The organism is Streptomyces sp. NPDC051636 (assembly GCF_044453765.1).
Lineage (GTDB): Bacteria > Actinomycetota > Actinomycetes > Streptomycetales > Streptomycetaceae > Streptomyces.
In genome coordinates this window covers 280338-335639 of record NZ_JBITDA010000001.1, presented here as the reverse complement: position 1 = coordinate 335639, position 55302 = coordinate 280338, and the positions used below count along the sequence as shown (strand labels likewise).

Annotated in this window: 56 protein-coding genes, 1 pseudogene and 1 riboswitch (2 of these 58 running past the window's edge); of the genes and pseudogenes, 17 read left to right on the top strand and 40 right to left on the bottom strand. The window is 70.7% G+C overall.

The window, feature by feature from the left end:
* Window positions 1–179: the 5' portion of a sulfite oxidase-like oxidoreductase gene (locus ACIBBH_RS01605; protein WP_399400795.1), read on the bottom strand. Its footprint begins 463 nt before the window's first position; only the first 179 of its 642 coding nucleotides appear in the window; it begins with the start codon at window positions 177–179; the stop codon falls past the left edge of the window.
* 176 nt (window positions 180–355) lie between these two features.
* Between ACIBBH_RS01605 and bfr the strand changes: the two genes are divergently transcribed.
* Window positions 356–835, top strand: a complete 480-nt coding sequence (gene bfr, locus ACIBBH_RS01600) for a bacterioferritin (protein WP_399400793.1) — start codon at window positions 356–358, stop codon at window positions 833–835.
* Here bfr and ACIBBH_RS01595 read toward each other — a convergent pair.
* Window positions 832–1074: a bacterioferritin-associated ferredoxin gene (locus ACIBBH_RS01595; RefSeq protein WP_399400791.1), complete on the bottom strand. Its 243-nt coding sequence runs from the start codon at window positions 1072–1074 to the stop codon at window positions 832–834. The two genes, bfr and ACIBBH_RS01595, sit on opposite strands and share 4 nt — an antisense overlap.
* 147 nt (window positions 1075–1221) lie before the next feature.
* Window positions 1222–2574 carry a class II 3-deoxy-7-phosphoheptulonate synthase gene (locus ACIBBH_RS01590; RefSeq protein WP_399400789.1) on the bottom strand — a complete coding sequence of 451 codons (1353 nt, stop codon included), beginning with the start codon at window positions 2572–2574 and terminating at the stop codon, window positions 1222–1224.
* A gap of 105 nt (window positions 2575–2679) precedes the next feature.
* Here ACIBBH_RS01590 and ACIBBH_RS01585 point away from each other — a divergent pair, with 105 nt between their 5' ends.
* Both ACIBBH_RS01585 and ACIBBH_RS01580 read left to right on the top strand, forming a co-directional pair.
* On the top strand, window positions 2680–2736 hold the full coding sequence (locus ACIBBH_RS01585; protein WP_399401464.1) for a trp operon leader peptide: 57 nt from the start codon (window positions 2680–2682) through the stop codon (window positions 2734–2736).
* A 108-nt stretch (window positions 2737–2844) separates the two neighbouring features.
* On the top strand, window positions 2845–4716 hold the full coding sequence (locus tag ACIBBH_RS01580) for an anthranilate synthase family protein (RefSeq protein ID WP_399400787.1): 1872 nt from the start codon (window positions 2845–2847) through the stop codon (window positions 4714–4716).
* 18 nt (window positions 4717–4734) lie between these two features.
* On the opposite strand, the gene ACIBBH_RS01575 is transcribed toward ACIBBH_RS01580, so the two are convergent.
* The 5 genes from ACIBBH_RS01575 to ACIBBH_RS01555 form a co-directional block, all read right to left on the bottom strand.
* On the bottom strand, window positions 4735–5094 hold the full coding sequence (locus tag ACIBBH_RS01575) for a hypothetical protein (RefSeq protein WP_399400785.1): 360 nt from the start codon (window positions 5092–5094) through the stop codon (window positions 4735–4737).
* A 398-nt stretch (window positions 5095–5492) separates the two neighbouring features.
* Window positions 5493–6521: a 6-phosphofructokinase gene (locus tag ACIBBH_RS01570; protein ID WP_399400783.1), complete on the bottom strand. Its 1029-nt coding sequence runs from the start codon at window positions 6519–6521 to the stop codon at window positions 5493–5495.
* A 136-nt stretch (window positions 6522–6657) separates the two neighbouring features.
* Window positions 6658–7335 (bottom strand): response regulator, encoded by a 678-nt coding sequence (locus ACIBBH_RS01565; protein ID WP_399400781.1) that lies wholly within the window; start codon window positions 7333–7335, stop codon window positions 6658–6660.
* Complete coding sequence (macS, locus tag ACIBBH_RS01560; protein ID WP_399400779.1) at window positions 7332–8558, bottom strand: MacS family sensor histidine kinase; 1227 nt, start codon at window positions 8556–8558, stop codon at window positions 7332–7334. Before macS ends, ACIBBH_RS01565 begins: the two co-directional genes overlap by 4 nt.
* Window positions 8559–8609: 51 nt before the next feature.
* Window positions 8610–9332 carry a lysophospholipid acyltransferase family protein gene (locus ACIBBH_RS01555; RefSeq protein ID WP_399400777.1) on the bottom strand — a complete coding sequence of 241 codons (723 nt, stop codon included), beginning with the start codon at window positions 9330–9332 and terminating at the stop codon, window positions 8610–8612.
* Window positions 9333–9479: 147 nt separating this feature from the next.
* Here ACIBBH_RS01555 and ACIBBH_RS01550 point away from each other — a divergent pair, with 147 nt between their 5' ends.
* Window positions 9480–10259, top strand: coding sequence for an alpha/beta hydrolase (locus tag ACIBBH_RS01550; protein ID WP_399400775.1), 780 nt, complete (start codon window positions 9480–9482; stop codon window positions 10257–10259).
* Complete coding sequence (locus tag ACIBBH_RS01545) at window positions 10252–10812, top strand: hypothetical protein (protein ID WP_399400773.1); 561 nt, start codon at window positions 10252–10254, stop codon at window positions 10810–10812. Before ACIBBH_RS01550 ends, ACIBBH_RS01545 begins: the two co-directional genes overlap by 8 nt.
* A gap of 7 nt (window positions 10813–10819) precedes the next feature.
* Here the strand turns inward: ACIBBH_RS01545 and ACIBBH_RS01540 are convergent, their stop codons facing one another.
* The 6 genes from ACIBBH_RS01540 to ACIBBH_RS01515 form a co-directional block, all read right to left on the bottom strand.
* Window positions 10820–11566 (bottom strand): endonuclease/exonuclease/phosphatase family protein, encoded by a 747-nt coding sequence (locus ACIBBH_RS01540; protein WP_399400771.1) that lies wholly within the window; start codon window positions 11564–11566, stop codon window positions 10820–10822.
* A 97-nt stretch (window positions 11567–11663) separates the two neighbouring features.
* Window positions 11664–12617, bottom strand: coding sequence for an ROK family glucokinase (locus ACIBBH_RS01535; RefSeq protein ID WP_399400769.1), 954 nt, complete (start codon window positions 12615–12617; stop codon window positions 11664–11666).
* A gap of 121 nt (window positions 12618–12738) precedes the next feature.
* Entirely contained in the window at window positions 12739–13248 is a 510-nt protein-coding gene (locus tag ACIBBH_RS01530; RefSeq protein ID WP_399400767.1) for a DUF5304 domain-containing protein, read from the bottom strand.
* A 67-nt stretch (window positions 13249–13315) separates the two neighbouring features.
* Complete coding sequence (locus ACIBBH_RS01525; protein WP_399400766.1) at window positions 13316–14485, bottom strand: ArsA family ATPase; 1170 nt, start codon at window positions 14483–14485, stop codon at window positions 13316–13318.
* A 43-nt stretch (window positions 14486–14528) separates the two neighbouring features.
* Window positions 14529–14975, bottom strand: a complete 447-nt coding sequence (locus ACIBBH_RS01520) for an SRPBCC family protein (protein WP_399400764.1) — start codon at window positions 14973–14975, stop codon at window positions 14529–14531.
* Between the two features lie 149 nt (window positions 14976–15124).
* The gene (locus ACIBBH_RS01515; protein WP_399400763.1) at window positions 15125–15922 is read right to left on the bottom strand and encodes a metallophosphoesterase; all 798 of its coding nucleotides are present in this window, start codon (window positions 15920–15922) and stop codon (window positions 15125–15127) included.
* A 317-nt stretch (window positions 15923–16239) separates the two neighbouring features.
* Between ACIBBH_RS01515 and ACIBBH_RS01510 the strand changes: the two genes are divergently transcribed.
* A complete protein-coding gene (locus tag ACIBBH_RS01510; protein WP_399400761.1) occupies window positions 16240–18036 on the top strand; it encodes an AMP-dependent synthetase/ligase in 1797 nt (598 codons plus the stop codon).
* A gap of 20 nt (window positions 18037–18056) precedes the next feature.
* Here ACIBBH_RS01510 and ACIBBH_RS01505 read toward each other — a convergent pair whose 3' ends face one another.
* Together ACIBBH_RS01505 and ACIBBH_RS01500 are read right to left on the bottom strand one after the other, a co-directional pair.
* Window positions 18057–19694, bottom strand: a complete 1638-nt coding sequence (locus ACIBBH_RS01505) for a GMC oxidoreductase (RefSeq protein WP_399400759.1) — start codon at window positions 19692–19694, stop codon at window positions 18057–18059.
* Between the two features lie 40 nt (window positions 19695–19734).
* On the bottom strand, window positions 19735–20877 hold the full coding sequence (locus ACIBBH_RS01500; protein ID WP_399400757.1) for a glycosyltransferase family 4 protein: 1143 nt from the start codon (window positions 20875–20877) through the stop codon (window positions 19735–19737).
* Window positions 20878–20996: 119 nt separating this feature from the next.
* On the opposite strand from ACIBBH_RS01500, the gene ACIBBH_RS01495 reads away from it, so the two are divergent.
* A complete protein-coding gene (locus ACIBBH_RS01495; protein WP_399400755.1) occupies window positions 20997–22232 on the top strand; it encodes a glycosyltransferase 87 family protein in 1236 nt (411 codons plus the stop codon).
* Window positions 22233–22464: 232 nt separating this feature from the next.
* Window positions 22465–22656: pseudogene (locus ACIBBH_RS01490) on the top strand (PadR family transcriptional regulator); the annotation flags it as partial.
* On the opposite strand, the gene ACIBBH_RS01485 reads toward ACIBBH_RS01490, so the two are convergent.
* From ACIBBH_RS01485 to ACIBBH_RS01465, 5 genes are all read right to left on the bottom strand, one after another.
* Complete coding sequence (locus tag ACIBBH_RS01485) at window positions 22644–23834, bottom strand: hypothetical protein (protein ID WP_399400754.1); 1191 nt, start codon at window positions 23832–23834, stop codon at window positions 22644–22646. The pseudogene ACIBBH_RS01490 and the gene ACIBBH_RS01485 overlap by 13 nt on opposite strands.
* A 30-nt stretch (window positions 23835–23864) precedes the next feature.
* A complete protein-coding gene (locus ACIBBH_RS01480) occupies window positions 23865–24878 on the bottom strand; it encodes an NlpC/P60 family protein (protein ID WP_399400752.1) in 1014 nt (337 codons plus the stop codon).
* A 277-nt stretch (window positions 24879–25155) separates the two neighbouring features.
* Window positions 25156–26187 (bottom strand): NlpC/P60 family protein, encoded by a 1032-nt coding sequence (locus ACIBBH_RS01475; protein WP_399400750.1) that lies wholly within the window; start codon window positions 26185–26187, stop codon window positions 25156–25158.
* Window positions 26188–26400: 213 nt separating this feature from the next.
* Window positions 26401–27744 carry an NYN domain-containing protein gene (locus ACIBBH_RS01470; protein WP_399400748.1) on the bottom strand — a complete coding sequence of 448 codons (1344 nt, stop codon included), beginning with the start codon at window positions 27742–27744 and terminating at the stop codon, window positions 26401–26403.
* 36 nt (window positions 27745–27780) lie between these two features.
* Window positions 27781–28020: a hypothetical protein gene (locus ACIBBH_RS01465; protein ID WP_399400746.1), complete on the bottom strand. Its 240-nt coding sequence runs from the start codon at window positions 28018–28020 to the stop codon at window positions 27781–27783.
* 155 nt (window positions 28021–28175) lie between these two features.
* On the opposite strand from ACIBBH_RS01465, the gene ACIBBH_RS01460 reads away from it, so the two are divergent.
* A complete protein-coding gene (locus ACIBBH_RS01460) occupies window positions 28176–28919 on the top strand; it encodes a rhomboid family intramembrane serine protease (protein ID WP_399400744.1) in 744 nt (247 codons plus the stop codon).
* A complete protein-coding gene (locus ACIBBH_RS01455; RefSeq protein WP_399400742.1) occupies window positions 28916–29197 on the top strand; it encodes an Lrp/AsnC family transcriptional regulator in 282 nt (93 codons plus the stop codon). The genes ACIBBH_RS01460 and ACIBBH_RS01455 overlap by 4 nt, the downstream gene beginning before the upstream one ends.
* Before the next feature lie 76 nt (window positions 29198–29273).
* Here the strand turns inward: ACIBBH_RS01455 and ACIBBH_RS01450 are convergent, their stop codons facing one another.
* The 8 genes from ACIBBH_RS01450 to ACIBBH_RS01415 form a co-directional block, all read right to left on the bottom strand.
* Window positions 29274–30635 carry an aminotransferase class V-fold PLP-dependent enzyme gene (locus ACIBBH_RS01450; protein ID WP_399400740.1) on the bottom strand — a complete coding sequence of 454 codons (1362 nt, stop codon included), beginning with the start codon at window positions 30633–30635 and terminating at the stop codon, window positions 29274–29276.
* A gap of 179 nt (window positions 30636–30814) precedes the next feature.
* A riboswitch (SAM riboswitch) is annotated at window positions 30815–30931 on the bottom strand.
* Window positions 30932–31008: 77 nt separating this feature from the next.
* A complete protein-coding gene (locus ACIBBH_RS01445; RefSeq protein WP_399400738.1) occupies window positions 31009–31182 on the bottom strand; it encodes a hypothetical protein in 174 nt (57 codons plus the stop codon).
* Between the two features lie 34 nt (window positions 31183–31216).
* The gene (locus ACIBBH_RS01440) at window positions 31217–31573 is read right to left on the bottom strand and encodes a PRC-barrel domain-containing protein (protein ID WP_399400736.1); all 357 of its coding nucleotides are present in this window, start codon (window positions 31571–31573) and stop codon (window positions 31217–31219) included.
* Window positions 31574–31722: 149 nt separating this feature from the next.
* On the bottom strand, window positions 31723–32787 hold the full coding sequence (trpD, locus tag ACIBBH_RS01435; protein WP_399400734.1) for an anthranilate phosphoribosyltransferase: 1065 nt from the start codon (window positions 32785–32787) through the stop codon (window positions 31723–31725).
* Between the two features lie 113 nt (window positions 32788–32900).
* Entirely contained in the window at window positions 32901–34559 is a 1659-nt protein-coding gene (locus ACIBBH_RS01430; protein WP_399400732.1) for a cytochrome bc complex cytochrome b subunit, read from the bottom strand.
* Window positions 34556–35614 (bottom strand): Rieske 2Fe-2S domain-containing protein, encoded by a 1059-nt coding sequence (locus tag ACIBBH_RS01425; RefSeq protein WP_399400730.1) that lies wholly within the window; start codon window positions 35612–35614, stop codon window positions 34556–34558. Before ACIBBH_RS01425 ends, ACIBBH_RS01430 begins: the two co-directional genes overlap by 4 nt.
* Window positions 35611–36423, bottom strand: a complete 813-nt coding sequence (locus tag ACIBBH_RS01420) for a c-type cytochrome (RefSeq protein ID WP_399400728.1) — start codon at window positions 36421–36423, stop codon at window positions 35611–35613. Before ACIBBH_RS01420 ends, ACIBBH_RS01425 begins: the two co-directional genes overlap by 4 nt.
* A 63-nt stretch (window positions 36424–36486) precedes the next feature.
* Complete coding sequence (locus ACIBBH_RS01415) at window positions 36487–37107, bottom strand: heme-copper oxidase subunit III (protein ID WP_399400726.1); 621 nt, start codon at window positions 37105–37107, stop codon at window positions 36487–36489.
* Between the two features lie 205 nt (window positions 37108–37312).
* On the opposite strand from ACIBBH_RS01415, the gene ACIBBH_RS01410 reads away from it, so the two are divergent.
* Window positions 37313–37714, top strand: a complete 402-nt coding sequence (locus ACIBBH_RS01410; RefSeq protein WP_399400724.1) for a hypothetical protein — start codon at window positions 37313–37315, stop codon at window positions 37712–37714.
* 34 nt (window positions 37715–37748) lie between these two features.
* On the opposite strand, the gene ACIBBH_RS01405 is transcribed toward ACIBBH_RS01410, so the two are convergent.
* The 4 genes from ACIBBH_RS01405 to coxB all read right to left on the bottom strand — a co-directional run bounded on the left by ACIBBH_RS01405 (window position 37749) and on the right by coxB (window position 42244).
* Complete coding sequence (locus ACIBBH_RS01405; RefSeq protein ID WP_399400722.1) at window positions 37749–39008, bottom strand: Ig-like domain-containing protein; 1260 nt, start codon at window positions 39006–39008, stop codon at window positions 37749–37751.
* A 145-nt stretch (window positions 39009–39153) separates the two neighbouring features.
* Window positions 39154–39552 (bottom strand): cytochrome c oxidase subunit 4, encoded by a 399-nt coding sequence (locus ACIBBH_RS01400; protein ID WP_399400720.1) that lies wholly within the window; start codon window positions 39550–39552, stop codon window positions 39154–39156.
* Window positions 39549–41288 (bottom strand): cytochrome c oxidase subunit I, encoded by a 1740-nt coding sequence (ctaD, locus tag ACIBBH_RS01395; protein WP_399400718.1) that lies wholly within the window; start codon window positions 41286–41288, stop codon window positions 39549–39551. The genes ACIBBH_RS01400 and ctaD overlap by 4 nt, the downstream gene beginning before the upstream one ends.
* A complete protein-coding gene (coxB, locus tag ACIBBH_RS01390) occupies window positions 41285–42244 on the bottom strand; it encodes a cytochrome c oxidase subunit II (RefSeq protein ID WP_399400716.1) in 960 nt (319 codons plus the stop codon). Before coxB ends, ctaD begins: the two co-directional genes overlap by 4 nt.
* Before the next feature lie 297 nt (window positions 42245–42541).
* On the opposite strand from coxB, the gene ACIBBH_RS01385 reads away from it, so the two are divergent.
* Entirely contained in the window at window positions 42542–43921 is a 1380-nt protein-coding gene (locus ACIBBH_RS01385; RefSeq protein WP_399400714.1) for a cysteine desulfurase/sulfurtransferase TusA family protein, read from the top strand.
* Between the two features lie 199 nt (window positions 43922–44120).
* Here the strand turns inward: ACIBBH_RS01385 and ACIBBH_RS01380 are convergent, their stop codons facing one another.
* Window positions 44121–45095, bottom strand: coding sequence for a carbohydrate kinase family protein (locus tag ACIBBH_RS01380; RefSeq protein WP_399400712.1), 975 nt, complete (start codon window positions 45093–45095; stop codon window positions 44121–44123).
* Between the two features lie 128 nt (window positions 45096–45223).
* Between ACIBBH_RS01380 and ACIBBH_RS01375 the strand changes: the two genes are divergently transcribed.
* Entirely contained in the window at window positions 45224–45433 is a 210-nt protein-coding gene (locus ACIBBH_RS01375) for a hypothetical protein (RefSeq protein ID WP_399400710.1), read from the top strand.
* Between the two features lie 101 nt (window positions 45434–45534).
* A complete protein-coding gene (locus ACIBBH_RS01370) occupies window positions 45535–47229 on the top strand; it encodes a hypothetical protein (protein ID WP_399400708.1) in 1695 nt (564 codons plus the stop codon).
* A gap of 93 nt (window positions 47230–47322) precedes the next feature.
* Here ACIBBH_RS01370 and ACIBBH_RS01365 read toward each other — a convergent pair whose 3' ends face one another.
* The gene (locus ACIBBH_RS01365) at window positions 47323–47679 is read right to left on the bottom strand and encodes an iron-sulfur cluster assembly accessory protein (RefSeq protein ID WP_006135694.1); all 357 of its coding nucleotides are present in this window, start codon (window positions 47677–47679) and stop codon (window positions 47323–47325) included.
* A gap of 262 nt (window positions 47680–47941) precedes the next feature.
* On the opposite strand from ACIBBH_RS01365, the gene nadA reads away from it, so the two are divergent.
* Window positions 47942–49126 carry a quinolinate synthase NadA gene (gene nadA, locus ACIBBH_RS01360; RefSeq protein WP_399400706.1) on the top strand — a complete coding sequence of 395 codons (1185 nt, stop codon included), beginning with the start codon at window positions 47942–47944 and terminating at the stop codon, window positions 49124–49126.
* A gap of 63 nt (window positions 49127–49189) precedes the next feature.
* Here the strand turns inward: nadA and ACIBBH_RS01355 are convergent, their stop codons facing one another.
* The 5 genes from ACIBBH_RS01355 to ACIBBH_RS01335 are packed head-to-tail and all read right to left on the bottom strand — an operon-like array spanning window position 49190 to window position 53624.
* Window positions 49190–50539, bottom strand: a complete 1350-nt coding sequence (locus ACIBBH_RS01355; protein WP_399400704.1) for an acyltransferase family protein — start codon at window positions 50537–50539, stop codon at window positions 49190–49192.
* 43 nt (window positions 50540–50582) lie between these two features.
* Window positions 50583–51266: a response regulator gene (locus ACIBBH_RS01350; protein ID WP_399400702.1), complete on the bottom strand. Its 684-nt coding sequence runs from the start codon at window positions 51264–51266 to the stop codon at window positions 50583–50585.
* A complete protein-coding gene (locus tag ACIBBH_RS01345; RefSeq protein WP_399400701.1) occupies window positions 51263–52486 on the bottom strand; it encodes a sensor histidine kinase in 1224 nt (407 codons plus the stop codon). The genes ACIBBH_RS01350 and ACIBBH_RS01345 overlap by 4 nt, the downstream gene beginning before the upstream one ends.
* A gap of 25 nt (window positions 52487–52511) precedes the next feature.
* Entirely contained in the window at window positions 52512–52790 is a 279-nt protein-coding gene (locus ACIBBH_RS01340; RefSeq protein ID WP_399401462.1) for a hypothetical protein, read from the bottom strand.
* A 42-nt stretch (window positions 52791–52832) separates the two neighbouring features.
* Window positions 52833–53624 (bottom strand): PspA/IM30 family protein, encoded by a 792-nt coding sequence (locus ACIBBH_RS01335; protein WP_399400699.1) that lies wholly within the window; start codon window positions 53622–53624, stop codon window positions 52833–52835.
* A 235-nt stretch (window positions 53625–53859) separates the two neighbouring features.
* On the opposite strand from ACIBBH_RS01335, the gene ACIBBH_RS01330 reads away from it, so the two are divergent.
* Both ACIBBH_RS01330 and ACIBBH_RS01325 read left to right on the top strand, forming a co-directional pair.
* Complete coding sequence (locus ACIBBH_RS01330; RefSeq protein ID WP_399400697.1) at window positions 53860–54534, top strand: DUF3043 domain-containing protein; 675 nt, start codon at window positions 53860–53862, stop codon at window positions 54532–54534.
* Window positions 54535–54626: 92 nt separating this feature from the next.
* On the top strand, window positions 54627–55302 hold the 5' portion of the coding sequence (locus ACIBBH_RS01325) for a class I SAM-dependent methyltransferase (protein ID WP_399400695.1). Its footprint extends 26 nt past the window's final position; the window shows 676 of its 702 coding nt (coding positions 1–676); the start codon lies at window positions 54627–54629; its stop codon lies beyond the right edge, outside the window.

Below are 55302 nucleotides of genomic sequence, written 5' to 3'. Positions count from 1 at the left end.
TGCTTCCCGCCGTCGGCGGTGGCGCCGAAGACCCGGAACTCCCAGCGCTCGGGCCGGAACTTGGGCACGGGGCCGTAGTGCGTGACCGGCCAGCCGCGCTGCAGTCGCTGTCCCGGCGGAAGCTCGGCCCGTACGGCCTCTCCGGATTCTCCAGACTCGCGCTCCACCGGCTGACCCATGTATCCATCCTGACAGACCTCGGGCAGTGCACATGACCAGGGAGGCGCCAAAACGGGCAATGCGCGCTAAGCGAGCCCTTACTTACTAAGTACCCACTTACTGGACGATCTTCGGTGCGGGTGCAATCATGCCGCCGCAACCTCCCCCGTCTCCCCATGTGGAAGGAGTCGCTGCGATGCAGGGCGATCCCGAGGTCATCGAGTTCCTCAACGAGCAGCTCACCGGCGAGCTCACCGCGATCAACCAGTACTTCCTGCACGCGAAGATGCAGGAGAACTTCGGCTGGACCAAGCTCGCGAAGTACACCCGGCACGAGTCGTTCGACGAGATGAAGCACGCCGAGGTGCTCACCGACCGGATCCTGTTCCTGGAGGGGCTGCCGAACTACCAGCGGCTGTTCCACGTGCGCGTGGGCCAGACGGTCCGGGAGATGTTCGAGGCGGACCGGCAGATCGAGGTGGAGGCGATCGACCGGCTCCGGCGCGGCATCGAGGTGATGCGCGAGAAGGGCGACATCACGTCCGCGAACATCTTCGAGTCGATCCTCGCGGACGAGGAGCACCACATCGACTACCTGGACACCCAGCTGGACCTGCTGGAGAAGCTCGGCGAGGCGCTGTACATCGCCCAGCTGATCGAACAGCCGGAGAGCTAGGCCGCCTCGTCCAGGCCGGAGAGCTCCGACAGCACCGGCTTGCCCTGGTCGGCCAGCTCGCGGCGGGGGCACGCGCCACGGCCGAGGATCGCCTGGATGCGGCGGACGCAGGACCCGCAGTCCGTGCCGGCCTTGCAGGCGGAGGCTATCTGGCGGGGGGTGCAGGCGCCGTTCTCCGCGTGTTGCTGGACCTGCTTCTCGGTGATGCCGAAGCAACTGCAGACGTACACGCGGTTCACCTCCCGGCGGGATCGATATGTGGCGCCGTCCCGTCTGATCGGTGAGGCAAACCTAACCTTACCCGCCCCTGGGGAGCCGCAAAAGTGGAGCGGGACGCGGATCGTATGTGATCCGCGCCCCATCCCCTCACTTCGTCACTGGTCCCGTCACTGGTCGCGGTACATCTCGGCGACGAGGAACGCCAGGTCCAGCGACTGGCTTCGGTTCAGGCGCGGGTCGCAGGCCGTCTCGTAGCGCTGGTGCAGGTCGTCGACGAAAATCTCGTCGCCGCCGCCCACGCACTCGGTGACATCGTCACCGGTGAGCTCGACGTGGATGCCGCCCGGGTGGGTGCCCAGCTCCTTGTGCACCTCGAAGAAGCCCTTGACCTCGTCGAGCACGTCGTCGAAGCGGCGGGTCTTGTGTCCGGAGGCCGCCTCGAAGGTGTTGCCGTGCATCGGGTCGGTCACCCAGGCCACCGCCGCGCCGGACGCCGTGACCTTCTCCACGAGCTGCGGAAGCCGGTCGCGGATCTTGTCGGCGCCCATGCGGACGATGAAGGTGAGACGGCCCGGCTCGCGGTCGGGGTCGAGGCGCTCGATGTACTGCAGCGCCTCCTCGGCCGTGGTGTTCGGGCCGAGCTTGATGCCGATCGGGTTGCGGATCTTCGAGGCGAACTCGATGTGCGCGTGGTCCAGCTGCCGGGTGCGCTCGCCGATCCACACCATGTGCGCGGAGACGTCGTACAGCTGGCCGGTGCGGGAGTCGACCCGGGTGAGCGCCGACTCGTAGTCGAGCAGCAGCGCCTCGTGCGAAGAGTAGAACTCGACGGTCTTGAACTCCTCCGGGTCCGCGCCGCACGCGTGCATGAAGTGCAGCGCCTGGTCGATCTCGCGGGCGAGCTGCTCGTAGCGCTGGCCGGACGGGGAGGACCGTACGAAGTCCTGGTTCCAGGCGTGCACCTGGCGCAGGTCGGCGTAGCCGCCGGTGGTGAAGGCGCGCACCAGGTTCAGCGTCGAGGCGGACGCGTGGTACATCCGCTTCAGCCGCTCGGGGTCCGGGATCCGGGCCTCTTCGGTGAAGTCGAAGCCGTTGACGGAGTCGCCCCGGTAGGTCGGGAGCGTCACGCCGTCGCGGGTCTCGGTCGGCTTGGAGCGCGGCTTGGAGTACTGGCCGGCGATCCGGCCGACCTTCACCACGGGCACGGACGCGGCGTACGTCAGGACGGCGCCCATCTGGAGCAGCGTCTTGAGCTTGTTGCGGATGTGGTCGGCGGACACCGCGTCGAAGGCCTCGGCGCAGTCGCCGCCCTGGAGGAGGAACGCCTCTCCCTTGGCGACGGCCGCCATCCGGGCGCGCAGCTGGTCGCACTCGCCCGCGAAGACGAGCGGCGGATACGACTCGAGGTCCGCGATCACTGCGCGCAGAGCCTCGGGGTCGGGGTACTCGGGCTGCTGCGCCGCGGGCAGGTCTCGCCAGGTGTTGCCAGCGCTCGCGCTGGTCTTAGCGTTCACGGTCACCCCGTAAACATTACGGGGTCGTGTCGAGTCGTTTTCCTTCGGCTCGACTGGTGAGACGGCGCGATCACGGTACGGACGGGCGGGTGGTGCGGTAGGGTGCCTGGCATGTTCGCGCTTTCGAACCAGAACTGGTGGTGGACCGCTCTCCCGGCGGCCCACTGACTGCGCGTACGCACGACTTCGCGAAGGCCGCCCGAGGGGCGGCCTTCAGTGTTTTACGCACCTGGGGCCGTTCCTCTCCCGACAGATCCGAGAGAAGGACACGACCCCATGAACCTGCTCGACCTGCTGGACGATCCCCGCCCGTTCGCCCTGCTGCGCCGCCGCACCCCCGGCCGCGACGAGAACACGGTGGAGCTGCTCCTCGGCCCGGTCACCACCCGCGACCGCCTCGCCGACCTCCCCGACGAGGGCCTCGCCATGGTCCCCTTCCGCCAGATCCGCGAGCGCGGCTTCGACGTCCGCGACGACGGGACGCCGCTTGCGGTGCTGGTCCCCGAGGAACGGTACGAGATCCCGCTCGCCGAGGCGCTGGAACAGCTCCCCGCACAGGACGTGCGCGTCGGGGGCGGCGGCTTCGACGTGCCCGACGAGGAGTACGCGCGGATCGTCGGGCGGGTGCTGCGCGAGGAGATCGGGCGGGGCGAGGGCGCGAACTTCGTGATCCGGCGGACGTACGAGGGGCAGATCCCGGGGTTCTCCAGGGGCCACGCCCTCGCGCTGTTCCGGCGGCTGCTGGAGGGGGAGCGGGGCGCGTACTGGACCTTCGTCGTGCACACCGGGGACCGGACGCTGGTGGGGGCCAGCCCGGAGGTGCACGTCCGGATGACGGGCGGCACGGTCGTCATGAACCCGATCAGCGGGACGTACCGCTATCCGGACGGTGGACCCACGCCCGAGCACCTGCTGGACTTCCTCGCCGACGGCAAGGAGATCGAGGAGCTGTCGATGGTCGTCGACGAGGAGCTCAAGACGATGTGCACCGTCGGCGACATGGGCGGGGTCGTGGTCGGCCCCCGGCTGAAGGAGATGGCGCACCTCGCGCACACGGAGTACGAGCTGCGGGGGCGGTCGTCGCTGGACGCCAGGGAGGTGCTGCGCGAGACCATGTTCGCGGCCACCGTCACCGGCTCGCCCGTGCAGAACGCGTGCCGGGTGATCGAGCGGCACGAGGTCGGCGGGCGCGGCTACTACGCGGGCGCGCTGGCGCTGATCGGGCGCGACTCCGGCGGAGCCCAGACCCTCGACTCCCCCATCCTCATCCGCACCGCCGACATCGACGCGGCCGGGCGGCTGCGGGTGCCGGTCGGTGCCACGCTCGTGCGGGGGTCGGACCCGGCGGGCGAGGTCGCGGAGACGCACGCGAAGGCGGCGGGGGTGCTGTCGGCGCTGGGCGTACGTCCGTCCCGGCCCCGCGGCGAACACGCCCGCCCCCGCCTCGCCGACGACCCCCGGGTGCGGGCCGCGCTGGACGGGCGCCGGGCCTCGCTGGCCCCGTTCTGGCTGCGGATGCAGGAGCGGTCGGCGGAGCTCACCGGGCATGCCCTGGTCGTGGACGCGGAGGACACCTTCACGGCGATGCTCGCGCACGTGCTGCGCTCCAGTGGGCTGGAGGTGACCGTCCGGCGGTACGACGAGCCCGGGCTGCGGACGGCGGTGCGCGCGCACGAGGGGCCGGTCGTGCTCGGCCCCGGACCCGGTGATCCCTCGGACCTCGCCGACCCCAAGATGCGGTTCCTGCGGGAGCTGACCGCCGAGGTGATCCGGGGGCACCGGCACGGCGTGCTCGGGGTCTGCCTCGGGCACGAACTGATCGCGGCCGAGCTGGGGCTGGAAATCGTACGGAAGGACGTGCCGTACCAGGGGGCGCAAACGACGGTCGACCTGTTCGGGCGGAGCGAGACCGTCGGCTTCTACAACAGCTTCGTGGCGCGCTGCGACGACGAGACGGCCGGTGAGCTGGCGGCGCACGGCGTGACGGTGAGCCGGGGCGACAACGCGGAGGTGCACGCGCTGCGCGGGCCCGGATGCGCGGGCGTGCAGTTCCACCCGGAGTCGGTCCTGACGCTCAACGGTGCCGCGATCGTGCAGGAGCTGGTGGGTCAGCTGCACGGCACCGGCACGCTCTCCGAGCGCCCCTGAGCTCGATGCCGGGGCGGTTCACAGTCCCCGTCGCGGGCGCTCCGTCAGGGCACTGCCCCGCTGGGGCGCCGGGCGGGGTTCCGCGAGACGGGTGAGGAGGCGGCTCCGGTCGAGTTCGGCGGTGTCCCCGGTCTGCCGGGCGTACTGGACCAGCAGGGTGGTCAGGTTGCCCGGGATCGTCGGGAGCTCCGCCGCGAACTCCGGTATCTGCTCCGCGATTCGCTCCGCCTCGGTGACCGCCTCCCGCAGCGAGGCGAGATGCCCGGTGCGGGTGTACCGCTCGTGGAGGGCCAACAGCAGGCCGGCCCGCAGCTGCGTGAGCGCCTCGTCGCCGGCGTCGGCAGGCGGCCCGGCGAGGCCCTCGCGGCAGTGCGCCACCGCCTCGGCTCCGTCCGGGCCGATGTCCGCCGTCGGGTCGACGTACGGGCGCAGGCCGTCGGGCGTGGCCTCCGGGTGTACTCGGTGCAGCAGGGCGACGCCCAGCAGCAGGATCGCGGCTCGGGCGGGAAACCGTCCTGCGCGCCGTGGTCCACGGCGGCCTTGCCGGCCGTCCGGGTCAGGTCGGTGAGCGAGCGGACCTCGGCCGGCCGAGGGGACGGCGGCCGGCCGCCGTCGCGCAACGCGGGCCAGACGGCGGCGAGTTGTTCCCGGTGCCGCTCCAGCAGCACGCGCAGCCCCAGTGCGCTCCACCACCCGGCCATACCGTCCCCCTCCGGTCCAGTACGCGCCTGACGCCGCCACGGTAGCCGCGGCGGCGTCGGGAGTGCCGTACGACCTCAGCCGAAGAAGACGCCGACCTCGGCGTACAGCTCGGGGTCCACCGTCTTCAGTTTCGCCGTGGCGTCGGAGATCGGGACGCGGACGATGTCGGTGCCGCGCAGGGCGACCATCTTGCCGAAGTCGCCGTCACGGACGGCCTCGATGGCGTGCAGGCCGAAGCGGGTGGCGAGCCAGCGGTCGAAGGCGCTGGGGGTGCCGCCGCGCTGGATGTGCCCCAGCACGGTCGTGCGGGCCTCCTTTCCGGTGCGCTTCTCGATCTCCTTGGCCAGCCACTCGCCGACGCCGGACAGGCGGACGTGTCCGAAGGAGTCCAGCGACTCGTCCTTCAGGACCATGTCGCCGTCCTTCGGCATGGCACCCTCGGCGACGACCACGATCGGGGCGTAGGAGGCCTTGAAGCGGGAGGTGATCCAGGCGCACACCTGGTCGAGGTCGAAGCGCTGCTCGGGGATGAGGATGACGTTCGCGCCGCCCGCGAGCCCGGAGTGGAGGGCGATCCAGCCGGCGTGGCGGCCCATCACCTCGCAGACCAGGACCCGCATGTGGGACTCGGCGGTGGTGTGCAGCCGGTCGATGGCCTCCGTGGCGATGCCGACCGCGGTGTCGAAGCCGAAGGTGTAGTCGGTGGCGGAGAGGTCGTTGTCGATGGTCTTGGGGACGCCGACGCAGGGCACGCCGTACTCGTCCGAGAGGCGCGCGGCCACGCCCAGGGTGTCCTCGCCGCCGATCGCGATCAGCGCCTCGACCTCCTGTTTGGCGAGGTTGTCCTTGATCCGGCGGACGCCGTCCTCCTGCTTGAGGGGATTGGTCCGCGAGGAGCCGAGGATCGTGCCGCCGCGGGGCAGGATGCCGCGCACGGCGGGGATGTCGAGGCGGACGGTGTCGCCTTCGAGGGGTCCGCGCCAGCCGTCCCGGAAGCCGACGAAGTCGTAGCCGTACTCCTGCACGCCCTTGCGGACGATGCCCCGGATGACGGCGTTGAGCCCGGGGCAGTCGCCGCCTCCGGTCAGTACTCCGACCCGCATGGAAATGTCCCTTCGCCGCGGTTGCCTGATGAGGGCCACGCTAATGGTGAGCCAGGTCACACAGGGATGGGCGGGAACGGCAATTCCGGTGAATCGTCGAGCGGTTGGTTTACGCGCCCGGTTTACGCGGTCCCGTTCACTCGTCGTCGAGGCCGCGCTCTATGGCGTACCGCACCAGCTCCACGCGGTTGTGCAGCTGGAGCTTGCCGAGCGTGTTCTGGACGTGGTTCTGCACCGTGCGGTGGGAGATGACCAGGCGTTCGGCGATCTGCTTGTAGCTCAGGCCCTTGGCGACCAGCCGCAGCACCTCGGTCTCGCGCTCGGTGAGCCGGGGCGCGTCCGGCTCGTCGGTGTCCGGGGCGGGCGCGGGCTCGGAGGCGAGCCGGCGGTACTCGCCGAGGACCAGACCGGCGAGGCCGGGCGTGAACACCGGGTCGCCGACCGCCGTACGGCGCACCGCGTCCAGCAGGTCCTCCGTCGAGGCCGACTTCAGCAGGTAGCCCGTCGCGCCGGACTTCACGGCCTCCAGGACGTCCGCGTGCTCGCCGCTCGCCGACAGCACCAGCACGCGCAGCGCCGGGTTGTGGGCCACCAGCTCCTTGCAGACCTGGACGCCGGGCTTGGCGGGGAGGTTGAGGTCCAGGACGAGGACGTCGGGCGCGGCGGCCTTGGCGCGGCGCACCGCCTGCTCGCCGTCCCCGGCGGTGGCGACCACGTCGAAGCCGGTCTCGGTCAGGTCCCGGGCGACCGCGTCGCGCCACATCGGGTGGTCGTCGACCACCATGACCTTGATCGGATCCTGCTGCCCTGTCATCGCCTGTCCGCCTTCCCCCGGGAGACCTTCGGGTCCTTCGGTACCTTCAGTTCGACTTCCGTGCCCTGCCCCGGAGTCGAGATCAGCTCGGCGCTGCCGCCGAGGTCGCGCAGCCGCCCCCGGATGGACAGGACCACTCCGAGCCGCCCCTCGCCCTCGGCCTGGGCGAGCCGGCCCTGCGGGATGCCGGGCCCGTCGTCCCGTACGGTCACCACGACCTCGTCCGGTTCGTCCTCGACCAGGATCCAGGCCCGGGCGTCCCCGCCCGCGTGCCGCCGGACGTTGTCCAGGGCGGCGCCGACCGCCGCGGCCAGCTCCCGTGCCGCGCCGGGCGGCAGGGGCACCGGGGCGCCGGGCTCGGCGAGGCTGACCCGGGCGCCGGCGTACGGGGCGAGCAGCGAGCGCAGGTCGACGGGTCCGGTGGGCTCGTCCGGCTCCTCCACCGTCCGTACGACCGCCCCCTCGGCCGGGTCCTCCGAGGCCCGCGGGACCGGCACCAGCCCGCCGGAGACCAGCGTGCGCAGCGCCACCTCCTGCTCGCCCGCCATCCGGCCCAGCTCCGCCGCCTCGCCGCCGATCACCGCGCCGCGCCGCTGCACCATCGCCAGCACCTGCAGCACGCCGTCGTGGATGTCCCGGGCGAGCCGCTCCCGCTCCCGGGTCGCGGCCTCGATCTCCAGGGCGCGGGCGAGGGTGCGCTCGGAGGCGCGGGCGACCTCGACGACGTAGCCGATGGCGATGGCGGCGACCCAGACGAGGATCACGTTGTGCACGGTGTCGCGGGCCGGGCTCCCGCGCTCGACCAGGTTGGCGGCGGCGACCAGCGTGGAGGCCAGGGCCGCCCAGCGCCAGCCGCCCTTGATGGCGAAGGCCAGCACCGATCCGGCCGTCCATATCGACGGCAGGGTCGGGCCGCCCTCGACGATCCGGTGGTGGGCGTCGGCGAGCGGGGTGAGGAGGATGCCGGTGAGCGCGACCGTGAGGTCGACGGTGAGGAAGGGCTTGGTGCAGCTCGCCGCGTTCGCCACCCGGGGCAGCGTGGCGAGGGTCCAGACGACCAGGACGCCGTAGTAGACGAGCGCGATCCAGGGGCGGACGAACGCGTCGTACGCGGTGGCGCACAGCCCGATGGCGTACAGCATCGTCAGCACGCGGTAGGCGGTGAGCGCACGCCACAGCGGCAGCTCGACCGACATCCTCATGACCTTCTCGCGCCTCGGCACGTCCCCCACCCCCGGTGCCGGACTCCCCCGACTGCCGTGTCTGTGACCTGTCTAGGACTCGGCCTTCTTCTTCTCCGCCTTCTCCGCTTTCGCCGCCTCCGCGATCCGGCGCTTGGCGGCGGTGGCGTACATGTCGACGTACTCCTGGCCGGAGAGCTTCATGATCTCGTACATGACCTCGTCGGTCACCGCGCGCAGTACGAAGCGGTCGTGCTCCATGCCCTGGTAGCGGCTGAAGTCCAGCGGCTTGCCGATGCGGATGCCGGGCCGCATCAGCTTCGGGACGACCTTCCCGGGCGGCTGGATCTTCTCGGTGTCGATCATCGCGACGGGGATGACGGGGGCGCCCGTGGCGAGGGCCACGCGCGCCAGGCCGCCGGGCTTGCCCCGGTACAGGCGGCCGTCGGGCGAACGCGTGCCCTCGGGGTAGATACCGAACAGCTCACCGCGGTCCAGGACCTCGATCCCGCTCCTGATCGCCGCCTCGCCCGCGCCCCGCGCGCCGGAGCGGTCGACGGGGAGCTGGCCGACGCCCTTGAAGAAGGCCGCGGTGAGGCGGCCCTTCACGCCGGGCGTGGTGAAGTACTCCGCCTTCGCGATGAAGGTGACCTTGCGGTCGAGGACCGCGGGCAGGAAGAACGAGTCCGAGAACGACAGGTGGTTGCTCGCCAGAATGGCGGCACCCTCGGCCGGAATGTTCTCCAGGCCTTCCACCCAGGGTCTGAAGGCGACCTTCAGCGGTCCCCCGATGGCGACCTTCATCGTGCCGTACAACAACCGAGTGCCTCCTGTGTCCGTCGATCAGACCTTAACCCGCTCCGCCGTCAAAGGCGCCGACGGCCCTGGTCGGTGTCCGTGCGGTCGCGTACGGTGAAGCACACCTGGAGTCGTTCACGCCCCTGACAGGAACAGGAGACCGACGTGCCGGTTCTCCCCGGAGCCGAGCCCTACCGCCACGAGGGCGGTCCGACGGGTGTCCTCCTGTGCCACGGCTTCACGGGCTGCCCCCAGTCGCTGCGCCCGTGGGCGGAGCACCACGCCGCACACGGTCTGACCGTGGCGCTGCCACTGCTGCCCGGGCACGGCACCAGCTGGGAGGACATGCAGGTCACCGGCTGGCAGGACTGGTACGCGGAGGTGGACCGCGAGCTGCGTCTGCTGCGCGAGCGCTGCGCGCGCGTGTTCGTGGCGGGGCTGTCGATGGGCGGGGCGCTGGCGCTGCGGCTGGCGGCGAAGCACGGGGATGCGGTGCACGGCGTCGCACTCGTCAACCCGGCGAACAAGGTGCACGGCCTGTCCGCGTACGCCCTTCCGGTGGCCCGGCACCTGGTCCGTACCAGGAAGGGCATCGCGAGCGACATCGCGAAGGAGGGCGCGGCGGAGCTGGGGTACGACCGGGTGCCGCTGCACGCGGCCCACTCCCTGCGGACCTTCTTCCGGATGCTGGACGGCGAGCTGCCGCAGGTCACCCAGCCGCTGCTGCTCCTGCGCAGCGTGCACGACCATGTGGTGCCGTCGGCCGACGCGGCCCGCATCCTGAGCCGGGTGTCGTCGACGGACGTAACGGAGGTCGTGCTGGAACAGAGCTACCACGTGGCGACGTTGGACCATGATGCGGACCGGATCTTCGAGGAGAGCCTCGCCTTCATCGGCCGGCTCGCACCCAGTGTCGGCAAGGAAGGGACGGCCGCAGTTGGCTGAGCACGACTCCGACCGCGAGGACCGCGAGCCGGAAGAGAAGGGCGTGCCCTTCGACGAGGAGGCCGCCTGGGCGGCGATCGTCGCCGGGTTCGGCGACGAGCCGCCGGACCCGCCGGGCACCAAGCCGTTCAAGCGGGTCGAGGATCTCGCGCTGCTCGAGAAGGACACGAACGACGACGACAGCGGGGAGCAGCAGCGTTCGCCCGCCCGGCCGCTGGGCAGCTCCATCTCCTTCGCGCCCGGGGTCGGCCCGCGCGACTACGCGGCCCCCGAGGCGTCCGAGGACGACTTCGACGAGGACGACGAGGGCCACTTCGTTCCGCCCGAGCCGCCCCCGCTGCCCGCCGCCGACACGACCGCCAAGTTCGCCTGGCTCGGTGTGGTCGGCGGCCCGGTCCTGCTCCTGCTCGCCGTGCTGCTGGGCTGGGACATGACCTGGTGGCTGGCGACCCTCGGCATCGGCGGCTTCCTCGGCGGTTTCACCACGCTGGTGGTGCGGATGCGGACGGACGACGAGGACGGCGACGATCCGGGGCGGGGCGCGGTGGTGTGATCCGCCGCTAGGCAGGAATTCTGAGGGCGGCCAGGACCGGAAGGTGGTCCGTGGCCGCCCTCAGGTCTGCCTCCGTGACTCCGGGGTGGCCACAGGGGGACGGCACCCCGCAGCCCAGCACCTCGATGCCCTTGGTGGCGAAGATCGCGTCGATGCGCTGGTGGGGGTCGGTGCGCGTCCAGGTGTGCTCACCGCCCCAGGGTGCGGCGGCCCGGCAGTCCTGGAGGGCGTCGGCGAGCCGCCGGAAGGTGCGGCCGTCGGGGCGCTCGTTGAGGTCGCCGCCCGCGATCGCGTGCTCCACGCCCATCCCGGCCAGCCGGTCGAGGAGCATGCCGCCCTGCTCGTACCGCTCGCCCTCCCGCAGGCTCAGATGACAGCTCAGGACGCCGAGGCGGGTGGCGCCGAAACGTACGACGGCGGTGGCGAAGCCGCGGCGGTGCAGTCCCGGAGTGAGCGGGAGCAGGACGTCCTCGGTGCGCTCCACGGCCGCCCTCAGGGTGCACAGCAGGGCGGGTCCCGCGGCCGTGGCGCCGCCGGAGAGGACCACCAGTCCGGAGGCCGCCGCGAGCCGGGCCAGCTTCTTGCGCCAGCGGAAGAAACGGGTGGCTTCCTGGACCAGGACCAGGTCGGGGGCGCAGGCGGTGATCACCCGGGCGAGGGCGTCGGTGTCGTCGCGCATCGAGCGGATGTTGTAGCTCAGTACCCGGATGACGGCGGAACCGTCGGACTCGGTGCGGGAGTTGGGCATCACCATGCCGATCAACATACGCCGGGACCGGCGCCCGCGCCCGTACAGCGGCGCCCGCCGTCCCCGGACGGGGCTCGGCGGGCGCGCGTAACGAAATCCTCGGTCACATGATCGGGTCCGGCTCCCGGGCCAGGTCGGCGGCGCCGACCAGGCCCGCCTTGTTGCCGAGCTGCGCGGCGATCACCTCGGCGACCGGGCGCCAGTTGCCCCCGACCAGCCAGCGCTTGTAGGACTTGCGGATGGGGTCGAGGACCAGTTCGCCCTCGTCGGAGAGGCCGCCGCCGACGATGAAGGCGGAGGGGTCGAAGAGAGAGGCCAGGTCGGCGAGGCCGGCGCCGGCCCAGCGGGCCAGCTCCCGGTAGGAGTCGACGGCGACCGGGTCGCCCTGGCGGGCGGCCATGGAGATGTGCTTGCCCTCGATGCCGTCGGGGGTGCCGTCGCCCAGGGAGAGCAGGAGCTCGGCGTGCTCGGGGGTGGCGTTGGCGCGCTGCTTGGCGTATCTGACCAGGGCGCGCCCGGAGGCGTACTGCTCCCAGCAGCCCTGCGAGCCGCAGCCGCACAGCAGGCCGTCGGGGACCATCCGGATGTGGCCGAACTCGGCGGCCACACCGAAGTGGCCGCGGCGCAGCTTGTTGCCGATGATGATGCCGCCGCCGAGGCCGGTGCCGAGCGTGATGCAGATGACGTTGCGGTGGCCCTTGCCCGCGCCGAACTTGTACTCGCCCCACGCGGCGGCGTTGGCGTCGTTCTCGACGACGACCGGCAGGCCCACGCGGGCCTCGACCTCGTCCTTCAGCGGTTCCTGGCGCCAGTCGATGTTGGGCGCGAAGTAGACCATGGAGCGCTGGCGGTTGACGTAGCCGGCGGCACCGATGCCCACGCCGACGATCTCGTGCCCGGCGCGGGCGCCCTCCACCGCCGAGGCGATGGCGTCCACGATGCCCTCGGGCGTGCCCGGGGTCGGCACCTTGAAGGTCGAGAGGATGTTGCCTTCCTCATCGACCACGCCGGCCGCGATCTTCGTGCCGCCGATGTCGACGCCGATGGTGAGTCCCATGAATCCCTCAGTTTCGGTCGAGCCCCGCTACCGCCAACGGTACCCGAGGCCCTGCCGCGGGATTCCCGTCGTCCACCCGCCGGGCAGGGCGGGAAGCTGACGGCAGGAACCCATGGGGGCGTCAGTCCAGGTCGATGCGTTGACCGGGACCGGTGCCCTCACCCCGGTCGTCGCGATCGTTCCAGTCGGTCCTCGGGTCGTCCTGGAGACCGCCCGGACGGGACGTCCAGCGCCGCTCCTGGGCCTGGACCGCCGAGCGGTAGGCGGCCAGCAGTTCGCCGCCGGCCGCGGCCAGGTGGTCGAAGACGTCGGGGTTGCGCTCTATGACGGGTTCGACGGCGGCCTTGGCCTGCTGCACGACCTGCCGCACCACCTGCTGGGCGGCGGGTCCGGCGACCGCCCCGAGGAGCGGGGACTGGATGCCGGACAGCTTGTCGGCGACCGCGTCGACGAGCCTGCGCAGTTCCTCGGCGGCCGAGCCGGGGGGCGGGCCGTGTTCGCCGCGGCGGCGGGCCTTCTCCGCCGCGAGGTCCTCGGCACAGGCCGTGGCCCAGGCGTCGGCGTCGGTCGCCCGTACCTCGTCGACCGCCTCCGGTCCGGGGGCGTCGGGCGTGGGACGCTCTTCGCTCATGACGGTCTCCTGACTACGGTTCGCCCTTACGACGTTACCCGAACGGGCGCATTCGGTTCACCGTCCGTCAGGTCCCGCGCGGCCACAGGTCCGGGTCCGGCGCGAACCGGATGCGCAGCTCGCCCTCGCGCAGAGCGGCCCCCGCGACGGTGCAGCGGCGCAGGGCGGACGGGAGGGGGACGATCCGGCGGAACGGGCCGACCGTGATCACGAGTTCGTCGCCGCGCCGGATCAGGTCGAGTTCGTCCCGTATCGCGCCGGGCAGCGGGATGTGCCAGACGAGCACCCCGTCGTCGGCGATCCGGTCGGTGACGGGCCACTCGACCGGGGTGGGGGCCGGGTTGACGCCGGGCACGGCGAGCGCGGCCAGGTCGTCACCGCCGTGCGGGTCGCGGCCGAGGTGGGGGACGACGTGGACGTCGTACGAGGCACGCCACTCGGCCAGGGTCTTGCCCTGCTGGGTGACCAGGCCGGCGAGCCAGGCGTCGTGGGCGGTCTCCGGAAGGACGCGGTTGGCGATCAGTGCCTCGGTGCGCAGGCCGCGCAGGGCGAGGCCGAGGCTGGCGGCGCGGACGGCGTCGGCGGCGGCCGGGCCCGGTTCGGCGACCAGGTGTACGGCCGTGGCGCGGTCGGCGACGACGGCCTCCACGGCGGCGAGTTCGACGTCCCAGCGGGCGGCCGTCTCGTACAGCCAGTCGGCGGGCATGGGGACGCCGGCGAGCCGGCCGAGGACCGGGCGCAGGGCGCGGGCCGCCTGGCGCTCGGGCGGCAGGAGGCGGCGCAGGTACCGGCGCAGTTCCTCCGGGAGGGCGAGCAGGGCGAGGGCCTGCGGGGCGGGCGGGAGGTCGACGACGAGGAGGTCGTAGCGCTCCGACAGGGCGGCGTCCCGCAGGGCGCGCAGGAAGGACAGCTCCTCGGCGCCGGGGAGCGGGGTGACCTCCTCGGCGTCCAGGCGGGCGGCGCCGAGCAGGTCGAGGACGTTCGCGGCGCGGCTCTGGAAGGCGGTGAGGTCGTCCCGGAAGCGTGCGGCCGCGTCGGGGCGCCAGGCGGTGAGCTCGGGGGCGACCCGCACAGGGGCCGCCCCCGTAGCCGTGCCCAGTGCGACCCCGAGGGTGTCGGTGCGGTCGGCGCTCAGCACGAGGGTGCGGGTGCCGTCGCCCGCGGCGCGCAGGGCGGTGGCGGCGGCGAGGGTCGTACGGCCGCAGCCGCCCGGCCCCGTGATCATGATGGTGCGCATGGGGGTGAACGCTACCCGCGCCGCGCCGTCGCTCCGGGCAACGCTACTTCGTCCCGCCCGACTCCACCCGCTTCTTCAAGCCCGCCAGCGCCCGGTCGATGATGACCTTCTCGGCCTTGCGCTTGATCATGCCGAGCATGGGGATCTTGACGTCGACCGTGAGCTGGTAGGTGACCTCGGTCGCCCCGGCGCCCGCCGGCTTCAGGATGTAGGAGCCGTCGAGGGAGCGCAGCATCTGGGACTTGACCAGGGTCCAGGAGACCTCGTTCTCACCCGTCCAGGTGTAGGCGAGGGTCTGGTCGTCCTTGATGGCGCCGGCGTCCATGACGAGGCGGACCTGTTCGGCGCGGCCGTGGTCGTCGGTCTTGAGTACCTCCGCCTCCTTCACCTCACCGGTCCAGTCCGGGTAGCGGGCGAAGTCGGCGATCACGCCCATGACGTCGGCCGGTGCCGCCTCGATCGTGATGCTCGAGCTGGTGTGTTCCGCCATCGCCGTGGCTCCTCCAGATGCGGGCCGGTAGGGGGGTGTTCGTCGTGCGCACGGGTGTGCAGCGTGAAGGCTACCGCGCCCGCGACCAGCCGCCTTCACCCCGTCTGACCGACCTCACCCCTCACTTCGGCCGGCCGCCCCGGATCCCTTCACCACTCCAGCACCCACGGCTTGCCGCTCCCGGCGAAGTGCCCGACGTTCACGCACTCCGTCGCCCCGATCCGCATCCGCCTGACCAGCGGCTGGTGGACGTGCCCGAAGAGCGAGTAACGCGGCCTGGTGCGGCGGATCGCGTCCAGCAGGGCGCGGCTGCCCCGTTCGAAGCGGCGGGCGACCGTGTCGTAGACGAGCTCGGGCACCTCGGGCGGTATGTGCGTGCACAGCACGTCCACCTCGCCGACGGCCTCGATCTTCGCCGCGTACTCCTCGTCGCTGATCTCGTACGGCGTGCGCATCGGGGTGCGCAGGCCGCCGCCGACGAAGCCGAAGACCAGGCCGCCGATCTCGACCCGCTCCCCGTCCAGCACGGTCGTGCCCGGCCCGGCGTACTCGCGCCACAGCGGCGGCATGTCGACGTTGCCGTACGTCGCGTACGTCGGTGCCGGGAACGCCGCGAACATCTCGGCGTACTGCCTGCGCACCGCCTTCTCGATCGCCGCGGCCCGGTCGCCACCGATGCCCGCCCACAGCCGGGCCCCGAACTCCCGCGCCTCCTCGAAGCGGCGGGCGGTGCGCAGTTCGACGATGCGGTCGGCGTTCTCCTCGCCGAAGAGGTCGGGGAAGATCCCGCGGGAGTGGTCGGCGTAGTCCAGGAAGAGGACCAGATCGCCGAGACAGATCAACGCGTCGGCGCCGTCGCCTGCTCTGGCCAGGTCACGGGCGTTGCCGTGCACATCACTGACCACGTGTACTCGGGTGCTCTTGTTACCGGCCGATGTGGGTGCCATGACGATCAAGGGTAGGTCGCGCGGTGCGCTTGTGAACAGTGCCGGCCGGGTCTGCGGTTACTGGCTAGTCATTAAACGCTTGGACTACTGTGCGCGAAGGACACCAACCTGTGTGACGCAGCGAACATCTGGCCGGAACCCCCTGTCGAAAAAGCCATACCGGCGGGTAACGTCCGGGCAGTCCAGTCGTGCTCTGGATTTCAACCACCGGGTCTCCAGGCTCGGGGGCGGACAACCGGAGTACTTGCCCGAGCCTTGGACCGCACCGTCGCATCACACAACGTCGTGGCGCCGGCGCCCTATGAGGAGCAGCAGTCTTGCGCGAGTTCAGCCTTCCGGCTTTGTACGAGGTCCCTGCGGACGGAAATCTGACCGACATCGTCCGCAGAAACGCCGCGCAGCATCCCGACGTCGCCGTCATCGCCCGCAAGGTGGGCGGCGTCTGGCAGGACGTGACGGCCACGGCGTTCCTGGCCGAGGTGCACGCCGCCGCCAAGGGCCTGATCGCCTCCGGCGTCCAGCCCGGTGACCGGGTGGGTCTGATGTCCCGTACGCGGTACGAGTGGACGCTCCTGGACTTCGCGATCTGGAGCGCGGGCGCGATCACGGTGCCGGTGTACGAGACCAGCTCGCCGGAACAGGTGCGGTGGATCCTCTCGGACTCGGGCGCCACCGCCTGCATCGTGGAGCAGGCGGGCCACGCCGCCGCGGTGGAGTCGGTGCGCGAGTCGCTGCCCGAGCTCAAGCACGTCTGGCAGATCGACGCCGGGGGCGTGGAGGAGCTGGGCCGGCTGGGCCAGGACGTCGCCGACGCGACCGTGGAGGAGCGCAGCTCGCTCGCCAGGGCCGACGATGCGGCGACCATCGTTTACACCTCGGGTACGACGGGCCGGCCCAAGGGCTGTGTCCTCACCCACCGCAGCTTCTTCGCCGAGTGCGGCAACGTGGTCGAGCGGCTGCGCCCGCTGTTCCGCACCGGCGAGTGTTCCGTCCTGCTGTTCCTGCCGCTCGCGCACGTCTTCGGGCGCCTGGTGCAGATCGCCCCGATGATGGCGCCGATCAAGCTGGGCAACGTCCCGGACATCAAGAACCTCACCGACGAGCTGGCCGCGTTCCGCCCGACGCTGATCCTCGGCGTGCCACGGGTGTTCGAGAAGGTCTACAACACCGCGCGGGCCAAGGCGCAGGCGGACGGCAAGGGCGCGATCTTCGACAAGGCGGCCGACGCGGCGATCGCGTACAGCAAGGCACTGGACACACCGTCGGGTCCGTCCGTCGGCCTGAAGATCAAGCACAAGGTCTTCGACAAGCTCGTCTACAGCAAGCTGCGCGCGGTGCTCGGCGGGCGCGGCGAGTACGCCATCTCCGGTGGCGCCCCGCTGGGCGAGCGGCTGGGGCACTTCTTCCGGGGTATCGGCTTCACGGTCCTTGAGGGCTACGGCCTGACCGAGTCCTGCGCGGCCACCGCGTTCAACCCCTGGGACCGGCAGAAGATCGGCACGGTCGGCCAGCCGCTGCCGGGCTCCGTGGTCCGCATCGCCGACGACGGCGAGGTGCTGCTGCACGGCGAGCACCTGTTCAAGGGCTACTGGAACAACGAGGCCGCGACCGCCGAGGCGCTGGCGGACGGCTGGTTCCACACCGGTGACATCGGCACCCTCGACGAGGACGGCTACCTCAGGATCACCGGCCGCAAGAAGGAGATCATCGTCACGGCGGGCGGCAAGAACGTCGCCCCGGCGGTGATAGAGGACCGCATCCGGGCGCACGCGCTGGTCGGGGAGTGCATGGTGGTGGGCGACGGGCGGCCGTTCGTGGGCGCGCTGGTCACCATCGACGAGGAGTTCCTGGGCCGCTGGTGCGCCGAGCACGGCAAGCCGGCGGGTTCCACCGCGGCGTCGCTGCGCGAGGACCCGGATCTGCTCGCGGCGATCCAGGCGGCGATCGACGACGGCAACGCCGCGGTGTCGAAGGCGGAATCGGTGCGGAAGTTCCGCATTCTGTCCTCCCAGTTCACGGAGGAGTCGGGCCACCTCACGCCGTCCCTGAAGCTCAAGCGCGGCGTGGTGGCGAAGGACTACGCGGCCGAGATCGAGGCGATCTACGCGAAGTAGTCACCTCCTTCCCGGTCGGCTCATGGCGCGGTGTCCTCGGCGAGGACCCGCGCCATCGTGCGTTCGGCGAGCGCGGTGATCGTCACGAAGGGGTTGACGCCGATCGAGCCGGGCACGAGCGAGCCGTCGGTGACGTAGAGCCGTGAACAGCCCTTGACGCGGCCGTAGTCGTCGGTGGCCTTGCCCAGCACGCAGCCGCCCAGCGGGTGGTAGGTGAAGTCGTCGGCGAAGACCTTGCTCGTCGAGCCGAACAGGTCGTAGCGGTAGATGGTGGCGTTCGCCGAGTTGATCCGGTCGAACAGCTTCTTGGCCATGGCGACCGACACGGCGCTCTGGGCCGCCGTCCAGCCGAGCTTCACCGTCCCCGAAGCGGCGTCGTAGGCGAACCTCGCCCGCTCCGGGTTCTTGGTGATCGCCAGATACAGGCTGACCCAGTGCTCGAACTCCATCGGCAGCGGGGCGATCTCGGCGAAGACCGGGTTGTCGGCGTTGGCCCAGTCGTCGATGCCCATCACCGGCATGGTCGCCTGGTTGGCGCCGACCGTGTCCCACATGTGGTTGGCGCGGCCGAGCATGGTGTTGCCGTTGGTGCCCCAGCCTGCGCCGACACTCGCGTCCAGGTCGGGCAGGGTGCCGGTGTCCCGGGCGCGGACGAGGAGTTCGGTGGTGCCGAGGCTGCCGCCGCCGAGGAAGAGGTACGTACAGCCGTACTGCCTGGTCTCCACGACCTTGCCGGTGTTGTCGATCCGGTCGGCGGTCAGGACGTAACTCCCGTCGCTCGACCGGCTGATGGCCTTCACCTTCTCCAGGGTGTGGACGGTGACGTTGCCGGTGCCGAGCGCAGCGGCCAGGTACGTCCTGTCCAGGCTGCGTTTGCCGTGGTTGTTGCCGTAGATGACCTCCCCGGCGAGCGCGGACCTGGTGGCGGTGCCGGCCGCCTCGCGCTGCATGTAGCCGAAGTCGTAGACGTTCGGGACGAAGGTGGTCTTCAGGCCGGCGGTGGTGGCGGCCTTCCGGGAGGTGCGGGCGAACCGGTACCACTCGGTCGACTCGAACCAGGCGGGGTCGATGGTGTTCACGCCGAGCATGGCGCGGGCGCGCGGGAAGTAGGTGCCGTACATCTCGCTCGCGTCGACGGTCGGGAACTGCTCGGCGAAGTACGACCGGGGCGGGGTGACCGCCATTCCGCCGTTGACCAGCGAGCCGCCGCCGACGCCCCGGCCGACGAAGACGGACACGGCGTCGTGGTGCACGCGGTCGAGGGCCCCGGGGTAGGAGGTGATGTCCTTGTTGACGAGGTCCAGCCACAGGAAGGTGGCCAGCGGCGCCTCGGTGCGGGTGCGGAACCACATGGACCGCTCGTCCGGGGCGCTGGTGGAGCAGAACACCTTGCCGTCGGAACCGGCGGTGTTCCACAGCCGGCCCATTTCGAGGACGACGGTACGGATGCCGGCCTGGCCGAGGCGGAGGGCGGCCACGGCACCGCCGTAGCCGGAACCGACGACGACGGCGGGGGCGGATTCGACCGCGGCGGGCTCGGCCGCGCGGGCCGACTGGAGGCCGACCCGGGTAAAGCCGAGGGCGGCCGCCGTCTGCAGGGCGGCCGTACCAAGGATATGACGTCTCGTCAGCTGACGCTGCATCAGTTTGGCTGTCATGTGCGCAGCATCGGCGGATTATGTCCCTCCGCCTAGGCCCTCAGAGCAGTGTCCTCAACTTCTCCGCCAGCAAGTCCCACCGCCATTTCTCCTCCACCCACTGCCGCCCCCGCTCCCCCATCCGGCGGCGCAGCCCGGTGTCCCCGAGGAGGGCGGTGATCCGTTCGGCGGCCTCGTCCGGGGAGCCGCCACGGACGACCCAGCCGGTCTCCCCGTCGAGCACCGCGTCGGGCGCGCCCCCGGAGTCCCCGGCGACGACGGGCAGCCCGGTGGCGGAGGCCTCCAGGTAGACGATGCCGAGCCCCTCGACGTCCAGGCCGCCCCGCCGGGTCCGGCACGGCATGGCGAAGACGTCCCCGGCGCCGTAGTGCGCGGGCAGCTCGGACCAGGGCACGGCGCCGGTGAAGCGCACGGAGTCCCCGACCCCGCTGTCGCGGGCGAGGCGGCGCAGGTCCTTCTCGTAGGGGCCGCCGCCGACGATCAGCAGGACGGCGTCCGGCTCGGCCGCCAGGATCCGGGGCATGGCCCGGATCAGCGTGTCCTGTCCCTTCCTCGGCACCAGCCGGGAGACGCACACCACCACCGGCCGCTGGGTCAGCCCGAGCCGCGCCCGCACCTCGGCGCCGCCCGACTCGGGGTGGAAGGTCTTCTCGTCGACCCCGGGCGGCAGCTGCACCATGCGCCCGGCCGCCCCCGGGGTGAGCGCGGTGGCGATCCGGGAGCGCGTGTACTCGCCGAGGTAGGTGACCGTGTCGGTCGACTCCCCGATCCGGCGCAGCAACTGCCGCGCGGCGGGCAGCTGGGCCCAGCCGGCCTCGTGCCCGTGGGTGGTCGCCACCAGCCGCTCGGCGCCGGCCTTCCTGAGGGCCGGCGCCATCAGCCCCAGCGGTGCCGCCGCCCCGAACCACACCGAGGTGCACCCGTGTTCCCTCAGCAGCCCGACGGCCCGCCGGGTGGCCTGCGGGGTGGGCAGCAGCATGGTGGTGCGGTCGCGTACGACGGTGAAGGGCTGCTCGGCGTCGAACGCGGCCGTGGCCTCGACGCCTTCCCGGCTCCGCTTCCAGGTGGAGGCGTAGACGACCAGCCGGTCCGGGTCCAGGCGCAGTGCCATGTTGTGCAGGAAGGCCTGGATGCCGCCCGGCCGGGGCGGGAAGTCGTTGGTGACGATCAGGGTCTTGCGCATCGCCGCCGACCCTACCGAACGGGCCACGACCGGCCGGGGGCGGCTGAGTCTGTGGCACGCTCACAGGCGTACAGGACATCATGTTCCCCTCAAGCGGAAGTCGAACGGCAGGGAGTCGCGTGGAGACCAAGGGCGCCGGGTGGTCCCTGGCAGGGCTGTCGGTGACCTGGTCCGCGACCCGGCTGATGGTGCTGCTCTACGTCTTCCGGGTGCTGGTCTTCCCCGGCGCGGACGTGACGACCGACGTGTCCGTGATCTACCAGGGCTGGTACGAGGTGCTGCGCACCGGCACCTTCCCGCTGGACGACGTGACCTGGCAGTACCCGCCCGCCGCCGCGCTGGCGATCCTCTCCCCCGCCGCCCTGCCCTTCCTCGACTACACGCACGCCTTCTTCGTCCTGGCCTTCCTCGCCGACCTGGCCGTGCTGGCCCTGCTGCTGTACACCGGCCGGCGGCCCGGCAGGTCGCTGCGCGGCGCCTGGGTGTGGGTGGTGGGCGTCCCGCTGCTCGGCCCGACGGTGTACTCCCGCTACGACGTGATGGTGACCGCGGTCGCGGTGGCCGCGGTGCTCGCCGGTACCCGGCACCCCCGCGTGATGGGCGCGCTGGCGGGCTTCGGGGCGATGCTCAAGGTGTGGCCGGCACTGCTGCTGGTGGGTGCCGTGCGGCGCCGGGCGTGGGGTGCTGCGGCGGTGACCGCGGCCGGGGCGGCCCTGCTGTTCTCGGTCGCCATGCCCGGTTCCTTCGCCTTCCTCACCTTCCAGCGGGACCGGGGCACCGAGGTGGAGTCGCTGGGCGCCCTGGTCTTCCACGTGGCGCGGCACTTCGGCTGGCGCGGTGAGGTGCTGCTGAACTACGGCTCGGTGGAGTTCCTCGGCCCGTACGTCGACGCGGTCAGCACCGCCGCCCTGGCGCTCACCGGGTCCTGCTTCGGCTGGCTGCTGCTGTGGCGGGTGAACGCGAACCGGTTCAGGCCCCACACGCTCGCGGACGCGGCCTTCACGGCGGTGCTGATGTTCACGGTGACAAGTCGGGTGATCAGCCCGCAGTACCTGGTGTGGCTGGTCGGCCTGGCCGCGGTCTGCCTGTGCTTCCGGGCCGGCCGGATGGGCCTGCCCGCCCTTCTGGTACTGGCGGCGGCCTTCGTCACGGTCCTGGAGTTCCCGACCGGTTTCACGCACGTCATCACCAGCGACTGGTACGGCACCGGCCTGCTGTTCCTGCGCAACGGCCTGCTGGTCGCCGCCTCCGTCAGCGCGGCCCGCCGGCTGTGGCGCTCGACGGTCACCCCGGCCCCGCTGCCCGCGCTGCCGAGCCAGAGCGCTCCCTCGGAGGAGACCCCGGTGTCCTCCTGACCCCGGCCCGCGCGAACAGCGCCGCGACGACCGCGCGCTGCACCGCCAACGCGAGCGCCAGGGCCAGGCACACCCCCAGCAGGCCGAGCCCCGGCAGGCCGCACGCCGGCGGGAGCTGGTCGGCCGTGCCCAGCAGGGTCACCCCGCAGCAGCGCCGGCGCTCCCCCACTTCCCTCCAAGACCCCGCCCAGGGCGATGAACCCGGCCGTCAGCAGCAGGTAGGGCCGGGCGCAGCGCACTGCGCCGACGGCTGCAGTTCCTCGACACGCCCGCGAGTTTCTTCTACCGCAACGACGAACCCGTCCGGGCCGAGGAGACCGACGACCTGTTCCGGCAGGGCATGCTGCGGGTCGCGCGGGCCACCGGACAGGCCGAGCGCGCATGGCTGCGCGAGGCCGTCGACCGGCTGACTCAGCCGAGTTGAGCCCGCAGATAGTCCTGCCACCGCGCGGTGAAGTCCTCCGGCGTCGTTCCGAGCACCTTCTTCAGCGCGTCCTCGACCGCGCCCGCCCGCTTCTCGTGCGCGCCGACGGCCCGGTAGAACTCGCCGAGCCGGACCTCGCCCCAGCGGTCGGCGATCATCCGGCAGGCCAGCCAGCCGCCCTCGTACGCCCGGGCCAGGTCGACGGCGTCCGTGCTGAAGCCGAAGTCCTTGTCGGCGGGCAGGTCTGCCGGGACGTGGCCATCCTCGACCGCCCGCGCCAGCTCCGGCGCGGCCCGCGTCGCCGTACGGCCCGTGCCCAGGTAGCCGATCCAGTCGGCGTACCCCTCGGAGAGCCACAGCGGGGTGGCGGCGTGGGTGTGGGCGCGGGTGGCGACGTGGGTCGTCTCGTGGGTGAGCACGACCTGTTTGCCGACGTCGCCGAGGAGAGCGTAGGCCTCCGGGTTGACGGTGACCCGGTCGGCGGGCGCCTTGCCGGAGCCTCCCGCGTCCCCGGTGGTGACCGCGGCGATGCCCCGGTAGGAGGAGGCGGGCGAGCCGAGCAGTCCCGCCATCCCCTCCAGGGAGTCCGGTACGAGCACCACGATCCGCCGCGACCAGTCCGTGCCCCACTGCTGCGACACGGCCGGGACCGCGCGGTCGGCGAGCCGGGCGTAACCACGCAGCGCGTCGCCGGACTGCCCGACCCCGAGCACCAGGCTGTGCTCGCCCCGCACGGCCGTCACCGTGCCCTGGTCCCACAGCTGCTGCCCGGCCTTCCTGGCGGGCCGGTCGGAGTCGACGTACCACCGTCCGCCGGCGGTGAGCTTGAGGGTGAGCGTGCGGTCGGCGGTGACGGGGGCCTTGTCGTAGCCCTGGACCCGGTAGCGCAGTTCGGCGTCGGCGGTGGCGGTGGCGCCGCCGCGGTGCAGGCCGGTCAGGCGGTAGGCCCAGGAGGCCAGGGGGACCGCGCGCAGGTGCTCGTACGGGGCGCGGCTGCCGGTCGCGCCGTACGCCGCCTCGTCGTGGTCCAGCAGCGCCGCCGCCCGGCGGTCGAGGACGCGCTGCACCTCGTCCTTCGCCACGTCGGTCCCCGACTGCCCGCCGCACCCGGTCAGGGAGGCGAGCAGCAGACACAGCCCCACCACCGAGGAGCGCCACGCCCGCCTACGACCAGCCACTTTCCGATCGTACGGCCCGCTCGGCGAAAGTCAGGGCCGGGTGACCGAGGCGACCGGCATCATCCCGACCGGGTCGTAGCGCACCGGCGCGCCCGGGTAGGGCGCGTGGATCACCTGGCCGTTGCCCGCGTACATGGCGACATGGCCGGCGTCCGAGCGGTAGACGACCAGGTCACCGGGCCGGGCCTGGGACAGCGGGACCTGCCGGCCGGCGTACCGCTGCTCCTGCGAGGTGCGCGGCAGATGGACCCCGGCCTGCGCGTACGACCACTGCACCAGGCCCGAACAGTCGAAGCCGGAGGGCCCGTTGGCACCCCAGACGTAGGGGCGGCCGAGCGCGGAGCGGGCGGCGGCGAGGGCCGCTGCGGCGCGGGCGTCGGGGGCGACGGCGCCGGAGAGACCGGGGATGTCGAAGCGGCCGGAGCGGGAGGCCCGTTCGTAGGCGGCGCGCTCCGCGTCCGGCAGGGAGTTGAGCAGCTGCCGGGCCTTGGCGAGCTTCTTCTCCACGGTCCGCTTGTGGGCGGCGACGGCCTTGCGGCTCTTTTCCAGTTCGGCGAGCTTTCCGGCGGTCTCGGTGCGTTCCTGGGCGAGTTCGCGCATCGCCGACTGCAGTTCCTTGAGCCGGCCCGCCTGGCGGGTGCCGATCCGGTCCAGGGTCGACGCCTTGTCGAGGTAGTCGTCCGGGTCGTCGGAGAACAGCAGGGCTACTGCCGGGGCGATGCCGCCGGAGCGGTACTGGGCGCCGGCCAGCGAACCGAGGGCCTCCCGCATGGTGTTGACGCGCTGCTGCTGCCGGGCGATCCGGTCCTGCGCGTCGCCGACCTCCTCGCGCAGCGTGTCGGCGCGCTCGGCGGCCTTGTCGAAGGCCTCGGTCGCCCGCTCGGCCTCCTGGTAGAGCCGGTCCACGTCGGCGCGGGTGCCGTCGTGCGGCGCGGCGCTCGCCGGGACGGTGGCGAGCGCGGCGGCCGCGGCGGACAACACGCTCAGGGCGGCGCTGGCGCCCCGGTCGAACCCGGACGGTGCAAGGCGGCGATGGGAGCCCACGGGAGCCGCACTCCTTCCGCTGGCGGACACGGACCGTTTCCCGGACGCAGAGACGGGGAATCCGTCCCTGTGAGGGGGGAAACGCGCCAGACAGTAGCCGTGCGGACACACACCGGCCAAAGACCTCGGCGGGCACACAAACGCGACGCCCCGCCGCTGACGCAGGTCACCGGCGGGGCGTGGAGTCAGTTCCGGTCGCCGCGATTCGCTCGTTCGGGCGGCACGCCGCGCTGATCTTGGCGGGGATGTCGGTCCGGGATTTCGGCCGGGTGAGCGCTCAGACGCGCACGCCGAACTGGAACGGCATGTTGTTGATGGACTCGTAGCGCACGACGGCTCCGGTGTGCGGGGCGTGCAGCACCTGACCGTTGCCGGCGTAGAGGCCGACGTGGTGGAGGTCTCCGTAGAAGAACACCAGGTCGCCGACCTGGAGCTCGCTCATCGACAGACGCGTGCCGATGGTGGCCTGAGCCTCGGACGTGCGCGGGATGGAGACGCCGGCCTGGGCGTAGGCCCAGGAGGTCAGGCCCGAGCAGTCGAACGATGAGGGGCCGGAGGCACCGTAGACGTAGGGCGAGCCGATCTTGCTCTGGGCGGCGGAGAAGGCCGCGGCGGCCCGGCCGGAGGCGGCCTTGGTGCCGCCGAGGTCCACACGGTCGGCGGAGGAGCGGCTGGCGCGCTGCTGCTCGGCGGCGAGGGCCGCCTTCTCCTTCGCCGTCAGGGTGTTGAGCAGCTTCTGCGCATCGGCGAGCTTGCCCTGGACTTCCTTCTTCTTCTTGCCCAGCTCGGTGCGGGTGGAGGCGAGGTCCTTGAGCTTCTCGGTGGCCTCGGCGCGCTCCTGGGCGAGTTCGCGCTGTTTGTCCTGAATCTTCTTCAGGGCCTCGACCTGCTGGCTGCTCAACTGGTCGAGCGTGGAGGCCTTGTCGAGGTAGTCGTCCGGGTCGGAGGACAGGAAGAGCTGGACGGACGGGTCTATGCCGCCGGAGCGGTACTGGGCCGTGGCCATCGAACCCAGGCCGTCGCGCAGCTTGTTGAGCTCCTCCTGGCCGCGGGCGACGTTGTCCTGGATGGTGGAGATCTCCTTCTGGAGCTTCTCCTGCTTCTCCTTGGCCCCGTTGTACTTCTCGGTGGCCTGCTCCGCCTGCTCGTAGAGCTTGTCGACCTTGGCCTTGACCTCGCTCTTGCTCAGCTTCTCGCCGGGCGCGGCATTGGCGGCGTTCGCGCTGAGCGCGACGGCAGCGGCGGCTGCGGTGGTCAGCACGGTCACACGCGTGCGGCTGGGCTGCTTGGGTCGACGGTGGGACGCCACGACAGGCGAACTCCTTCTCGTGAGTGATCACCCGCTCGGAGGTTCGAGGCCAGACCCTAGTGACCCTCTTGTGATCAGATCAAATCCTCACACCAAAAAACCTCGTGACGCAATGCATTCTTTGCACTGAACCCACATGGAGTGATGCCCGCCTGACACTACGTTGCGTGACAGTTCCGCCAATTCGGGCGTTAAACCTCTACGTTGGCGTTTTCAGGACAGCCGCTTGAGAAGCACCGCAGAAGCCACGGGACGCGCACCCGCCTTGGCGATCCCGTCGGCCACCTCGCGGTCGGTCGAGGCGACGATGACCGGGCGGCCCGGAGGCTCCGCGCGCACCAGTTGACGGATGAGCTCGTCGGCCGTGACACCCGGCTTGGAGAAAAGCACGCGTACACCGCGCGGCGGGGCAAGCAGAACGGGAGCGGCCAGTTCGGCCCCGTCGAAGACGCACGTCACCTCGGCGCCGGTCTGCGCGGCGAGCTGGGAGAGCTGGCCGAGCAGCCGCAGGCGCTGCTTCTCCAGGGGCATCTGGGGATAGCCGGTCTTGGTGACGTTGTAACCGTCGACCACCAAGTGCGCCTGCGGCAGGGCGAGAAGCTGGTCGAGGATCGCGGGGTCGTTTTCGGACAACGCCCGCGCGGCGATGTCCTTCGGGGTCATTCGTCCCGGTTCGACCGCGTCCACGGTCTCCGCCGGCCGCACCGACACCGGCGGCAACGCCAGTTCCCTGCGCAGCCCCTGGGTCGCGTCCAGCAGGGTGTCCAGAAGCAACCGGACGCGCATGTCCTCGACACTGCGCCCCTCGCGCGCTGCTCTGCGCGTGGCCTCCAGGGCGGCCTCGGCCTCGCCCAGGCGGGCCTTGAGCCGCCGGGTCTCGCTCTCCGCGGCGGACACCTGGGCGTGCCGCTCGGCGCGCACCGCCTCGATCTCGCCCTGCGCCTTGCGCAGCGCCGCCTCGCCGCGCTTGACGTCGCTGAGGGCGGCGCGGAGCTTGCGGTGAAGCGATTCCGATTCCCTCTTCGCCGCGTCCAGCTCGGCGCGCAGCCGCTCGGTCTCGGCCCGGGTCTGCTCACGGGCCCGGTCGAGCTCCTCGCGCAGCCGCTCCAGCTCGGCGCGGCTCTCCTCACCGGCCCGCTCGGCGTCGGCCCGCTGGGCCTCCTCGCCGGCCGCGGTCACCAGCTTCACCCAGCCCGCGGGGCGCAGTACGTAGGCCGCGGCCGCCACGTCGAGCGGGTCCGCGGCCGGGGGCGGGGAGCCTGAGTCGAGGGCGCCGGCGAGTTCCGGCTGGGCCTCTCTGAGCTTCTCTGCGATGCGCTGGCGGAACAGCGGGTCGGTCTCCAGCGCTGCGGCCATCGCGTTGCCCGCGAACTTGGCACGGCGATTGGGGGCAAAGCGGGCGTACTGCCTGAGCTGGGCGGGCAGTTCGGCCACCGTCAGTCCGCCGAAACCGTCCGAGACGATCTGCACGACCCGCCGTCGCACGCCCTCGGGCAGCGGACGGTCAAGCACCTCGGCGGTGCCGTCGCCCGGCCCCCCGCCTGTGGTCTCCACCATCCGTCACACCCCAATACCTGTGGGACCGTCTCCCGCTCAGGAGTCGGCGCCCGGCCTGTCCACGAGTTCCACCTGGTCCACCGCGTTGCACCAGCGGCAGCGCACCGACTCGATGGTCTCACTGACCACCTCGCGCTCCTCGATCTTCGGCTCACCGGCGAGGTCGAGGTGGACGTACTCGACGACCTTCGACGAGCGGGTCACGTCGAATCGGGTGAGGTTGCCGCAGAGGGTGCAGCGCCACCGGGTCTCGGCGGTCGGCAGGGGAACCGGCATCGTGACTGTTCGCTTCCTTCTAGTGTCCGTGACACGTCGTCCTGGCGACGCGTATGGCTCGTAACCCTACGGCCTGGCCCGTACCCGCCGCCCCTCCGTCCGCGGCGGCGAGGCGGTCTGTTCGCTTGCGCCCCGTTACGTCATGCTCTGTGGTCATGATCAGCAACTGGAGCGCGGTGGCCGCCCGGACCTTCAGGACGGTCCGGGGCTCGACGGCGCCGATGACGCACGCCCTGATCGGCCTGTGCTGCCTGCTCTTCCTGCTCGGCCCGGCGGCGGGGCTCAATCCGGCGTACGGCTCCGGCGGCGAGCTGCTCGCCGTGCAGCGGGCCTACTTCCGGCGCTGGGGCGTGATCCCCGCCGAGCTGTTCGACGGCCCGGCCCGGGAGGCCCTCACTCCGGCGACGGCTCTGTTCGTGCACGGCAGCTGGGTGCATCTGCTGGGCAACATGCTCTTCCTCTACGTCTTCGGGGCGATGACCGAGGAACGGATGGGCCGCGTGCAGTTCACCCTGTTCTACGTCGGCTGCGGCTACCTGGCGCTGCTCGGGTACGCCGCCGCCAACGCCGCCTCCGAGCAGTCCCTGGTGGGGGCGTCCGGGGCGATCTCGGCGGTCCTCGGCGCGTTCCTCTACCTGTTCCCCGGCGCGCGCGTCACCAGTCTCCTGCCCTTCCTGTTCTTCCTCCCTCTGCGCTTCCCCGCCTGGGTCGTGCTCCCCTTCTGGGCGGCCCTCCAGTGGCTGGCGGCGGGCCGTGCCCCGCAGGGCCCCGGGGTGGCCTACCTGGCCCACCTGGTCGGCTTCGCGCTGGGCTTCGTCTTCGCGTGGGTGCGGTTCGGGCGGCCGACTAAAGTGAAGGCCGCCCCAGCTCCGGCCCCCGAGGGAGAGAACCAGCCGTGATCACCGCGATCGTGCTCATCAAGACCAGCGTGGACCGGATTCCCGAGATCGCGGAGCAGATCGCCGCGCTGGACAGTGTCAGCGAGGTCTTCTCCGTCACCGGCACCTATGACCTGATCGCCATGGTCCGGGTGAAGCGGCACGAGGACCTGGCCGAGGTCATCCCGGGCCGGATCAGCAAGATCCCTGGTGTGGAGGCCACCGACACGCACGTGGCGTTCCGTACCTACTCCCAGCACGACCTGGAGGCGGCGTTCGCGATCGGGCTGGACAACTAGGACTGCTAGGACTACTACGACTGCTGGGACGACCGAACGCGCGCCGAGCCTGCCCAGGGCCCCGGGCGTACCGGGATCAGACGGCCGGGACGCAGCGCCCGTCCTCGGTGCGGTACCGCCACTTGGCGCCGTCCCGGACCAGCTCCTTCACCGCGTTCACGAACCGCTCCACGTGCTCGTCCGGCGTACCCGCGCCGAAGCTGACCCGGATGGCGTTGAGGGACTTCTCCCCGGGCGCGGCCTCGGGAGCCCCGCACTCGCCCTGCGTCTGCGCGTCGCTGCCCAGCAGGGTGCGCACGAGGGGGTGGGCGCAGAACAGGCCGTCGCGCACGCCGATGCCGTACTCCGCGGAGAGCGCGGCGGCGAAGTGGGAGCTGTTCCAGCCCTCGACGACGAAGGAGATCACGCCGACGCGCGGGGCGTCGTCACCGAAGAGGGAGAGGACCCGGACCTCGGGCACCTCGGCGAGGCCCGCGCGGACCTTCTCGATCAGGTGCCGCTCCCGGGCGACCAGCGTGTCGAAGCCGGCCTCCGTCAGCGCCTTGCACGCGGAGGCGATGGAGTAGGCGCCGATGACGTTGGGCGAGCCCGCCTCATGCCGCGCCGCGCTCTCGTGCCACTCCACGTCCACCCCCCCGTCCGTGCGCCGGGTGACCTTGCGGCTGGCGCCGCCGCCCGCGAGGTACGGCTCGGCCGCGCGCAGCCAGTCGGCGCGGCCGGCCAGGACGCCGGAGCCGAACGGGGCGTACAGCTTGTGTCCGGACAAGGCGACCCAGTCGACGTCCAGGTCCTGAACGGACACCGGGTGGTGGGGGGCCAGTTGGGCGGCGTCCAGCACGATCCGGGCGCCGTGCGCGTGGGCGGCGGCGGCCAGTTCCCGTACGGGCCACAGCTCGCCGGTGACGTTCGAGGCGCCGGTGACGCACACCAGGGCCGGGCCGTGGGGGTCGCGGTCGGCGAGAGCCCGCTCCAGCGTCGACACGGCCTGCCGCGGGGTGCGCGGGGCGTTGAGGTAGGTGACCCGCGCGTCCTTCCAGGGCAGCAGCGAGGCGTGGTGCTCGGTCTCGAAGACGAAGACCTGGCAGTCGGCGGGCAGCGCGGCGGCGAGCAGGTTGAGGGAGTCGGTGGTGGACCGGGTGAAGATCACCTGGTCGGCCGGGCGGCAGTCGAGGAACTCGGCGACCGTCTTCCGGGCGTTCTCGAAGAGGTCCGTGGACAGCTGGGAGAGGTACCCGGCACCGCGGTGGACGCTGCCGTAGTACGGGGCGTACGCCGCCACGTCGTCCCAGACCCGCTGGAGCGCGGGGGCGCTGGCCGCGTAGTCGAGCGCGGCGTAGGTGACCTCCCCGCCGGTGACGAGCGGCACGGTGACGTCCCGGCCCAGAACGGGCAGCGGGGTGCAGACGGACTGGTCGGCGGCGACGGTGGGGACGGACATGGCGAACTCCCGTGAGAGGCAAGGCGAAACCGCCACGCGAGCGCGCACGGCTCGAGCGTGGGGAAGGGAAAGGGGTATGCGGAGGCGGGGCTCTACGCCCTATCGCATTCGCTTGCTCACAGAAGGCTCCCTCGACGACCAGGACCCCTGGTACTGCGCTCGTTCAAAGAGCCGCGAGGGGTCCGCGCTTGCCGTAGACCTCGCTGCCTACGGCCTGGTCTTCACCCGGGGCACCCCGCCACGGACGGAGGGTTGCCGGACAGTCGGCCGGGGCCTCATGACTGTCACTCATGACCTGGAGAAGAACGTACGTGACCCGATCACCGGCCCGCAACTCGTGTCCGGATCGCGGGACACCCTCCTGGCGTCGGGATCAGCGGACGAAGTGGTGCCGACGCGAACGCCGGGACCAGCGCACGCCGAACAGGACCAAGTCGGCGAGGAGCACCACGGCGCCGATGATCAGCAGGTAGAACAGGCCTTTCACTGCCACGCCGATGAGTCCCAGGACGATGGCAACGAGGATCAGGAACAGGAAGAGTGCCATCGGTGACCACATCCTCGCTCTCCACCCGGTCCGGTCAGCCGCGCGCGAGACGGCGTCCGTGGTCGGCGTCGGCCTGGTAGGGCCTGTCGTAGTGTTCGAAGATCTCGTGCTCCCGCTCGACCGGCAGGACGTCGTCCGTGCCGATGGAAGGCGCCTTCTTCACCTGCGCCCGGGAATGGGCCACCTTCACGTAACCGGGTCCGAGAGTCGCCTCGTCGAGCGGGACGAAGACCAGCCGGTGCCGGGTCGGCAGCCCGGTGCGGACGGTCGCCATGGCAGGCGCGTCGGTGGCGGTGTCCACGTACACCGCTTCGAGGGCCCCGATCTTGCGGCCCCTGGGATCGATCACGTCGTGGTTGCGCCACTCGCGGACATCGGCTGAGTGGATCATGTCTCGCTCCTTGGGGACCGCCCCTCCCGGACACCGCAGGCGGAAGCGGAGCGGCCGCGGGAGAGCTGCCACGTCTTCACTCTACTCCCGCCACCCCTTCGGCCGACGGCTCGAGTACCCGACCCGGCACCTCCCGCGACCGCTCGAGGTCACGCGTTGCTCGCGGCCACCCAGCGGTCGAGGGTCCGCTTGGCCGCCCCCGTATCGATCGACTCGGCCGCCTTGCGCATCCCGGCGCGAATCTGCTCGGCCAGCGGCTCTTCCGTCGGGTCCAGGGCCACCAGGGCCGCCGCCGAGTTCAGCAGGACGGCGTCGCGTACGGGGCCCGCCTCACCGTCGAGGAGCCTGCGTGCGACCTCCGCGTTGTACGACGGATCACCGCCGCGCAGGGCCTCCACCGGCACCAGCTCGATGCCGACGTCGCGCGGGTCGAAGCTCTCCTCGACGACCTTGCCGTCGCGCACCACCCAGACGTGTGACGTGGACGTCGTCGTCAGCTCGTCGAGGCCGTCGTCGCCGCGGAAGACCAGGGAGGAGTTGCCGCGTTCGGCCAGGACACCCGCGATCATCGGCGCCAGACGGGGGTCCGCGACGCCGACCGCCTGGGCCTTCACCTTCGCCGGGTTGGTCAGCGGCCCGAGGGCGTTGAAGACCGTCCGGATGCCCAACTGTGCCCGGGCGGCGGCCACATGACGCAGCGCCGGGTGGAACTTCACCGCGAAGCAGAAGGTGATGCCCGCCTCCTCCGCGACCTCGGCCACCCGCAGCGGTGTCAGGTTCAGATTGACGCCCAGCTTCTCCAGGACGTCCGACGAGCCCGACGCCGAGGAGGCCGCCCGGTTGCCGTGCTTGACGACCTTCGCGCCCGTGCCGGCCACCACGAGCGCCGACATCGTGGAGATGTTCACCGTCTTCGCGCCGTCGCCGCCCGTGCCGACGATGTCGACCGTGCGGCCCGACACCTCGATCACATTGGCGTGCTCGTACATCGCCCGGACCACGCCGGTGATCTCCTCGACGGTCTCGCCCTTGGCGCGCAGCGCCACCACGAAGCCGGCGATCTGCGCGTCGGTGGCCTCGCCGCGCATGATCTGGTCCATCGCCCAGGCCGTCGCGTCGGCACTCTGGTCACGGCCGTACAGCAGGGCGTTCAGTACCCCGGGCCAGGAACGGCCCGCCGCGGTGTCGCCTCCAGCGGGGGTCACAGCGCTCATCAGCCGCTCCTGGTCGTCGTAGAAGAGTGTGATCCCACCCTATCCAGCCCGGGGCATGGCGAAGGGCCCCGTCCGAAGACCGGACGGGGCCCTTGCCGTGGCGTGCGCAGCGATCAGTGGTGGCCGTGGCCGCTCGTGATCTCCTTGTACTCCTCGGCAGTCGGCTTCGGGATCTGGGAGTCCTCACCGTAGTAGGCGCCGCTGAGCTTGGCGCGCAGCTTCTCCGTGCCCTTCACCTTGCGCTCGACACCGTTCTCGTCGACCGTCGGGCCGATCTCGGCCGGCTTGTACTGGTGGTGGGCCGTGAGGGTGTGCAGCTGCTCCTGGCTGAGCGGCTCGTGGACCTCGATGAACTCACCGTGCGGCAGGCGCTTGATGATGCCGGTCTCGCGACCGTGCAGCACCTTGTCGCGGTCCCGGCGCTGCAGGCCGAGGCAGATCCGCTTGGTGAGGATGAACGCGATGACCGGTCCGGCGAAGAAGCCGATGCGGACGAACCAGGTGACGGCGTTGATCGACAGGTGGAAGTGCGTGGCCCACAGGTCGTTGCCACCGCCCACCAGACCGATCATGTACACCGTGACCCAGGCGACGCCGAACGCGGTACGCGTCGGGGCGTTGCGCGGGCGGTCCAGGATGTGGTGCTCGCGCTTGTCGCCGGTGACCCAGGACTCGATGAACGGGTAGACCGCGATCGCCGCCAGCACGAGGCCGAAGAGGATCAGCGGGATGAACACGCCCAGGACGAGCGTGTGACCCCAGAAGTTGATCTCCCAGCCCGGCATGTAGCGGACCAGACCCTCGGCGAAGCCCATGTACCAGTCGGGCTGGGCACCGGTGGACACCTGGTCCGGACGGTAGGGACCCATGGCCCAGATCGGGTTGATCTGCGCGATCGCCGCGATGGCCGCGATGGCACCGAAGACCAGGAAGAAGAAGCCTCCGGCCTTGGCCATGTACACCGGCAGCAGCGGCATGCCGACGACGTTCTCGTTGCTCTTTCCGGGGCCGGCGAACTGCGTGTGCTTGTGGTAGAAGACCAGGATCAGGTGGCCCACGACCAGGCCGAGCATGATGCCCGGCAGCAGCAGGATGTGGATCGAGTAGAACCGGGCCACGAAGTCGTGGCCGGGGAACTCGCCGCCGAAGAGGAAGTACGAGATGTACGTGCCGACGATCGGCGTGGACAGGATCGCGCCCTCGGTGAAGCGGACACCGGTGCCGGAGAGCAGGTCGTCCGGGAGCGAGTAACCGGTGAAGCCGGTGAACATGCCCAGGACGAACAGCAGGAAGCCGAACAGCCAGTTGATCTCACGCGGCTTGCGGAACGCGCCGGTGAAGAACACGCGCATCATGTGCACGAACATGCCGGCCAGGAAGATCAGCGCGGCCCAGTGGTGGATCTGCCGGATGAGCAGACCACCGCGTACGTCGAAGGAGATGTGCAGGGTCGAACTGAACGCCTCGCTCATCAACTGGCCCTGCAGCGGGACGTAACTGCCGTGGTACTCCACCTCGTTCATCGACGGGTGGAAGAACAGCGTCAGGTACACACCCGTGAGGATGATGATGAGGAAGCTGTACAGGCAGACCTCGCCCAACATGAACGACCAGTGGTCGGGGAAGATCTTGCGCATGTTGGACTTGGCCAGGGAGTAGATCCCGAGCCGGCCGTCGGCCCAGTCGGCGACGCGCTCGCCGGCCGGCGCCTTCCCGCGGGGGCGGCCCGCGCCAGCGGCGGACGGACTCGTTTCGTTGGGTGTAGTACTCATCCGCGCTCCCAGAATGCAGGACCGACGGGCTCCTCGAAGTCGCCGAGCGCCTGGAGGTAACCCTCGTCGTTCACGCCGATGCGGAGCTGAGGCAGGGCGTGACCGGCGGGGCCGAAGATCACTCGGGCACCGTCGGAGAGGTCGAAGGTGGACTGGTGGCACGGGCACAGCACGTGGTGCGTCTGCTGCTCGTACAGCGAGATCGGGCAACCGACATGGGTGCAGATCTTCGAGTACGCGACGATGCCCTCGTGCGACCACTCGAGCTCGCGCTTGTCCTTGATGTTGTCCGGCTGGAGCCGGATGATCATCAGAGCCGCCTTGGCGATCTCGTTCTGGAACTCCTCGTCCGCCTCCTCCAGGCCCTCGGGCTTGGCGAAGGTGAGCGAGCCGACCTGGACGTCCTCGGGACGCAGCGGCTGGTTGGTGTTCACGTTGACGAGCAGCTTGCCCTTGGCCCACAGCGTGTGGCGGAGCGAGGTCCCGGGCAGCGGGCCGAGGTCGCGCAGCAGGACGACGCCGGAGAGCGGCACCAGGGTGAGCGCGCCGAGCATCGTGTTGCGGATCAGCTTGCGGCGGCCGAGCGCCGACTCCTTGGCGCCCTGCTTGAAGTCCGCGTGGACCTGCGCCCGGACCTCGGGTGAGGCCTCGATCGGGTGACGCTCGTCGGCGATCTCCACGTCGGACATCAGGGTGCGGGCCCAGTGGACCGCGCCCGCGCCGATGCAGAACAGCGCCGTACCCAGCGTCAGGCCCAGCGCGAAGTTGAGCGCGCTGATGTGCCCGATCGGGAAGACGAAGATCGACTTGTCGGCCGGGATCGCCACGTAGGCAGCGATGAAGCCGATGGTGGCCAGCATCGACACCGTGAACAGCAGGGCGACCACACGCTCGGACCGCTTGGCGGCCCGCTCGTCGATGTCCTGGATCCGGTGCTCGTGCGGCGGAAGACCCGGGTCGGCGAACGGGTTGCGCTCGTCCGCCACGCCTACGGCGCCGTGCGTGGTGTCCCGCTCGGCGGGCAGGTTCTCTTCTGGAATGTCTTGGCTACTCATGACTTCTTGGCCTTTGCGGTCCGAGCGGCGACCCAGACGGCGACCGCGATCAGGGCACCGAGACCGAAGATCCACGCGAACAGACCCTCACTGACCGGCCCGAGGCCGCCCAGCTCCAGACCGCCGGGGTTCTCCGTCTCGTCGCTGTTGACCGTGTGCAGGTACGCGATGATGTCCTTCTTATTCTTCTCCGACAGTGTGGTGTCGGGGAAGGACGGCATGTTCTGCGGGCCGGTCTGCATGGCCTCGTAGATGTGCTTCGGGTCGACGCCCTCCAGGGACGGGGCGAACTTGCCCTTGGTCAGCGCACCACCCTTGCCGGTGAAGTTGTGGCACTGCGCGCAGTTGGTGCGGAACAGCTCACCACCCTTGGCGATGTCCCCGTCGCTCGGGTTGTACTGCGACTTGGTCGGCACGCTCGGACCGGCACCCAGCGAGGAGATGTACGCCGCGAGCTGGTCGATCTGGGCCTGGGTGTAGATGTTCTTCTTGCGCGGGACCTGCGCACCCTGGGAGGTGGCGGCCGGCATACGGCCGGTGCCGACCTGGAAGTCGACGGCCGCGGCGCCCACGCCCACCAGGCTCGGCCCGTCGGAGGAGCCCTGGCCACCGGTGCCGTGGCAGCTGGCGCAGCCGACGGAGTAGAGCTTCTTGCCCTCCTCGATGGTCAGGGACTGGGAGGTGTCGTCGGCCTGCGCCTTGCTCGCGGGAGCGAACGCGGCGTACAGCCCCCCAGTGGCCGCCAGCGCGAGGAGTAGGACGACGACCGCCGCCAGCGGATGGCGTCGTCGTGCGGAGAGCTTTTTCACGGATTACCCCGGTGTCAGGATCTTCTGCGTCGATGCTTCTGGGATGTGCGGGAGCGGTCCCGGCTACTTGATCAGGTAGATCGTGGCGAAGAGGCCGATCCAGACGACATCGACGAAGTGCCAGTAGTAGGACACGACGATCGCGGCGGTCGCCTGCTCGTGCGTGAACCTCTTCGCCGCGTAGGTGCGGCCGAGGACCAGCAGGAAGGCGATGAGACCGCCCGTCACGTGCAGGCCGTGGAAGCCGGTGGTCAGGTAGAACACCGAACCGTACGGGTCGGAGGAGAGCGAGAGCCCGTCCTTCTTCACCAGCTCGGTGTACTCGAAGACCTGGCCGCCGATGAAGATCGCACCCATGACGAAGGTGATGACGAACCAGCCCCGGAGCTTCTTCACGTCACCGCGCTCGGCCGCGAACACGCCGAGCTGGCAGGTGAGGGAGGAGAGCACCAGGATCGTGGTGTTCGTCGCCGAGAACGGAAGGTTGAGGCCGGAGGCCATCTCCTTCCAGTGATCGGGACCCGTCACCGATCGCAGGGTGAAGTACATCGCGAAGAGGGCCGCGAAGAACATCAGCTCGGAACTCAGCCAGATGATGGTTCCGACGCTGGTGAGGTTCGGCCGGTTGACCGACGGGTGCGCGTGCCCGGTATCTACTGTCGTTGCTGTCGCCACGACCGACATTATGTCGGTCGCTTATCCCGCCCTCACTACGGGGGGTGCCGTTCGGGGCGTTCGCAGCGTGTGTAGTGCCCGTATGGCCCATCAAGCGGCCCTTCGAAGTCGTGTCCGAGCCGGTGTTGACAGGCTGTCGGAGGGGGTAGCATCCGCCGCATCGGCCCTGTCCGATCGGGTCCTGTCCGTACGACGCCGACGTCTCGGAGGAACAATGCAGCCGACCGCCACGGTGCTGGTCTACAGCGACGACTCCAACACCCGCGAGCAGGTCCGGCTCGCCACCGGGCGCCGGCCGGCTCCGGACGCCCCCGTGGTGGAGTTCGTGGAGTGCGCGACGCCCGCGGCGGTACTCGCCGAGCTCGGCAAGGGCGGCATCGATGTCTGCGTGCTGGACGGTGAGGCCGTGCCCATGGGGGGCATGGGGATGTGCCGGCAGATCAAGGACGAGGTGTTCAACTGTCCGCCGGTGCTGCTGCTGATCGGGCGGCCTCAGGACGCGTGGCTGGCGACGTGGAGCCGGGCCGACGCGGCGGTGACCCTGCCGGTCGACCCCGTGGAGTTCGCGTCGGCGCTGGCTGCTCTGCTGCGCAAGAAGAAGCTGCTGAGCGCGTAGGGGCCCGGGGCGCGCAGGTCCGCGCCCCGGAGCGTCACACCGTCGTCGGCTGCAGTCTCAGCGCGTCCTCCGGGGCCGGGCCCTCCGGCTTGCCGTTGGTCAGGGCGCTGCCGGTACGCCACTTCTTCCAGTCGACGTTCCAGTCGCCGAAGCCGTTGCCGAAGGGTTCCATCGGGTCGCCGTTGGAGTTGACGACCTTGACGATGTCGCCCGGGTGGATGGTGTCGAAGAACCACTCCGCGTTGGACGTGTTCATGCCGGTGCAGCCGTGGCTGACGTTCTCGTAGCCCTGGGAGCCGACGGACCAGGGCGCGGCGTGCACGTACTCGCCGGACCAGGTGACGCGGGTGGCGTAGTAGACCGGCAGGTCGTAGGAGTCGGAGCTGCCCTCGGCGATGCCGACGGTGGTACCGCGCATGCGTACGAATGACTGCTTCTCCAGGACGACCTTGACGCCGTTGCGGGTCTCGTAGCCGGGCTTTCCGGTGGTGACGGGGATCTCGTTGATCACCGCGCCGTTCTTGTAGACCGTCATGTGGTGCGATGACGCGTCCGTGACGGCTTCGATCCGGTCGCCGATGGTGATCTTCAGGGGTTTGGCGCTGCCGCCCCAGAGACGGTCGTTGATCCTGATGCCGTCCAGATTGCTGTGCACCTGGACGGTGGTGTGGACGGGCCAGTACTCCTTGGGGCGGTAGTGGAGCTCCTTGTCGTCCACCCAGTACCAGGAACCCTGTACGGCGGGCATCGAGTCCACCCTGAGGGCGCGCTCGACGATGGCCCGCTGCGCCTTGTCCTTGACCGCGTGGTTCAGCTTCGCCGTGATGGGCTGGCCGACGCCGTACGCGCCCGCGTCCGGCCCGAAGGTGACGTCCAGGCGCTTGGTGGTGGTGGGCATGCTGGTGTCGAAGACGAGGGTCTTGCGGCCGGGGGCCCCGTCCTCGTCCTCCGTGCTGATCCGCACCGTGTAGTGGGCGTTGGCGGCCAGTGGAGAGGTGCTGTGCCAGCGGCTGCCGTCGGCCGCGAGTTCGCCCGCCACATAGCGCCCCGTGGCGTCCACGGCCGTGACGTCCGTGATCCGCCCGTCGCCCTGTGCGGCGACCTCGAGGGGCTTGTCCGGGTCGGCCTTCTTCCCTGCGCCGGTGGGGCCGGTGAAGGAGATCTGGTCCGCCGCGTCGTACGGCTTGTCCGCCAGGGGGTTGCCGTCCGAACCGCAGGCGGTGACGCCCGCCCCGAGGGCGGCCACCAGCAGGGTGCAGCTGACGACGGTGCGGGTGCGCGGAGAGGTGCTCATGAGCTCACGCTAGAAAGCTTCGTCAACCCCAGCGCGCTGAGTGACGCGTTCGGGGGACGGGCCGCAGGCCAAAAGCGGAAGCCCGGACCTCCTGACGGAGTGTCCGGGCTCCCGGCGCCTCGGCGCGTGCTACGGAATGCGTGTGCTACTGGGTGCGGTTCTCACCGTGGTAGTACTCGAAGACCCAGCCGAACAGGCCGATCAGGATGATCGGTGCCGAGAAGTACACCAGCCACCAGCCGACCGCGATACCGAGGAAGGCCAGCGCACCGCCGACACCGAGGGCGAGCGGCTGCCAGCTGTGCGGGCTGAAGAAGCCCAGCTCGCCCGCGTCGTCCGCGACGTCGGCCTCCTTGTCGTCCTGCGCGCCCGCGTCGACCCGCCGGGCGGTGAAGCCCAGGTAGAAGCCGATCATGATGCACAGGCCGAAGGCCAGGAAGAGCGCCGTGGTACCGGCCGGCTCCTTCGACCACACGCCATAGACGACCGCCATGACGAGGACGAAGAAGCTCAGCCAGATGAACATCCGGCCCTGGATCTTCACTTGCCGGCCTCCTTGGTGCCCGCGATGGCGCTGCTGCTGCCGTGACCGGCGTGCTCCAGCTGCTCAAGAGCGGCGATCTCGGGGTGGTGCAGGTCGAACGCCGGGGATTCACTGCGGATCCGCGGCAGGGTGAGGAAGTTGTGCCGCGGCGGCGGGCAGGAGGTCGCCCACTCCAGCGACCGGCCGTAGCCCCACGGGTCGTCGACGCCGACCGGCTTGCCGTACTTGGCCGTCTTCCACACGTTGTAGAGGAACGGCAGTATCGACAGGCCGAGCACGAACGAGCTGATCGTCGAGACCGTGTTCAGGGCGGTGAAGCCGTCGGCCGCGAGGTAGTCCGCGTAACGGCGCGGCATGCCCTCGGCACCCAGCCAGTGCTGGACCAGGAAGGTGCCGTGGAAGCCGACGAACAGCGTCCAGAAGGTGATCTTGCCGAGGCGCTCGTCGAGCATCTTGCCGGTGAACTTCGGCCACCAGAAGTGGAAGCCGGAGAACATCGCGAACACGACCGTGCCGAAGACCACGTAGTGGAAGTGCGCCACCACGAAGTACGAGTCCGAGACGTGGAAGTCCATCGGCGGCGAGGCCAGGATGACACCGGTCAGACCACCGAACGTGAAGGTGATCAGGAAGCCGGTCGCCCACAGCATCGGGGTCTCGAAGCTCAGCGAGCCCTTCCACATGGTGCCGATCCAGTTGAAGAACTTCACACCGGTCGGGACCGCGATCAGGAAGGTCATGAAGGAGAAGAACGGCAGCAGCACGCCACCGGTGACGTACATGTGGTGCGCCCACACCGTCACGGAAAGACCGGCGATCGAGATGGTCGCGGCGATCAGGCCCATGTAGCCGAACATCGGCTTGCGGCTGAAGACCGGGATGACCTCGGAAATGATGCCGAAGAACGGTAGCGCGATGATGTACACCTCTGGATGGCCGAAGAACCAGAAGAGGTGTTGCCACAGCAGTGATCCGCCGTTGGCGGCGTCGAAGATGTGGGCGCCGAACTTGCGGTCCGCCTCCAGGGCGAACAGCGCGGCGGCCAGGACCGGGAAGGCCAGCAGGACCAGGACACCGGTCAGCAGCACGTTCCAGGTGAAGATCGGCATGCGGAACATGGTCATGCCCGGCGCGCGCATGCAGATGATCGTGGTGATGAAGTTGACCGAGCCGAGGATGGTGCCGAAGCCGGAGAAGGCCAGACCCATGATCCACATGTCGGCGCCGATGCCGGGGCTGCGGATCGCCTCGGACAGCGGGGCGTAGGCGAACCAGCCGAAGTCGGCCGCACCCTGCGGGGTGAGGAAGCCGGCCACCGCGATCAGCGAGCCGAACAGGTACAGCCAGTAGGCGAACATGTTCAGCCGCGGGAAGGCCACGTCCGGCGCGCCGATCTGCAGCGGCATGATCCAGTTCGTGAAGCCCGCGAACAGCGGCGTCGCGAACATCAGCAGCATGATCGTGCCGTGCATCGTGAACGCCTGGTTGAACTGCTCGTTCGACATGATCTGCAGGCCCGGCCGGGCCAGCTCGGCGCGCATGAGCAGCGCCATGACGCCGCCGATGAGGAAGAAGGCGAACGACGTCACGAGGTAGAGCGTGCCGATCGTCTTGTGGTCCGTGGTAGTCAGCCACTTGACGACGACTTCGCCGCGGCGCTGGCGCCGGACCGGCAGCTCGTCCTCATAGTGGGACCCTGCTGCCGCGGCACCCTGGGGTTCGTTGAGGATGCTCACAGGATGTTCGACTCCCGGTTCTTCTCGTGGCTCGTCTGCGCGATGCCCGCGGGAATGTAACCGGTCTGCCCCTTCTTGACGAGGTCCTTGAGGTGCTGCTCGTAGCGCTCCGGGGAGACGACCTTCACGTTGAACAGCATCCGGGAGTGGTCGACGCCGCACAGCTCGGCGCACTTGCCCCTGAAGGTGCCCTCCTGGTTGGGAGTCACCTGGAAGGCGTTGGGGTGGCCCGGGATGACGTCCTGCTTCATCAGGAACGGCAGCACCCAGAAGGAGTGGATGACGTCACGCGAGGTGAGGACGAAACGGACCGTCCTGCCCTTGGGCAGCCACAGCGTCGGACCGGGGTTGCCGGTCTGCGGGTTGCGCGTGCCCGGCGTACCGACCTCGTAGACACCGCCGGCGTTCGCCGGGAAGTACTTCTTGTACCGGTCCGGAACGCTGGCCAGGTTCTTGTCGGTCTTGGCGTCGCCGGTGGAGCCGGGGACGTTCTCGATGTAGTTGAAGCCCCAGCTCCACTGGAAGCCGACGACGTTGACCGTCACGTCGGGCTTCTTGGAGAGGTCCAGGAGCTTCGACTCGTCCCGGGCCGTGAAGTAGAAGAGCACCGAGATGATGATGATCGGGACCACCGTGTACAGCGCCTCGATGGGCATGTTGTACCGGGTCTGCGGAGGTACCTCGACCTTGGTGCGGCTGCGCCGGTGGAACACGGCGCTCCACAGGATCAGACCCCACACCAGCACGCCGACGGCGAGCGCGGCAGCCCAGGAGCCCTGCCACAGCGAGAGGATCCGCGGAGCCTCTTCGGTGGTCGGGGTGGGCATACCAAGGCGGGGGAAGTCCTTGTATGTGCAACCGGTTGCGGTCGCCAGGACCAGGCCCGCGGTCATTGCCTGCAGCAGCTTCCGCCGCATCGGGCGCCGCGGCGAGCGGTCGGAGCCGTTGGGACTCACGTAGCGCCTTCCCGAGAGTCTCGCCCGCGCTGGTTGGCTGCGGCCTTCTCGCTGGTCGGTCGCCGCCCTGCGTCGGGCAGGGGTTTGGATGTTTATGCGGACCAAACCCTACTGGACGCCTTCCGGCGGGTCGCGGGGAGGGTGGCATACGCGCCGCGGGTCACCCCCAAGGGGCTGGATGGCGCCTGATAGCCCGGGAGTGCGGCTTGTGTGGCGGGTACGAGTGGTTTGTTGTCGGTCGCGCGGTTCCCCGCCCCCGTCGGGCGCACTGCCCCGAACGGCGTCTAGCGTTGCCGTGTGGCCTACTTCGACGCTGCTTCCGGTGCTCCCCTCCATTCCGTCGCCCGTCAGGCGCTGTTGGCCTCTCTCGACGAGGGGTGGGCCGACCCTGCCCGTCTCTACCGGGAGGGGCGGCGCGCGCGGTTGCTGCTGGACGCGGCTCGGGAGGCGGCTGCGGAGGCCGTGGGGTGCCGGCCGGACGAACTGACGTTCACCTCGTCCGGGACCCGGGCCGTGCACAGCGGGATCGCGGGGGCGCTGGCAGGGCGTCGCCGGGTCGGACGCCACCTGATCGTGTCCGCGGTCGAACACTCTTCGGTACTCCATTCGGCCGACGCGCACGAGACGGACGGCGGTACGGTCACGCGGGTCGCCGTGGACCGTAGGGGTGCGGTGGCCGCGGAGTCGTACGAGGCCGCCCTGCGGCCCGGCACCGCGCTCGCCTGCCTGCAGTCGGCCAACCACGAGGTGGGGACCGAGCAGCCGGTGGCCGAGGTGGCTGCCCTCTGCCGGGAGGCCGGCGTGCCGCTGCTGGTGGACGCGGCGCAGTCGTTGGGATGGGGGCCGGTCGAAGGGGACTGGTCGCTGCTGACGGCGAGTGCGCACAAGTGGGGCGGACCGTCGGGGGTCGGGCTGCTGGTGGTCCGCAAGGGGGTGCGGTTCGCGCCGCAAGGGCCGGTGGACGAGCGGGAGTCTGGGCGGGTGCCCGGCTTCGAGAACATCCCGGCGATCGTGGCCGCGGCGGCCTCCCTGCGGGCGGTGCGGGCCGAGGCGGACCGGGAGGCGGTACGGCTGCGGGAGCTGACCGAGCGGATCCGGGCGCGGGTAGCCGAGTCGGTGCCGGACGTGGAGGTGGTGGGCGATCCACGGCGGCGGCTGCCGGGGATCGTCACCTTCTCCTGCCTCTACGTCGACGGGGAGACCTTGCTGCACGAGCTGGACCGGGAGGGCTTCTCCGTCTCGTCCGGCTCCTCCTGCACGAGCAGCACGCTGACGCCCAGCCATGTGCTGAAGGCGATGGGGGTGCTGAGCGAGGGCAACGTGCGGGTGTCGCTGCCGCCGGGGACGGCGGAGGAGGACGTCGAGCGGTTCCTGTCGGTGCTGCCGGGCGCGGTGGCGGGCGTCCGGGAGAAGCTGGGCGCGCCGGTGCCCGCGGCGGCGGTCGTACGGCCGGACGAGGTGGTCGTCGACTCGCTCGGCAAGCGCTGCCCGATCCCGGTCATCGAGCTGGCGAAGGTCTTCGGGGACGTACCGGTGGGCGGCACGGTCCGCGTCCTCTCCGACGACGAGGCGGCCCGGCTGGACATCCCGGCGTGGTGCGAGATGCGCGGGCAGGAGTACCTCGGCGAGGAGCCGGCGGACCACGGTTCGGCGTACGTGGTCCGCCGTATCGCGTGAACCGGGGCCTGTCCGGCGGATCATGGCGCAGGGAACCGACGGTGCCCGATCAGTGCGGGTGAGCGGGGGGTGGGTGCGTCCGGCTGCAAGGCGGAGGGGGGAGTCGACGCGACGGGGGTGTCTCCCCGCGCGAGCGAGCCGAGCGTGGGGGAAGGCGTGCCAACCCCCGCGTCCGCGGCATGATCCGCCGGACAGGTCCTCAAGCGAGGTGCTGCTTGACCTCGGCGGCCGCATCGTCGCCGTACGCCTTGGTGAAGCGGTCCATGAAGTGGGCGCGGCGCAGCTGGTACTCCTGGGTGCCCACCGTCTCGATGACCAGGGTGGCGAGCATGCAGCCGACCTGGGCGGCGCGCTCCAGGGAGACGCCCCAGGCCAGGCCGGAGAGGAAGCCGGCCCGGAAGGCGTCGCCGACGCCGGTGGGGTCGGCCTTGCGCTCCTCCTCCGGGCAGCCGACCTCGATCGGGTCCTCGCCGGCCCGCTCGATGCGGACGCCGCGCGAGCCGAGGGTGGTGACCCGGTGGCCGACCTTGGCGAGGATCTCCTCGTCGGTCCAGCCGGTCTTGGACTCGATGAGGCCCTTCTCGTACTCGTTGGAGAAGAGGTACGTCGCCCCGTCCAGCAGTATCCGGATCTCCTCGCCGTCCATGCGGGCGATCTGCTGGGAGAAGTCGGCGGCGAACGGGATGTTCCGGGTGCGGCACTCCTCGGTGTGGCGGAGCATCGCCTCCGGGTCGTCGGCGCCGATCAGCACCAGGTCGAGGCCGCCGATGCGGTCGGCGACGGTCTTCAGCTCGATGAGGCGGGCCTCGCTCATCGCGCCGGTGTAGAAGGAGCCGATCTGGTTGTGGTCGGCGTCGGTGGTGCACACGAAGCGGGCGGTGTGCAGGGTCTCGGAGATGCGGACCGACTCGGTGTCGACGCCGTGCCGGTCCAGCCAGGCGCGGTACTGGTCGAAGTCGAAGCCCGCGGCACCGACCAGAATGGGCCGCGTGCCGAGCTGGCCCATGCCGAAGGCGATGTTCGCGCCGACGCCGCCGCGGCGTACGTCGAGGTTGTCGACCAGGAAGGAGAGGGAGACCGTGTGCAGCTGGTCCGCGACCAGCTGGTCGGCGAAGCGGCCGGGGAAGGTCATGAGGTGGTCGGTGGCGATGGAGCCGGTGACTGCGATGCGCACGGCGGGGATTCTCCTGGGGGAGGCGGATTGACAGTTCACGCTACCCGGTCGGGGCGAGGTGCAGGAGTGGAAAAACTACCCGATAGTAGATCTATGTCCGCCGACCTCCACGCGCTTACGGTGCCGCTATGACGAACCTCAAGGTCCATGCCCCCGTTCCGGCCGACCTGGACGGCGACCTGGCGTCGCTGCGCGGTGACTGCGCCCGGATGGCCCCGCACTGGGCGGTACCCGACCAGGACTCCTCCGTTCCGGTGCCCCCGTCGCTCATCCACGGCGTGACCGTCCCCGCGACCTCCGCGCGGCTGCTGGACGCGATGTCCGACTACGGCGACTGAATCGTCCCCTCCGTTCGAGGGAACCGCTCGCTCACCCACCGCGTCCCATCGCCGTCCCCCGGGAAGGGGATGCGGGAGACGACCCAGCAAGGAGCGATGCGGTGAACACCGAGCGACCCGACAACGACGACGCGGCCGCGGGCACCGCCGGGGAGGCCTCGGCGGAGAAGGGGGTTCCGGAGCCGGAGGCCCTGTCCGGGGTTGCTGAAGATGCCAAGGTGCCTGAGGGCGCCGGGGTTGCTGAAGATGCCGGGGCAGCCGAAGTCACCCAGGGCTCGGACGTGCCGGGTGCCGCGGAGCCCGGGCAGCCCGAGCCCGCGGACGTGTCCGGCGTACCCGGCGAAGAGGTCCCCCGGGGTGCCGGCGAAGCCGGTGACGAACGCCCCGCCCGCCGCCGCTCCTCCGCGATCGTCGCCTCCGTCGCCGCCGCCGTGCTGCTGGCCGGCGGCGGCGGGGCCTACCTCGCGGCGACCGCGAACGGCGCCTCGGGCGGCGGTACGGGTTCCGCGGCCTCCGGTGGCACTCCCCCGCCGCTCGCGCTGGACGGTTACTCGGCCAGCGGCGGTACGAACGGCATCGCGCCCGGTGAGCCCAACCCGTACGGCATCACCTACCAGGCCGACGGCACGCTGCCCGGCGGTCCCGGATCGGCGCCGGTGTACCGGGCGGGCGGGGAGGTCACCGAGGACGAGGTGGCCCGCCTGGCCGAGGCCCTCGGTGTCGACGGAGCGCCGGTGGCCGACGGGCAGACCTGGCGGGTCGGGTCCGGGAAGGACGGGTCCGGGCCGAGTCTGCAGGTCGCCAGGCAGGCGCCGGGGACCTGGACCTTCAGCCGGTACGCGCCGGGCACCGACAACTGCAGGAAGATCACCGTCTGCGCGCAGGACCCCGCCGCCCCCGTCACCGACCGGGTGAGCGAGACGGCCGCGAAGAAGGCGGCGGCGCCGGTGCTGAAGGCGCTGGGCCAGGACGACGCCAAGGTGGACGCGAGCCAGGTCATGGGCGCCCAGCGGGTGGTGAACGCCGATCCGGTGGTGGGCGGGCTGCCCACCTACGGCTGGACGACCGGCCTGACCGTCGACAGGCAGGGCGAGCTGGTCGGCGGCCACGGGGAGCTGAAGGCGCCGGTGAAGGGGGACACGTATCCCGTCCTGGGCGCGAAGAAGACGCTCGACCTGATGAACGCGGCGCCCACGACCGACCACCGGATGGGCATCGGCGGCTGCGCCAGTCCCGTACCGCTGAAGGACCGGCTGGAGCAGCCGTGCGGCTCGCCGGCGTCGCCGTCGGCGGTGCCGGCGCAGGACACGGTCACCGTCGGGAAGGCCGTGTTCGGGCTGGCCGCGCACTCGGTCGGGGGCCGGCAGGCGCTGGTGCCGTCCTGGCTGTTCCAGGTACGGGCTGCGGGGGCGCAGGACGCCTTCACGGTGACGTATCCGGCGGTCGACCCGAAGTACCTGGCGTCGCCGGGCACGCCGTCGAGTACGCCGTCGGCGTCACCGGCCGAGCAGTCCGTGAAGGTGACGGGCTACAGCACGGCGGGCAACAGCCTGACCGTGGCCTTCGAGGGCGGGGTGTGCGCCGACTACAAGGCGTCGGCGACCGAGGACTCCGGCAAGGTGACCGTCACGGTGACCGAGACGCCCTGGCCGGACAAGGTCTGCGTGATGATCGCCAAGGTCTACCACCGGACCGTGCACCTGGAGAAGCCGCTCGGTGACCGGAGGGTGGTCGGCTCGGACGGCCGGGCGATCCCGAGGGAGCGGCCGGGCGCGCGTCTGCCGAAGGCGTCCTGACCCGCCGGCTGTCGGAGAACACGCGAAGGCGGCGGCCCCGTGGGAGGGGGCCGCCGCCTTCGCGTTCGTTCTCGAGCCGGTTTCCGGCCGGGGTCAGCTGAAGGAGTCGCCGCAGGCGCAGGAGCCCGTCGCGTTCGGGTTGTCGATCGTGAAGCCCTGCTTCTCGATCGTGTCCACGAAGTCGATGGTGGCGCCGCCCAGGTACGGGGCGCTCATGCGGTCCGTGACGACCTTGACCCCGCCGAAGTCCTTCTCGACGTCACCGTCGAGCGAGCGCTCGTCGAAGAAGAGCTGGTAGCGCAGGCCGGAGCAGCCGCCGGGCTGGACGGCGACGCGCAGAGCGAGGTCGTCGCGGCCTTCCTGGTCGAGCAGCGCCTTGACCTTCGACGCGGCGGCGTCGGTCAGGATGATGCCGTCGGTGACGGTGGTGGTCTCGTCCGATACGGACATCTACATCTCTCCCGGGTTGTACGGAGACTGCTTGCCGACGAGTGCAACCGGCGGGTCCGCGGATTCATTCCGGGCCGGGCATTCGCGTTTTCGCGTTTTCCTCTTCCTTCATGCTCGCACATGCCCGACGGAGCGGACAGCAGCCTGTGGACGGCCCCGCCGGGATTCACGTCACATCGACGCAATGACCATCGTCAAAGTGACGTGAAGCGGGTTATGATAGATAGCGTCAGATCGACGAAAACCAGAAAGGGTGCGTGTCGTGACCACCGCCCAGACCCCGGAGCTCGACGTTCAGCCGAGTCCCCTTGCCCTGCTGCTCCTCGGCCGTGAGGCCGACCCCAGGAGCGAGCGCGGCGTCGAGTGTCCCGGTGACCTGCCCTCGCCGTCCGACCCCGACCTGGTCGAGCGCGCCCGCGCGGCCAAGGAGAAGCTCGGCGACAAGGTCTTCGTGCTCGGCCACCACTACCAGCGCGACGAGGTCATCCAGTTCGCCGACGTCACGGGCGACTCCTTCAAGCTGGCCCGGGACGCGGCCGCGCGCCCGGAGGCCGAGTACATCGTCTTCTGCGGTGTGCACTTCATGGCCGAGTCGGCGGACATCCTGACGTCCGACGAGCAGAAGGTCGTCCTGCCGGACCTCGCCGCCGGCTGCTCCATGGCCGACATGGCGACGGCCGAGCAGGTCGCGGAGTGCTGGGACGTCCTCACGGACGCCGGCATCGCCGATCAGGTGGTCCCCGTCTCCTACATGAACTCCTCCGCGGACATCAAGGCGTTCACGGGCAAGCACGGCGGCACGATCTGCACGTCCTCGAACGCCAAGCGGGCGCTGGAGTGGGCCTTCCAGCAGGGCGAGAAGGTCCTGTTCCTGCCGGACCAGCACCTCGGCCGCAACACCGCCGTCCGCGACATGGGGATGTCCCTGGACGACTGCGTGGTCTACAACCCGCACAAGCCCAACGGCGGCCTGACGGCGGAGCAGCTGCGCGCCGCGAAGATGATCCTGTGGCGCGGCCACTGCTCCGTCCACGGCCGCTTCAGCCTCGACTCGGTGAACGACGTGCGCGCCCGCATCCCCGGCGTGAACGTCCTGGTCCACCCCGAGTGCAAGCACGAGGTGGTGGCCGCGGCCGACTACGTCGGCTCCACGGAGTACATCATCAAGGCCCTGGAGGCCGCCCCCGCCGGCTCCAAGTGGGCCATCGGTACGGAGCTGAACCTGGTCCGCCGCCTGGCGAACCGTTTCGCGCCGGAGGGCAAGGAGATCGTCTTCCTCGACAAGACGGTCTGCTTCTGCTCGACCATGAACCGCATCGACCTCCCCCACCTGGTCTGGGCCCTGGAGTCCCTGGCCGAGGGCAACCTCGTCAACCGCATCCAGGTCGACAAGGAGACGGAGGCGTTCGCGAAGCTGGCGCTGGAGCGAATGCTGGCGCTGCCGTAGACCCCGGTACTCCCCGAGATGCCCCTTCCTGTACGGGAGGGGCATCTTTTCGTCCCCGCGTCACTATGACCGGGGAGGGTCGGCTCCTGCGGCAGCTGACGAAGCGGGTGCTGGAGTCCGCGGCCGCGGCCCCTCCGCACGGGCCCCCTCGGCCAGTATCCCGGTCAGCTGGTCGTCAACGGCCGCAGCCGTACCGGCCGCCCCGGCTCCGGCGACGATCCAGCGTGCCCGTCCAGCCGAGAGCATGGACCTCCAGCATCGGTCCCGTTTGAAAGGCATCTCAAAGATTTCGGCGAACAGCCATGCCGTCACGACCGAAGCGGGCACTCCCAGAGTCAGGGTGAACCAGAATGTGGGCAGTCCGGCCGAGACATACTCCGGGGCGATTTTCCGGACGACAACCATGACGATCGGCAAATGAATGAGGTAGAGGCTGTAGGAAAAGTTGCCGAGGCTGCGCACGGGCCGCGTTGCCAGGAGCCACATCAGAAAGGCGGGGCGCCCTGTAGCGACCGCCGCAATAAACATCGTCATGGCGGGCGCGGCGGCAAGATCCACCCAGAAGTAGTGATTTACCGTCCACGTCGGTCCCTTGACCATGATGAGTGACAGTACCGGCGTGATGGCCAGGGCTGCGAGCCAGTGCCAGGGAAGGCGCCGGACCTTCTCTCGCGCGGCAATGACTCCCGCGCCGACCAGGCCGGCAACAAATACCGGGGCGAGATTCGGAGCCAGCCAGTTCACGCCTTCGACCGGAGTCGCGTTCGCCGCCGACAGGCCTCGCGCCACCGTCGGCAGCGTGACGCCCGCAAGCAGGAACACCGCCCCCAGTCGTCGCCGAACAAAAAGCAGGAACGGAAAGAGCAGATAGAGCTCCGCCTCGACGGCGATCGACCAAAACGCCCCGTTCGGCGTTGGGGCCGTGAATACGTCCTGTACTACCAGCCCGTACACGAGAACCGTTTTGCCGTCCGGTGGCCCAAAATGCGAGGCGGGCACGATGAAAAAAGCGACTGTCAGACTCAGCACGAGCGCAGCCCAGTATGGAGGAAGGATGCGTCGGGCCCGTCGGCGCAGGAACCGGGCAACACCCCCCTGACGCCAGCCGTTGCGCGCCGGAGAGATGGCTAGAGAGAAACCGGACAGCACGAGGAAGAAGACGACGGCGAGACGCCCGTACATCAGCCAGCCCAACCAGGACGGGCCCGAGTTCTCAGGGAATCCGGGAAAGGTCAGTAGCCAGCAGTGAAATAGGAGCACATACAGTGCGGCCAGACCTCGGAGCCCATCAAGACCCAGCACATGTTGTCCACCTAAGTCAGGATCGGCGCTGACGGGGTGGTTCGATTCCAGTGAGATTGTTCGACCCTTCCTCTCGGCCCGGCGCCACTCGTAGTGACTGATACGTCGCATGCAGCTAGGAGGTTCAATGGAAGACGCAGGAAGGACGGAACCGTCAGTCCCCTCTCGGCCGCACCAGGCCCGACTCGTACGCGATCACCACGAGCTGTGCCCGGTCCCGGGCACCCAGCTTGGCCATGGCACGGTTGACGTGGGTCTTCACGGTCAGCGGACTGACCTCCAGCCGCTCGGCGATCTCGTCGTTGGAGTGGCCGCCGGCCACCTGGACGAGCACCTCCCGCTCCCGCCCGGTCAGCGCCGCGAGGCGCTCCGCCCGGGCGGGGTCGCCGTCGCCGTCCCCCGCGTCGCCCTGGGCGAGGAAGCGGGCTATGAGGCCCTTGGTGGCCGTCGGGGAGAGCAGGGCCTCGCCGCCGGCGGCGACCCGGATGGCGTTCAGCAACTCCTCCGGTTCGCTGCCCTTCCCCAGAAAGCCGGACGCCCCCGCCCGCAGTGCCTGGACCACGTAGTCGTCGACCTCGAACGTCGTCAGGATGACCACGCGGACCGCGGCGAGGGCGGGGTCCGCGCTGATCAGGCGGGTGGCGGCCAGGCCGTCCGTGCCGGGCATGCGGATGTCCATCAGTACGACGTCGGCGCGCTGCTCCCGCGCGAGCGAGACCGCCTCCGCCCCGTCCGACGCCTCCCCCACCACCTCCATGTCCGGCTCGGAGTCGACGAGCACCCGGAAGGCGCTGCGGAGCAGTGCCTGGTCGTCGGCGAGCAGGACGCGAATGGTCATGCGGGGTCTCCCGGGGCAGCGGTGCGGGTCTTGATCGGCAGGATGGCCTGGACGCGGAAGCCGCCTCCGTAGCGCGGGCCGGTGGTGAGGGTGCCGCGCAGGGCGGTGACGCGTTCGCGCATGCCCAGCAGGCCGTGGCCGCCGCCGGTCGCGGGTGCCGACTCCTCGCCGGGATGCCCGTCGTCGAGGACGGTGACCTCGACGTGCGGGCCGACGCGGACCACGCTCACCTCGGCCGTGGCGTGGGGGCCCGCATGCTTCTGCACGTTGGTCAGGGCCTCCTGGATGATGCGGTACGCCGCCAGGTCGACGGCGGCGGGCAGTTCGGTGCCCTGGTCGGCGCGGGCGACCTCGACCCGGAGACCGGCGTTACGGAAGGTGTCGGCGAGGTCTTCGAGGCGGTTGAGGCCGGGAGCGGGTTCGGTGGGGGCCTCCGGGTCGCCGGACTGGCGGAGCAGGCCGACGGTGGCACGCAGTTCGTTGAGCGCGGAGCGGCTGGCCTCCCGTACGTGGGCCAGGGCCTCCCTGGCCTGGTCGGGGCGCTTGTCCATGACGTGGGCGGCGACTCCGGCCTGGACGTTGACCAGGGCGATGTGGTGGGCGACGACGTCGTGCAGGTCGCGGGCTATGCGCAGGCGTTCCTCGGCGACCCGGCGGCGGGCCTCCTCCTCGCGGGTGCGCTCGGCCCGCTCGGCGCGTTCACGGATGGCCTGGACGACCGCGCGGCGGCTGCGGACGGCGTCTCCGGCGGTGGCGCCGATGCCGGTCCAGGCGAGGATGGCGAGGTTCTCCTGGGCGTACCACGGCAGGGGGCCGGCGAGCATGGCCGCGCCGGTCAGCACGGTCATGGTGAGCAGGCCCGCGCGCCAGGTGGTCGGGCGGTCGGTGGCCGAGGCGACGGTGTAGAGGGCGACGACGGCGGCCATGGCGACCGGGGCGCGGGGGTCGCCGGTGACGCACTCGATCAGGGAGGCGGCACCGGTGACGGCGAGGACCGTCTTGGGTGCGCTGCGGCGGAAGACGAGGGCCGCGGCGCCGACGGTGATGAGCACCAGGCTGAGCGGGTCGGGACTGCGCACGCCCCAGGCGACGTCGCTCTGCCCCTGGGGGGTCACGAAGGACCCGGCGACCATGCACATCAGCACGCCCGCCGCCAGCGCCGCGTCCAGTGCGAGGGGGTGGGCCTTGAGCCGGCATCTGGCACGGTCGAGGGTGGTCACACGGTGAACAGTACGGACAGTTCCGTCAGCCCGGAATCAGGCCGTCGTCGCTCAGCAGCTCCCGGACCTCCTCCAGGGTCGCGTCGGGCGACGGCAGAATCAGGTCGGACGGTTCGAGGGATGCGTCCGGGAGGGGCTCGCCCAGGTCGCGGACCTTGGTCAGGAGGGCCTGGAGGGTGCGGCGGAAGCCGGGGCCGTCGCCGTTCTCCATCTCGGTCAGGAGCTCGTCGTCCAGCTTGTTCAGTTCGGTGAGGTGGCTGTCCGCCAGCCGCACCTGCCCCTCCCCCATGATCCGTACGATCATGTCGGCCATGTCGCCCTCCAGGCTGTGGCTGTGGCGCTCGGGCTACTGCTTGTCGAAGCGCGGCGTGTCCTGCGGCTGCTGCTGGGACTGCGCCTGGCCGGTGCCGCCCTCGATCGCCTGCTGGGGCGAACCTCCGGCGAGCTCGGCCTTCATGCGCTGCAGTTCCAGCTCTACATCCGTACCACCGGAGAGCCGGTCCAGCTCGGCCTGGAGGTCGTCCTTGGCCATGCCGGTGGGGTCGTCGAGGGCGCCGGAGGCGAGGAGTTCGTCGAGGGCACCGGCCCGGGCCTGGAGCTGCGCGGTCTTGTCCTCGGCACGCTGGATGGCCAGGCCGACGTCGCCCATCTCCTCGGAGATGCCGGAGAAGGCCTCGCCGATGCGGGTCTGGGCCTGGGCGGCGGTGTAGGTGGCCTTGATGGTCTCCTTCTTCGTACGGAAGGCGTCGACCTTGGCCTGGAGCCGCTGGGCCGCGAGGGTGAGCTTCTCCTCCTCGCCCTGGAGCGTGGAGTGCTGCGTCTCCAGGTCCGTCACCTGCTGCTGGAGCGCGGCGCGGCGGGAGAGCGCCTCGCGGGCCAGGTCCTCGCGGCCGAGCGCGAGCGCCTTGCGGCCCTGATCCTCCAGCTTGGTGGACTGCTGCTGGAGCTGGTTGAGCTGCAGTTCCAGGCGCTTGCGCGAGGTGGCCACGTCGGCGACGCCGCGGCGGACCTTCTGCAGCAGCTCCAGCTGCTTCTGGTACGAGTAATCGAGGGTCTCGCGCGGGTCCTCGGCCCGGTCAAGGGCCTTGTTCGCCTTCGCGCGGAAGATCATCCCCATACGCTTCATGACACCGCTCATGGGCTTCGCGCGCCCCCTTCTGACGGACTCCGGCTCACAGATCCTGCGACAGAACCCACAGTACGGGCCCTGCATCCATTACCGCACTGTTCGGGGACGGATGCGCTCATCCCCAAGGACGACTGCGTACGGTTCCGCTCCGGCGTAGGGAGTAGGTGACTCCCGGGTGGCCGCCGGGGTGGCGCCCAGGGTGTCCCCCGGGCGAACCGTCTGCAACGTCCCCTCTGTCCCTTACATGACGACTGGCGTTGCCGGATCGTTCCCCGCCGGGCTGCTGTCCATGCCCCACCACCCCGTACCCTTGGGTTTTGTGTTCCGTAGCCGTGCCAAGGAAGAGAAGGCCCCGGTCGCCGACAAGGCGATGGTGACCGACTCCAAGCAGCCCCGTGACCCGCAGGCCAAGAAGGGCCGGCCCACGCCCAAACGCAGTGAGGCCCAGTCCCAGCGCCGCAGCGTCGCCAGCACTCCGACGAACCGCAAGGAGGCCGCCAAGCGGCAGCGTGAGGAGCGCCGCGTCCAGCTGGAGCGGCAGCGCCAGGCGCTGGCCGGCGGCGACGAGCGGTACCTGCCGGCCCGTGACAAGGGCCCGGTCCGCCGGTTCGCCCGCGACTGGGTCGACTCGCGGTTCAACGTGGCGGAGTTCTTCCTGCCGCTGGCGCTGGTCATCCTGGTGCTGAGCGTGGTGCGGGTGCCCGCGCTGCAGAGCGTCGCGCTGCTGCTGTGGCTGATCGTGATCGTGCTGATCGTGCTCGACTCGGTCGCCAGCGGCATCCGGCTCAAGAAGCGGCTGGCCGAGCGCTTCCCGGACCAGAACGGGAAGGGCGCGGTCGCCTACGCCCTCATGCGCTCCCTCCAGATGCGCCGGCTCCGGCTGCCGAAGCCGCAGGTCAAGCGCGGAGAGCGGCCCTGAGCACGGACGCTTTCCGGGGGGGTGCGGCGGATGCCTGGCTGAGCGGGCTGGGCGGGCTGGGCGGGCTGCGGGACGTCGTACGCCAGGAGCTGGTGGCCCGGCAGCTCGACGAGCAGATAGTCGGCCGGTTCCCGGTCGGGCAGCGGCTGCGGGTGCTCGACGTGGGGATGGGCCAGGGCACGCAGGCGCTGCGGCTGGCCCGGGCCGGGCACCAGGTGACCGGCGTCGAGCAGGACGCGACGATGATCGCGGCGGCGCGCGAGGCGCTGTTCGCTGAGCCCGAGGGCATCCGCGAGCGGATGCGGATCGTCCAGGGCGACGGACGGGACACCGGCGTGCACTTCCTGCCGGGCAGTTTCGACGTGGTGCTGTGCCACGGGGTGCTCATGTACGTGGCGGAGCCCGATCCCCTGCTGGCCGGGCTGGCCCGCATGCTCGCCCCGGGCGGGCTGCTGTCGCTGCTGGTGCGCAACGGCGACGCGCTGGCCATGCGGCCGGGGTTGTCCGGGGACTGGGCGGGCGCGCTGAGCGCGTTCGACACCACCGCCTACCGCAACCGCCTCGGCCTCGACGGGCGCGCGGACCGGCTCGGCACGCTGACCGCCACGCTCGCCGGCATCGGGGCGCCGCTGCACGCCTGGTACGGGGTGCGGGTCTTCACGGACACGGCGGCGGACGGCGCGGAGATCCCGGCCGGCCTCGAGACGCTGCTGGCCGCCGAGGAGCGGGCCGGGCGGACGGATCCGTACCGGGGGGTCGCGGCGCTGC

Bases quoted from the DNA above. Each gene is read 5' to 3' on its own strand.
- bfr (WP_399400793.1), top strand. From the start codon at position 356: ATGCAGGGCGATCCCGAGGTCATCGAGTTCCTCAACGAGCAGCTCACC.
- ACIBBH_RS01580 (WP_399400787.1), top strand. From the start codon at position 2,845: ATGAACCTGCTCGACCTGCTGGACGATCCCCGCCCGTTCGCCCTGCTG.
- ACIBBH_RS01570 (WP_399400783.1), bottom strand. From the start codon at position 6,521: ATGCGGGTCGGAGTACTGACCGGAGGCGGCGACTGCCCCGGGCTCAAC.
- ACIBBH_RS01565 (WP_399400781.1), bottom strand. From the start codon at position 7,335: ATGACAGGGCAGCAGGATCCGATCAAGGTCATGGTGGTCGACGACCAC.
- ACIBBH_RS01540 (WP_399400771.1), bottom strand. From the start codon at position 11,566: ATGGTGATGCCCAACTCCCGCACCGAGTCCGACGGTTCCGCCGTCATC.
- ACIBBH_RS01535 (WP_399400769.1), bottom strand. From the start codon at position 12,617: ATGGGACTCACCATCGGCGTCGACATCGGCGGCACGAAGATCGCGGCC.
- ACIBBH_RS01530 (WP_399400767.1), bottom strand. From the start codon at position 13,248: ATGAGCGAAGAGCGTCCCACGCCCGACGCCCCCGGACCGGAGGCGGTC.
- ACIBBH_RS01525 (WP_399400766.1), bottom strand. From the start codon at position 14,485: ATGCGCACCATCATGATCACGGGGCCGGGCGGCTGCGGCCGTACGACC.
- ACIBBH_RS01520 (WP_399400764.1), bottom strand. From the start codon at position 14,975: ATGGCGGAACACACCAGCTCGAGCATCACGATCGAGGCGGCACCGGCC.
- ACIBBH_RS01515 (WP_399400763.1), bottom strand. From the start codon at position 15,922: ATGGCACCCACATCGGCCGGTAACAAGAGCACCCGAGTACACGTGGTC.
- ACIBBH_RS01505 (WP_399400759.1), bottom strand. From the start codon at position 19,694: ATGACAGCCAAACTGATGCAGCGTCAGCTGACGAGACGTCATATCCTT.
- ACIBBH_RS01500 (WP_399400757.1), bottom strand. From the start codon at position 20,877: ATGCGCAAGACCCTGATCGTCACCAACGACTTCCCGCCCCGGCCGGGC.
- ACIBBH_RS01470 (WP_399400748.1), bottom strand. From the start codon at position 27,744: ATGGTGGAGACCACAGGCGGGGGGCCGGGCGACGGCACCGCCGAGGTG.
- ACIBBH_RS01465 (WP_399400746.1), bottom strand. From the start codon at position 28,020: ATGCCGGTTCCCCTGCCGACCGCCGAGACCCGGTGGCGCTGCACCCTC.
- ACIBBH_RS01460 (WP_399400744.1), top strand. From the start codon at position 28,176: ATGATCAGCAACTGGAGCGCGGTGGCCGCCCGGACCTTCAGGACGGTC.
- ACIBBH_RS01450 (WP_399400740.1), bottom strand. From the start codon at position 30,635: ATGTCCGTCCCCACCGTCGCCGCCGACCAGTCCGTCTGCACCCCGCTG.
- ACIBBH_RS01445 (WP_399400738.1), bottom strand. From the start codon at position 31,182: ATGGCACTCTTCCTGTTCCTGATCCTCGTTGCCATCGTCCTGGGACTC.
- ACIBBH_RS01440 (WP_399400736.1), bottom strand. From the start codon at position 31,573: ATGATCCACTCAGCCGATGTCCGCGAGTGGCGCAACCACGACGTGATC.
- trpD (WP_399400734.1), bottom strand. From the start codon at position 32,787: ATGAGCGCTGTGACCCCCGCTGGAGGCGACACCGCGGCGGGCCGTTCC.
- ACIBBH_RS01430 (WP_399400732.1), bottom strand. From the start codon at position 34,559: ATGAGTACTACACCCAACGAAACGAGTCCGTCCGCCGCTGGCGCGGGC.
- ACIBBH_RS01425 (WP_399400730.1), bottom strand. From the start codon at position 35,614: ATGAGTAGCCAAGACATTCCAGAAGAGAACCTGCCCGCCGAGCGGGAC.
- ACIBBH_RS01415 (WP_399400726.1), bottom strand. From the start codon at position 37,107: ATGTCGGTCGTGGCGACAGCAACGACAGTAGATACCGGGCACGCGCAC.
- ACIBBH_RS01410 (WP_399400724.1), top strand. From the start codon at position 37,313: ATGCAGCCGACCGCCACGGTGCTGGTCTACAGCGACGACTCCAACACC.
- ACIBBH_RS01405 (WP_399400722.1), bottom strand. From the start codon at position 39,008: ATGAGCACCTCTCCGCGCACCCGCACCGTCGTCAGCTGCACCCTGCTG.
- ACIBBH_RS01375 (WP_399400710.1), top strand. From the start codon at position 45,224: ATGACGAACCTCAAGGTCCATGCCCCCGTTCCGGCCGACCTGGACGGC.
- ACIBBH_RS01365 (WP_006135694.1), bottom strand. From the start codon at position 47,679: ATGTCCGTATCGGACGAGACCACCACCGTCACCGACGGCATCATCCTG.
- ACIBBH_RS01355 (WP_399400704.1), bottom strand. From the start codon at position 50,539: ATGCGACGTATCAGTCACTACGAGTGGCGCCGGGCCGAGAGGAAGGGT.
- ACIBBH_RS01350 (WP_399400702.1), bottom strand. From the start codon at position 51,266: ATGACCATTCGCGTCCTGCTCGCCGACGACCAGGCACTGCTCCGCAGC.
- ACIBBH_RS01340 (WP_399401462.1), bottom strand. From the start codon at position 52,790: ATGATCGTACGGATCATGGGGGAGGGGCAGGTGCGGCTGGCGGACAGC.
- ACIBBH_RS01335 (WP_399400699.1), bottom strand. From the start codon at position 53,624: ATGAGCGGTGTCATGAAGCGTATGGGGATGATCTTCCGCGCGAAGGCG.
- ACIBBH_RS01330 (WP_399400697.1), top strand. From the start codon at position 53,860: ATGACGACTGGCGTTGCCGGATCGTTCCCCGCCGGGCTGCTGTCCATG.